The 57,671-nt window shown below is 64.7% G+C and carries 50 protein-coding genes and 2 pseudogenes (1 of these 52 running past the window's edge); 33 read left to right on the forward strand and 19 right to left on the reverse strand.

Annotated features, from left to right (window positions below; translation table 11 throughout):
- On the reverse strand, window positions 1–596 hold a 596-nt coding region (locus tag XH79_RS11835; protein ID WP_271581776.1), incomplete at its 3' end, for a nucleotide sugar dehydrogenase.
- A 193-nt stretch (window positions 597–789) separates the two neighbouring features.
- Between XH79_RS11835 and XH79_RS11840 the strand changes: the two genes are divergently transcribed.
- The 3 genes from XH79_RS11840 to XH79_RS11850 all read left to right on the forward strand — a co-directional run bounded on the left by XH79_RS11840 (window position 790) and on the right by XH79_RS11850 (window position 6,018).
- Entirely contained in the window at window positions 790–1,857 is a 1,068-nt protein-coding gene (locus XH79_RS11840; RefSeq protein WP_271581777.1) for an acyltransferase family protein, read from the forward strand.
- 203 nt (window positions 1,858–2,060) lie between these two features.
- Entirely contained in the window at window positions 2,061–5,141 is a 3,081-nt protein-coding gene (gene polA, locus XH79_RS11845; RefSeq protein ID WP_271581778.1) for a DNA polymerase I, read from the forward strand.
- Window positions 5,142–5,382: 241 nt separating this feature from the next.
- A complete protein-coding gene (locus XH79_RS11850; protein ID WP_271581779.1) occupies window positions 5,383–6,018 on the forward strand; it encodes a LysE family translocator in 636 nt (211 codons plus the stop codon).
- Window positions 6,019–6,221: 203 nt separating this feature from the next.
- On the opposite strand, the gene XH79_RS11855 is transcribed toward XH79_RS11850, so the two are convergent.
- A complete protein-coding gene (locus XH79_RS11855; RefSeq protein WP_271581780.1) occupies window positions 6,222–6,848 on the reverse strand; it encodes a glutathione S-transferase family protein in 627 nt (208 codons plus the stop codon).
- A gap of 203 nt (window positions 6,849–7,051) precedes the next feature.
- Here XH79_RS11855 and pyrE point away from each other — a divergent pair, with 203 nt between their 5' ends.
- A complete protein-coding gene (gene pyrE, locus XH79_RS11860) occupies window positions 7,052–7,615 on the forward strand; it encodes an orotate phosphoribosyltransferase (protein ID WP_018647906.1) in 564 nt (187 codons plus the stop codon).
- Between the two features lie 247 nt (window positions 7,616–7,862).
- Entirely contained in the window at window positions 7,863–8,645 is a 783-nt protein-coding gene (locus tag XH79_RS11865) for a DUF2865 domain-containing protein (protein WP_212345479.1), read from the forward strand.
- Window positions 8,646–8,804: 159 nt separating this feature from the next.
- Here XH79_RS11865 and XH79_RS11870 read toward each other — a convergent pair whose 3' ends face one another.
- A complete protein-coding gene (locus XH79_RS11870) occupies window positions 8,805–9,236 on the reverse strand; it encodes a hypothetical protein (protein ID WP_212345482.1) in 432 nt (143 codons plus the stop codon).
- 196 nt (window positions 9,237–9,432) lie between these two features.
- On the opposite strand from XH79_RS11870, the gene XH79_RS11875 reads away from it, so the two are divergent.
- Window positions 9,433–9,723 carry a GIY-YIG nuclease family protein gene (locus tag XH79_RS11875; protein ID WP_212345485.1) on the forward strand — a complete coding sequence of 97 codons (291 nt, stop codon included), beginning with the start codon at window positions 9,433–9,435 and terminating at the stop codon, window positions 9,721–9,723.
- A 95-nt stretch (window positions 9,724–9,818) separates the two neighbouring features.
- Here the strand turns inward: XH79_RS11875 and XH79_RS11880 are convergent, their stop codons facing one another.
- Window positions 9,819–10,052 (reverse strand): hypothetical protein, encoded by a 234-nt coding sequence (locus XH79_RS11880; RefSeq protein ID WP_212345488.1) that lies wholly within the window; start codon window positions 10,050–10,052, stop codon window positions 9,819–9,821.
- Window positions 10,053–10,255: 203 nt separating this feature from the next.
- Here XH79_RS11880 and XH79_RS11885 point away from each other — a divergent pair, with 203 nt between their 5' ends.
- The 3 genes from XH79_RS11885 to XH79_RS11895 all read left to right on the forward strand — a co-directional run bounded on the left by XH79_RS11885 (window position 10,256) and on the right by XH79_RS11895 (window position 14,031).
- Window positions 10,256–12,772 carry a glycogen/starch/alpha-glucan phosphorylase gene (locus tag XH79_RS11885; RefSeq protein ID WP_212345491.1) on the forward strand — a complete coding sequence of 839 codons (2,517 nt, stop codon included), beginning with the start codon at window positions 10,256–10,258 and terminating at the stop codon, window positions 12,770–12,772.
- A gap of 97 nt (window positions 12,773–12,869) precedes the next feature.
- Window positions 12,870–13,211: a hypothetical protein gene (locus XH79_RS11890; RefSeq protein WP_212345494.1), complete on the forward strand. Its 342-nt coding sequence runs from the start codon at window positions 12,870–12,872 to the stop codon at window positions 13,209–13,211.
- Between the two features lie 4 nt (window positions 13,212–13,215).
- Window positions 13,216–14,031, forward strand: coding sequence for an acyl-CoA thioesterase (locus XH79_RS11895; protein WP_212345497.1), 816 nt, complete (start codon window positions 13,216–13,218; stop codon window positions 14,029–14,031).
- 270 nt (window positions 14,032–14,301) lie between these two features.
- Here XH79_RS11895 and XH79_RS11900 read toward each other — a convergent pair whose 3' ends face one another.
- From XH79_RS11900 to XH79_RS11910, 3 genes are all read right to left on the reverse strand, one after another.
- Window positions 14,302–15,918: a phosphoenolpyruvate carboxykinase gene (locus tag XH79_RS11900; protein WP_212345500.1), complete on the reverse strand. Its 1,617-nt coding sequence runs from the start codon at window positions 15,916–15,918 to the stop codon at window positions 14,302–14,304.
- A gap of 285 nt (window positions 15,919–16,203) precedes the next feature.
- Window positions 16,204–18,795 (reverse strand): CHAT domain-containing tetratricopeptide repeat protein, encoded by a 2,592-nt coding sequence (locus XH79_RS11905; protein WP_271581781.1) that lies wholly within the window; start codon window positions 18,793–18,795, stop codon window positions 16,204–16,206.
- 64 nt (window positions 18,796–18,859) lie between these two features.
- Window positions 18,860–19,609: a HugZ family pyridoxamine 5'-phosphate oxidase gene (locus tag XH79_RS11910; RefSeq protein ID WP_212345506.1), complete on the reverse strand. Its 750-nt coding sequence runs from the start codon at window positions 19,607–19,609 to the stop codon at window positions 18,860–18,862.
- 242 nt (window positions 19,610–19,851) lie between these two features.
- Between XH79_RS11910 and XH79_RS11915 the strand changes: the two genes are divergently transcribed.
- The 5 genes from XH79_RS11915 to XH79_RS11935 all read left to right on the forward strand — a co-directional run bounded on the left by XH79_RS11915 (window position 19,852) and on the right by XH79_RS11935 (window position 23,933).
- Window positions 19,852–20,553, forward strand: coding sequence for a response regulator transcription factor (locus tag XH79_RS11915; protein ID WP_008542552.1), 702 nt, complete (start codon window positions 19,852–19,854; stop codon window positions 20,551–20,553).
- A 204-nt stretch (window positions 20,554–20,757) separates the two neighbouring features.
- Window positions 20,758–22,560 carry a sensor histidine kinase gene (locus XH79_RS11920; protein ID WP_212345508.1) on the forward strand — a complete coding sequence of 601 codons (1,803 nt, stop codon included), beginning with the start codon at window positions 20,758–20,760 and terminating at the stop codon, window positions 22,558–22,560.
- A complete protein-coding gene (locus tag XH79_RS11925) occupies window positions 22,557–23,006 on the forward strand; it encodes an HPr kinase/phosphorylase (protein WP_271581782.1) in 450 nt (149 codons plus the stop codon). Before XH79_RS11920 ends, XH79_RS11925 begins: the two co-directional genes overlap by 4 nt.
- A 208-nt stretch (window positions 23,007–23,214) precedes the next feature.
- Complete coding sequence (locus XH79_RS11930) at window positions 23,215–23,616, forward strand: PTS sugar transporter subunit IIA (protein ID WP_007597752.1); 402 nt, start codon at window positions 23,215–23,217, stop codon at window positions 23,614–23,616.
- Window positions 23,613–23,933, forward strand: coding sequence for an HPr family phosphocarrier protein (locus tag XH79_RS11935; protein WP_212345512.1), 321 nt, complete (start codon window positions 23,613–23,615; stop codon window positions 23,931–23,933). The genes XH79_RS11930 and XH79_RS11935 overlap by 4 nt, the downstream gene beginning before the upstream one ends.
- Window positions 23,934–24,050: 117 nt before the next feature.
- On the opposite strand, the gene XH79_RS11940 is transcribed toward XH79_RS11935, so the two are convergent.
- Window positions 24,051–25,676 (reverse strand): glycosyltransferase family 39 protein, encoded by a 1,626-nt coding sequence (locus tag XH79_RS11940; protein WP_271581783.1) that lies wholly within the window; start codon window positions 25,674–25,676, stop codon window positions 24,051–24,053.
- A 114-nt stretch (window positions 25,677–25,790) separates the two neighbouring features.
- On the opposite strand from XH79_RS11940, the gene lepA reads away from it, so the two are divergent.
- The 5 genes and pseudogenes from lepA to XH79_RS11965 all read left to right on the forward strand — a co-directional run bounded on the left by lepA (window position 25,791) and on the right by XH79_RS11965 (window position 31,691).
- Window positions 25,791–27,602 carry a translation elongation factor 4 gene (gene lepA, locus XH79_RS11945; protein ID WP_211409515.1) on the forward strand — a complete coding sequence of 604 codons (1,812 nt, stop codon included), beginning with the start codon at window positions 25,791–25,793 and terminating at the stop codon, window positions 27,600–27,602.
- A 312-nt stretch (window positions 27,603–27,914) separates the two neighbouring features.
- Window positions 27,915–29,678, forward strand: coding sequence for a caspase family protein (locus tag XH79_RS11950; RefSeq protein WP_271581784.1), 1,764 nt, complete (start codon window positions 27,915–27,917; stop codon window positions 29,676–29,678).
- 162 nt (window positions 29,679–29,840) lie between these two features.
- A pseudogene (locus XH79_RS11955) lies at window positions 29,841–30,209 on the forward strand (elongation factor 4); the annotation flags it as partial.
- Between the two features lie 295 nt (window positions 30,210–30,504).
- Window positions 30,505–30,885, forward strand: a complete 381-nt coding sequence (locus XH79_RS11960; RefSeq protein ID WP_271581785.1) for a nuclear transport factor 2 family protein — start codon at window positions 30,505–30,507, stop codon at window positions 30,883–30,885.
- A gap of 107 nt (window positions 30,886–30,992) precedes the next feature.
- Window positions 30,993–31,691, forward strand: a complete 699-nt coding sequence (locus XH79_RS11965; protein ID WP_271581786.1) for a helix-turn-helix transcriptional regulator — start codon at window positions 30,993–30,995, stop codon at window positions 31,689–31,691.
- Between the two features lie 475 nt (window positions 31,692–32,166).
- On the opposite strand, the gene XH79_RS11970 is transcribed toward XH79_RS11965, so the two are convergent.
- Complete coding sequence (locus XH79_RS11970) at window positions 32,167–32,583, reverse strand: SRPBCC family protein (protein ID WP_271581787.1); 417 nt, start codon at window positions 32,581–32,583, stop codon at window positions 32,167–32,169.
- 405 nt (window positions 32,584–32,988) lie between these two features.
- Entirely contained in the window at window positions 32,989–34,242 is a 1,254-nt protein-coding gene (locus XH79_RS11975; RefSeq protein ID WP_271581788.1) for a serine hydrolase domain-containing protein, read from the reverse strand.
- A 284-nt stretch (window positions 34,243–34,526) separates the two neighbouring features.
- Between XH79_RS11975 and XH79_RS11980 the strand changes: the two genes are divergently transcribed.
- Window positions 34,527–34,973 carry a GNAT family N-acetyltransferase gene (locus XH79_RS11980; RefSeq protein WP_271581789.1) on the forward strand — a complete coding sequence of 149 codons (447 nt, stop codon included), beginning with the start codon at window positions 34,527–34,529 and terminating at the stop codon, window positions 34,971–34,973.
- Between the two features lie 60 nt (window positions 34,974–35,033).
- Here the strand turns inward: XH79_RS11980 and XH79_RS11985 are convergent, their stop codons facing one another.
- Complete coding sequence (locus XH79_RS11985) at window positions 35,034–37,001, reverse strand: class I SAM-dependent methyltransferase (protein WP_271581790.1); 1,968 nt, start codon at window positions 36,999–37,001, stop codon at window positions 35,034–35,036.
- A gap of 141 nt (window positions 37,002–37,142) precedes the next feature.
- On the reverse strand, window positions 37,143–38,642 hold the full coding sequence (locus tag XH79_RS11990; RefSeq protein ID WP_271581791.1) for an amidase family protein: 1,500 nt from the start codon (window positions 38,640–38,642) through the stop codon (window positions 37,143–37,145).
- 205 nt (window positions 38,643–38,847) lie between these two features.
- On the opposite strand from XH79_RS11990, the gene XH79_RS11995 reads away from it, so the two are divergent.
- Both XH79_RS11995 and XH79_RS12000 read left to right on the forward strand, forming a co-directional pair.
- Window positions 38,848–39,309 (forward strand): GNAT family N-acetyltransferase, encoded by a 462-nt coding sequence (locus tag XH79_RS11995; protein WP_271581792.1) that lies wholly within the window; start codon window positions 38,848–38,850, stop codon window positions 39,307–39,309.
- A gap of 112 nt (window positions 39,310–39,421) precedes the next feature.
- Entirely contained in the window at window positions 39,422–40,588 is a 1,167-nt protein-coding gene (locus tag XH79_RS12000) for an acyl-CoA dehydrogenase family protein (protein WP_271581793.1), read from the forward strand.
- A gap of 6 nt (window positions 40,589–40,594) precedes the next feature.
- Here the strand turns inward: XH79_RS12000 and XH79_RS12005 are convergent, their stop codons facing one another.
- The 3 genes from XH79_RS12005 to XH79_RS12015 all read right to left on the reverse strand — a co-directional run bounded on the left by XH79_RS12005 (window position 40,595) and on the right by XH79_RS12015 (window position 44,308).
- Window positions 40,595–41,320: an RDD family protein gene (locus XH79_RS12005; RefSeq protein ID WP_271581794.1), complete on the reverse strand. Its 726-nt coding sequence runs from the start codon at window positions 41,318–41,320 to the stop codon at window positions 40,595–40,597.
- A gap of 78 nt (window positions 41,321–41,398) precedes the next feature.
- A complete protein-coding gene (locus XH79_RS12010) occupies window positions 41,399–43,603 on the reverse strand; it encodes an EAL domain-containing protein (RefSeq protein WP_442869950.1) in 2,205 nt (734 codons plus the stop codon).
- Between the two features lie 363 nt (window positions 43,604–43,966).
- Complete coding sequence (locus tag XH79_RS12015; RefSeq protein ID WP_271581850.1) at window positions 43,967–44,308, reverse strand: L,D-transpeptidase; 342 nt, start codon at window positions 44,306–44,308, stop codon at window positions 43,967–43,969.
- Between the two features lie 233 nt (window positions 44,309–44,541).
- Here XH79_RS12015 and mepA point away from each other — a divergent pair, with 233 nt between their 5' ends.
- The 5 genes from mepA to modC all read left to right on the forward strand — a co-directional run bounded on the left by mepA (window position 44,542) and on the right by modC (window position 48,759).
- Window positions 44,542–45,486 (forward strand): penicillin-insensitive murein endopeptidase, encoded by a 945-nt coding sequence (gene mepA / locus XH79_RS12020; RefSeq protein WP_271581796.1) that lies wholly within the window; start codon window positions 44,542–44,544, stop codon window positions 45,484–45,486.
- Window positions 45,487–45,875: 389 nt separating this feature from the next.
- Entirely contained in the window at window positions 45,876–46,379 is a 504-nt protein-coding gene (locus tag XH79_RS12025; protein WP_271581797.1) for a hypothetical protein, read from the forward strand.
- A gap of 193 nt (window positions 46,380–46,572) precedes the next feature.
- Window positions 46,573–47,358, forward strand: coding sequence for a molybdate ABC transporter substrate-binding protein (gene modA, locus XH79_RS12030; RefSeq protein ID WP_271581798.1), 786 nt, complete (start codon window positions 46,573–46,575; stop codon window positions 47,356–47,358).
- Between the two features lie 40 nt (window positions 47,359–47,398).
- Window positions 47,399–48,094 (forward strand): molybdate ABC transporter permease subunit, encoded by a 696-nt coding sequence (gene modB / locus XH79_RS12035; protein ID WP_271581799.1) that lies wholly within the window; start codon window positions 47,399–47,401, stop codon window positions 48,092–48,094.
- 2 nt (window positions 48,095–48,096) lie between these two features.
- Complete coding sequence (gene modC, locus XH79_RS12040) at window positions 48,097–48,759, forward strand: molybdenum ABC transporter ATP-binding protein (protein WP_271581800.1); 663 nt, start codon at window positions 48,097–48,099, stop codon at window positions 48,757–48,759.
- 18 nt (window positions 48,760–48,777) lie between these two features.
- Here the strand turns inward: modC and XH79_RS12045 are convergent, their stop codons facing one another.
- Entirely contained in the window at window positions 48,778–49,038 is a 261-nt protein-coding gene (locus XH79_RS12045) for a hypothetical protein (RefSeq protein WP_271581801.1), read from the reverse strand.
- A gap of 272 nt (window positions 49,039–49,310) precedes the next feature.
- A complete protein-coding gene (locus XH79_RS12050; RefSeq protein ID WP_271581802.1) occupies window positions 49,311–51,104 on the reverse strand; it encodes a potassium/proton antiporter in 1,794 nt (597 codons plus the stop codon).
- 207 nt (window positions 51,105–51,311) lie between these two features.
- Between XH79_RS12050 and XH79_RS12055 the strand changes: the two genes are divergently transcribed.
- The 4 genes from XH79_RS12055 to radC all read left to right on the forward strand — a co-directional run bounded on the left by XH79_RS12055 (window position 51,312) and on the right by radC (window position 55,272).
- Window positions 51,312–52,628: a mechanosensitive ion channel family protein gene (locus XH79_RS12055; protein ID WP_212345582.1), complete on the forward strand. Its 1,317-nt coding sequence runs from the start codon at window positions 51,312–51,314 to the stop codon at window positions 52,626–52,628.
- Between the two features lie 116 nt (window positions 52,629–52,744).
- Entirely contained in the window at window positions 52,745–53,563 is an 819-nt protein-coding gene (gene map, locus XH79_RS12060; protein ID WP_211404281.1) for a type I methionyl aminopeptidase, read from the forward strand.
- 80 nt (window positions 53,564–53,643) lie between these two features.
- The gene (locus XH79_RS12065) at window positions 53,644–54,489 is read left to right on the forward strand and encodes an intradiol ring-cleavage dioxygenase (RefSeq protein ID WP_271581803.1); all 846 of its coding nucleotides are present in this window, start codon (window positions 53,644–53,646) and stop codon (window positions 54,487–54,489) included.
- Between the two features lie 57 nt (window positions 54,490–54,546).
- The gene (gene radC / locus XH79_RS12070) at window positions 54,547–55,272 is read left to right on the forward strand and encodes a RadC family protein (protein ID WP_271581804.1); all 726 of its coding nucleotides are present in this window, start codon (window positions 54,547–54,549) and stop codon (window positions 55,270–55,272) included.
- Window positions 55,273–55,286: 14 nt separating this feature from the next.
- Here radC and XH79_RS12075 read toward each other — a convergent pair whose 3' ends face one another.
- Window positions 55,287–55,982, reverse strand: a complete 696-nt coding sequence (locus XH79_RS12075) for a tetratricopeptide repeat protein (protein ID WP_271581805.1) — start codon at window positions 55,980–55,982, stop codon at window positions 55,287–55,289.
- A gap of 158 nt (window positions 55,983–56,140) precedes the next feature.
- Between XH79_RS12075 and XH79_RS12080 the strand changes: the two are divergent.
- A pseudogene (locus XH79_RS12080) lies at window positions 56,141–56,293 on the forward strand (JAB domain-containing protein); the annotation flags it as partial.
- Window positions 56,294–56,320: 27 nt separating this feature from the next.
- Window positions 56,321–57,106: a bestrophin-like domain gene (locus tag XH79_RS12085; RefSeq protein WP_271581806.1), complete on the forward strand. Its 786-nt coding sequence runs from the start codon at window positions 56,321–56,323 to the stop codon at window positions 57,104–57,106.
- A 79-nt stretch (window positions 57,107–57,185) separates the two neighbouring features.
- Here XH79_RS12085 and XH79_RS12090 read toward each other — a convergent pair whose 3' ends face one another.
- Window positions 57,186–57,671, reverse strand: the 3' portion of a protein-coding gene (locus tag XH79_RS12090; RefSeq protein ID WP_271581807.1) for a CHAT domain-containing protein. The gene runs 3,099 nt beyond the window's last position; 486 of the gene's 3,585 nt are visible here — the last part of the coding sequence; its start codon lies beyond the right edge, outside the window; the stop codon is at window positions 57,186–57,188.

Consider the following 57,671-nt stretch of genomic DNA (forward strand, 5'->3'; position numbering starts at 1 on the left):
GCGGTGAACATCAGCGGCGCCTGATTCAGCGACAGCGGGCGGTAGATGTCGCCCATCACCTTGCGGCCGCGCTCGTCCGAGGTGCCGACGACGACGCGATCGGGAAACTTGAAGTCGCGGATCGCCGCGCCCTCGCGTAGGAATTCGGGGTTGGAGGCGACCACGACGTCGGCCTTTGGATTGGTCTCGCGGATGATGCGCTCGACCTCGTCGCCGGTGCCCACGGGAACGGTCGACTTCGTCACCACGACGGTGAAGCCTTGAAGCGACTGCGCGATCTCTTTCGCGGCGGCGTAGACGTAGGACAGGTCGGCGTGACCGTCGCCGCGGCGCGAGGGCGTGCCGACCGCGATGAACACGGCGTCGGCATCCGCGACCGGCTTCGACAGATCAGTGGTGAAGTCGAGCCGCTTGGCCTTGACGTTGGTTGCGACCAGCTCGTCGAGGCCGGGCTCGTAGATCGGGATCTCGCCGCGGTGCAGGGCCGCGATCTTCTTCTCGTCCTTGTCGACGCAGGTGACGTCGTGACCGAAATCCGCAAAGCAGGCTCCGGACACCAGTCCCACATAGCCCGTTCCGATCATCGCGATTCGCATGAAAAACCCTGTTTTGGCTTGGTTAACGAAACCCCAATGCGGAGCGGTTTAGCATTTTCCGGCAGTGAGGGAACAGTCCGCGCGCAAAAACCGGCACGCGAATTGAACCGGTAAAGAAGTCGGAAACCGCAAGGGCCCAAACTGCCCCGCGGCCGCACAGGGCCGGGCGGAACACGCCCCGAAAAGGGACACCATGGCTTCATCAGGCACCATCGCAGCACACGGGCTTTCCAAGGCCCCGGCTGCCGCGCGTGTCGACTGGGTCGACTATGCCAAGGGCATCTGCATCGTCATGGTCGTGATGATGCATTCGGTGCTGGGGGTCGAGCTCGCCGCCGGCGAGACCGGTTTCATGCATGTCGCCGTGGCCTTCGCAAAGCCGTTCCGGATGCCGGATTTCTTCCTGATTTCGGGCCTGTTCCTGCCGCTCGTGATCGACCGCGACTGGCGTACCTATCTCGACCGCAAGGTGATGCATTTCGCCTATTTCTATGTCGCCTGGGTGACAATCCAGTTCGGCTTCAAGGCGCCTGCGTTTGCCGCGGAGACGAGCTGGCGCGACGTGGGCCTCCTGTATCTCGAATCCTTCATCGAGCCGTTCGGCACGCTGTGGTTCATCTATCTGCTGCCGGTCTTCTTCGTCGTCACAAAACTGACACGCAAGATTCCCTCGCTCGCGATCTGGCTCGTCGCGGCAGCGCTGGAGACGGCGCGCATCTCGACCGGCTGGACCGCGATCGACGAGTTCTGCGCGCGCTTCGTCTATTTCTATTCGGGCTACCTGTTCGCACCTTACGTGTTCGCGCTGTCGGATCGTGCACGCAGTCATCCCGCGCTGGCACTCGCGGCGCTTGCGGTCTGGGCGCTGGTCAATGCCGGCCTCGTCGCGATTGGCGCCAGCGAATGGAAGATCGTGTCGCTCGTGCTCGGCTTCGCCGGCGCCTGCGCCATCATCACGACCGGCACGCTGCTCGCGCGCGCACATTGGCTGAACTTCTTCCGCTTCTGCGGCGAGCATTCGATCGTGATCTATCTCGCCTTCTTCCTGCCGATGGCGGCGACACGAACCCTGCTGCTCCGCACCGGCATCATCCCCGATATCGGTACGGTGTCGCTGATCGTCACCATCGCCGGCGTGATCGGCGCGCTCGCGATCTGGCAGGTTGCCTTGCGGCTTGGCGGCAATTTCCTATTCGAGCGGCCCGATGCGTTCTGGATCGCGCCGAAGAAGGCTGGCGCGCGGTTGCAGGCGGCCGAGTAGCTGCACTCTCGGTGTCGTCGCCCCGCTTGACCGGGCGACCCAGTCAGTGATTGAGCCGAGAAGCCGCGACGTACTGGATTCCCCGCTTTCGGGGGAATGACAGCGGGGGATGCGGGAAACGACTGTGGGGATAGCGGCGCCCGTGGGCCAAAAATCCCCCTCCCAAGGCTGTCAAACGCCGCAAAAATTCATACATTGCGGCCATGCCCAAAACCTCCCCGAAGACCACCGCCAAAGCTGACACCAAGGCCGCGCCAAAGGCTGCCGCCGACACCAAGCCCGCTGCTGCGACAGCTGCTGCCAAACCGGTCGCGGCCAAGGCGGCCGGCAAGGGCGACCATATCTTCCTGGTGGACGGTTCCGGCTACATCTTCCGCGCCTATCACGCGCTGCCGCCGCTGAACCGCAAGTCCGACGGCTTGCAAGTCAACGCCGTGCTCGGCTTCTGCAACATGCTGTGGAAGCTGCTGCGCGACATGCCCGAGAGCGACCGGCCGACGCATCTGGCGATCATCTTCGACAAGTCGGAAATCACCTTCCGCAACAAGATCTATCCCGAGTACAAGGCGCACCGTCCGCCGGCGCCGGATGACCTGATCCCGCAATTCGCTTTGATCCGCGAAGCTGTGCGGGCCTTCGACCTGCCCTGCCTGGAACAGGTGGGCTTCGAAGCCGACGATCTCATTGCGACCTACGCGCGGCAGGCTTCCGCGCGCGGCGCCACCACGACCATCGTGTCCTCTGACAAGGACCTGATGCAGCTCGTGAACGACAAGATCATGATGTACGACACCATGAAGGATCGCCGCATCGGCATTCCCGAGGTGATCGAGAAATTCGGCGTACCGCCGGAGAAGGTGGTGGAAGTGCAGGCGCTCGCCGGCGACTCCACCGATAACGTTCCCGGCGTACCCGGCATCGGCATCAAGACCGCGGCGCAGTTGATCACCGAATATGGCGACCTCGAACAGCTCCTGTTCCGCGCCACCGAGATCAAGCAGCCGAAGCGGCGCGAGGCATTGCTCGAGAACGCCGAGAAGGCGCGCATCTCGCGGCAGCTCGTGCTGCTCGACGACAAGGTCGAGCTGGAGGTGCCGCTGGACGACCTCGCGGTCCACGAGCCGGATGCACGCAAGCTGATCGCGTTCCTGAAGGCGATGGAGTTCACCACACTGACGCGCCGCGTCGCCGAATATTCGCAGATCGATCCCTCCAATGTTGATGCCGATCCCGGCTATGCGAGCGGCGCCAGCGTCTTCTCGCCGCTGCCGCCCTCGGACGTCGTGCCCGCGCCAAGCACCGGAACGGCACCGCAGGCCCGGCCCAGCGAGCCCAACAAATCAGCGGGCAAGGAGGACAAGGCTGCGAGCCCCAAGGGCGCGCCGATCTCGCTCGCCGCGGCGCGCGAGGAGGCGCTGCGCAAGCTGCCGGTTGACCGGGCCAAATATCAGGCGATCAAGTCGCTGAAGGAGCTCAACGCCTTCATCGCGTGCATCCATGATGCCGGCCATGTCGCGATCGAACTTCGAGGAAACTCGATCGATCCGATGCAGGCCGACCTCTGCGGCATCGCTCTGGCGCTGGCGCCGAACGAGGCCTGCTACGTGCCGCTGGCGCACAAGCAGTCCGGCGGCGGCGGCGGTCTGTTCGACGCGGGCCTCGCGCCCGACCAGGTCAAGCATGACGACGCCATTCAAGCGCTGCGGCCGGTGCTGGAATCGGCGGGCATCCTCAAGATCGGTTTCGACGTCAAGTTCACCGCCGTGATGCTGGCGCAACACGGCATCACCCTGCGCAACATCGACGATGCGCTCCTGATCTCCTACGTGCTCGACGCCGGCCGCGGCTCGCATGCGCTGGAATCGCTGTCCGAGCGCTGGTTCGGCCACGCCATGCTGAAGGAGAGCGAGCTACTCGGCAGCGGCAAGGGCAAGATCACCTTCGACCAGGTGCCCATCGACAAGGCCGCGCCGCTGTCGGCGGAAGGCGCCGACATCGCCCTCCGGGTCTGGCGCGTGCTGAAGCCGCGCCTCGTCGCCGAGCACATGACCACGGTCTACGAGACGCTGGAGCGGCCGCTGGTGTCGGTGCTCGCGCGCATGGAACGGCGCGGCATCTCGATCGACCGCCAGGTGCTGTCGCGTCTTTCCGGCGACTTCGCCCAGACTGCCGCGCGGGTCGAGGCCGAGATCCAGGAGATCGCGGGCGAGCCCGTCAATGTCGGCAGCCCCAAGCAGATCGGCGACATCCTGTTCGGCAAGATGGGACTATCAGGCGGCACCAAGACCAAGACCGGCGCGTGGTCCACCACCGCGCAGGTGCTGGATGATCTCGCCGAGCAAGGCCACGACCTCCCGAAGAAGATCCTGGAATGGCGCCAGGTCTCGAAACTGAAATCAACCTACACCGACGCGCTGCCGACTTACGTCAATTCGCAGACGCACCGCGTGCATACGACCTACGCGCTGGCCGCGACCACGACGGGTCGGCTCTCGTCGAACGAGCCGAACCTGCAGAACATTCCGGTGCGCACCGAGGACGGCCGCAAGATCCGCCGCGCCTTCATCGCGACATCGGGACACAAGCTGGTCTCCGCCGACTATTCGCAGATCGAGCTGCGCCTGCTCGCCGAGATCGCCGACATTCCGGTGCTGAAGCAGGCGTTTCGCGACGGGCTCGACATTCACGCGATGACGGCTTCCGAAATGTTCGGCGTGCCGATCAAGGGCATGCCGAGCGAGATCCGCCGCCGGGCGAAGGCGATCAATTTCGGCATCATCTACGGCATCTCGGCGTTCGGCCTCGCCAACCAGCTCGGCATCGCGCGCGAAGAGGCGTCCGCCTACATCAAGAAATATTTCGAACGCTTCCCCGGCATCCGCGCCTACATGGACGAGACGCGCGATTTCTGCCGGAGCCACGGCTATGTCACCACGCTGTTCGGCCGCAAGTGCCACTATCCCGACATCAAGGCCTCGAATGCCTCGGTGCGCGCCTTCAACGAGCGCGCGGCAATCAATGCGCGGCTCCAGGGCACCGCCGCCGACATCATCCGGCGCGCCATGACGCGGGTCGAGGACGCGCTCGCCGAGAAGAAGCTCTCGGCGCAGATGCTGCTCCAGGTGCATGACGAGTTGATCTTCGAGGTACCGGACGCCGAGGTCGAGGCGACGCTTCCCGTCGTGCAGAAGGTCATGCAGGACGCACCGTTCCCGGCCGTGCTGCTGTCAGTGCCGCTGCATGTGGATGCGCGCGCGGCGAAGAATTGGGACGAGGCGCATTAGTCTCGCCTTCCCCGGCGTCGTCCCGGCGAAGGCCGGGACCCATACCCCCAGGGAGAAGTTGTGACACGAGATGGCAGTTGGCAATCTTCGCCCAACTCGATTTCGTGGTTATGGGTCCCGGCCTTCGCCGGGACGACCGTGGGGTGAGACACGAGAACCTAATTGTCCTCCGTGCAATTGCGCGATGGCCGCGCCGCCCGTCGCATATTAGAACCTTTGCATCTCCCGCACCGGTTCGCCCATGCCCCACACCCCCGCACTGCTCGGCTTCGCCCTCGTCTGCCTCGGTCTCGTGCTCACGCCGGGGCCGAACATGATCTACCTGATCTCGCGCTCGATCACGCAGGGGCCGGCGGCCGGCATCGTCTCGCTCGGCGGCGTGGCGCTGGGCTTCGTGTTCTACATGCTGTGCGCGGCGTTCGGCATCACGGCGCTGCTGCTCGCCATTCCCTTCGCCTATGACGCGCTGCGCTTTGCCGGCGCCGGCTATCTGCTCTGGCTCGCTTGGCAGGCGGTGAAGCCGGGCGGGCGCTCGCCGTTCCAGGTGAAGAAGCTCGCCATCGACAGCCCGCGCAAATTGTTCGCGATGGGCTTCGTCACCAATCTGCTCAATCCGAAGATCGCGATGCTGTATCTGGCGCTGCTGCCGCAGTTCATCGATCCCACAGCCGGCAGCGTGCTGACGCAGTCGGTGGTGCTGGGCGCGATCCAGATCGCGATCAGCGTCAGCGTCAATGCGATGATCGCGCTCGCGGCGGGATCGATCGCGCTGTTCCTGGCGAGCCGGCCGAGCTGGATGCTGGTGCAGCGCTGGCTGATGGGCACGGTGCTGGCCGGGCTCGCGGTGCGGATGGCGGTGGAAGCGAAGAAGATGTGAGGCGATCTTCACCCTCCCCTGGAGGGGTCCGAGACGAGCGCAGCTCGCTCGTGGGTCGGCACGCGATCGAGCAAAGCGAGATTGCGTGACGGGGTGGGGTGAAGGTTCCTCCCCGTCCAACAGTGTTCGTGCGGAGAGATCCCCCCACCCCGCTCGCGCTTTGCGCGATCGACCCTCCCCCTCCAGGGGAGGGTAAGCGAAGCTCAATCCAGCTTCGCCTCCATCCCGCGCTTCACGCCCGGCCGGGCCATCAGGGCCTCGTACCAGCGCTTGACGTTGGGGAAGTCGGCCAGCTCAACCTTGTGGCGAGGATGGCGCCAGGCCCAGCCCAAAATGGCAAAATCGGCAACCGAGAGGTCGCCGGCGACGAAGTCGCGGCCGTCCAGCCGGCGGTCGAGCACGCCGTAGAGCCGGCGGGTCTCGGCCATGTAGCGCTTCAGGCCATAGGCGCGGTCCTGCTCGTTCTCGAGCGCGATGAAATGATGCACCTGGCCGGGCATCGGGCCGAAGCCGCCCATCTGCCACATCAGCCATTCATAGACCGGGATGCGCGCGGAAAGCGATTTCGGCAGGAATTTGCCGGTCTTTTCACCGAGGTAGAGCAGGATCGCGCCCGACTCGAAGATTCTGACGGGCTTGCCGTCGGGCCCCTCGGGGTCGACGATGGCGGGAATCTTGTTGTTGGGCGAGAGCTTGAGGAACTCCGGCGCCATCTGCTCACCCTTGCCGATGTTCACCGGGATCACCTTGTAGGGCAGCCCCATTTCCTCCAGCGCGACCGAGATTTTCCGGCCGTTCGGCGTATTCCAGGTGTGGAGCTCGATGGTCATGTGGCTGTTCCTTCCCGCATTGCTGGCATCCCACTAGCCCAGGACATCGCGGTCTTTCAACCAGCGGTCGGGCATGGTGGCTGTCCGATCGCCGCGGGCGATGCCCTGTTGACGGTGGTCTTGCGGGCCCTGCCCCCACTGGAATGTCGCGGCCGTCGCGGATAAATTCCGCCTCCTCCAAAAACGCTGTTCGAGGGACCGCCGTGTCGAAATCCGCTTCCCGCGCCCGCCTGTTCGAGATCATCCGCCGGCGCTCATTCGGCCGTGGCGAGGTGACGCTCGCGTCGGGCCGCAAGAGCGATTTCTACTTCAACCTCAAGCCGACCATGCTCGACCCCGAGGGCGCGACGCTGCTGGCCGAGCTGACCTATGAGGCGCTGAAGGACGACCAGCTCGATTTCATCGGCGGGCTCGAGATGGGCGCGGTGCCGCTCGCCGGCGCGCTGGCGCAGATCTCCTGGATCAAGGGCCATCCGATCGCCGCCTTCTTCGTGCGCAAGAAGCCGAAGGAGCACGGCGCCAAGCTCGCGATCGAGGGCCTGCCCAAGGGCGAGACGCTGGCCGGCAAGCGCGTCGTGATCGTCGAGGACGTCACCACGACAGGCGGCTCGGCGATGAAGGCGGTGGAATCCGTGCGCGAGACCGGCGCCGAAGTAGTGCTGGTGCTGACCATGGTCGACCGCGAGGAAGGCGCCACCGACACGTTCGGTGCGGCCGGCCTGCCGTTCCGCTCGCTGTACAAGGCTTCGGAATTCTTGAAGGCTTGACGCGGCGACACATGCTTCGCCGTCATGCCTCGGTGTGCCCCGAAAGCAACCATCCGTCCAAAGCTGTGCCCGGCCTTAAAGAGGCCACCGCCTCGTCTTGAAACCGCCTCCGCGCAACTGCTCATTTACCATCGCGCCTTATGGTGAATCATGTGCTGAGACCTGATGGTCCCAGCCGGTTCAGTAGCGTCGGGTGGAGTTGGCATTGCGTACAGTCATGTCCCATGCGCGCCGGCGGCGTCGCGCGATGCTTGTGGCCGCCATGCTTGCAGCTCCGCTGCTCGCAGCGCCTGCCCCGGTTTCGGCCGAGGGCCTGTTCGACTTCCTCTTCGGCGGCATGCAGCAGCAACGGCCGCAGCGCGAGGTGCCGCAGCAGTCGAGCTCCTATACCGATCCCTTCACCGGCCAGCAGAATGCCGCAACTCCGCAATATGTGCCGCCGACACGTTCGGCCGCGGCCGGCGGCTCGGGACCTGCCTTCTGCGTGCGCAGCTGTGACGGCAAATATTTTCCGCTGATGCGCGGCCTCGTCTCGCCCGCGCAGATGTGTCAGGCATTCTGTCCCGCCACCGCAACCAAGGTCTATTTCGGCTCCTCCATCGACGGCGCCTATTCCCAGACCGGCGAGCGCTATGCCGACAGCGAGAACGCGTTCGCCTATCGCAAGGCGCTGCGTTCGGATTGCACCTGCAACGGCCGCGAGCCGGTTGGCCTTGCCCCGGTCGATCTCGCGCTCGACTCCTCGCTGAAGGCCGGCGACGTGATTGCGACCAGCGACGGCCTCGTCGCCTATACCGGCATCCGCGTCGGCAACGACCAGGCCGCCGACTTCACGCCGGTCGCCTCCTATCCCGGCCTCACCGCGCAGGTCCGCGCCCGTCTCGGCGAGATGAAGGTCGCGCCGGTGCGCGCGGATACGGTGTCGGCGGATGCGCCAGCCCCGGCCGAGATCGTGCGTGAGGCGCTGCCTGACGTAGCGGTGCCGAAGACGACGGCGCAGAAGCCGGCGAAGCGGGCGGGGCTGGAGTAGCTCAACCTCGTGTCCGGGACACGGCGCGGTACCATCAGCGCGTTTACGCGCGTCTTCGACGCGCTATGGTGACGCGACGCAGAGCCGGGACCCAGCTCTTCTGGGCCCCGGCTCTGCAGCGCATCGCTTGACGCGCTGCGCTTGGTCCGGGGCATGAAACTATCTCCCGATGATCACCCCGATCACGTTCGGCGCCGCCAGATATTTCTCCTCGATCGCAGCACGCGCGGCGGCGCGGTTCTCGGCTGTGAGCAGGCCGCGCTTCTCGGCCAGGATCATCCAGCAGAATCCCCACCAGTCGGTGAGCATGCCCGCCTCGCCTATGAGGTCATAGCCCTGCTCGGCAGCGAAGATGCGCGCATGCGCTTCGTCCAGCGTGTCGAGAAACAGGTGATCCTCGGTCGAGAACAGATCGTCGCTGACGTCGTCGATGGTGTAGCCCCAGATCGACTGGCACACCGCGTTGAACTCGCGGTCGAACTGGTCGTCATCGATCCGCTGCCGCCGCGCCGCCTGATGCAGCCGCGACAGCGAACGCGCGAAATCGGCGATCCGGGTGAGGGCAAACTGGTCGAAGGCAATGGTGGACATGTAGTCCTCGCGAAGTCTGGCGGACGCTAGATATTGTGTCGGCAACACGCCGAATCACAACGATATATCAAAGACTTGCTAAAGTGTTCTTAATTTGTTCTGGCGACTGAAGCCGCTGTTTGAAAATCGTCGTCCTGGCGAAAGCCAGGACCCATTACCCCGGTCAGCGTTGCTTTTGCGAGCTTGAGCCGCACCCATGAGCACAGGCAGCTACTACGTCTACATTCTCGCGAGTCGTCACCACGGCACGATCTATATCGGCGTGACGAATGACCTTCGCACGCGGCTCGAGCAGCACCGCTCAGGTCGTGGCTCCAAGTTCGTACAGAAGTACAAGATCTTCCGCCTCGTGCACGTCGAAGCCTTCGCCACGCCGCAGGAAGCGATCGCGCGCGAGAAGCAGCTGAAGTTCTGGAAGCGCGACTGGAAGATCAAGCTGATCGAGCAAGAAAATCCCGACTGGAATGACCGGTCGGGACTCATCTAGCAGTCGGGGTAATGGGTCCTGGCTTTCGCCAGGACGACGATGTGGTGGGAGCTGTTGCTGAAGCAACGCTGCATCCGCTGCGCCACCTCTCCCCCTCACTTCGCCGCCGACACCAGCCTGTCCCCGCACGCGTTCGCATAGAACTTGCCGCCGCATTGGCGCTTGATGGTGGCGCAGCGGGCGGCGGGTGAGGCATCTTGCGGGACAGCAAAGCCGCAGCTGAGGCCGTCGGCGCTGCGGCCGATCTTGCCGGCGGCGAAGGCCGCGCTGGAGGCGGTGATGCAGACGACGAGGAAGGTGGCGGCGGCGATTTCGATCAACAGTCGCATGGCGTCTCCTCCACACTGCTGGCTGAATTGGCCGGCATTCTAGCAGGAAATCCGCGTCTTTCCGTGCTCGTCCGGGTTCCCAAACGGCCCGTTCCTTGCATAAATTTACGCCAGCGCAGTGCACGCCCGCGCCAGCGATGGTTCCGGTGCAGGGGCAGGACGCGTAGGTTTAGTGGTGTTGTTTCGACCAGGAAGTGACCGCCTTGCAAGATCAATCGTTTCAGCCAAATTTTCCCGCTCCCGGGCAGCCCATCGACGAGCTCGCGCTGGCTGAGATCAAGGGCGCGATCCTGGCGAAGCTGCGCCTTGCCATCGGCAAGGACGCGGGCATGGCGACCAAGCACGACTGGTACCAGGCCGCCGCGCTCGCGCTGCGCGACCGCATCGTGCATCGCTGGCTCAGCGCCGAGAAGCGCAGCTACGACGCCGGGCGCAAGCGCGTCTATTACCTCTCGCTCGAATTCCTGATCGGCCGTCTGTTCACCGATGCGCTGAACAACATGGGCCTCTTGAAGATCTTCGAGGTCGCGCTCGGCGACCTCGGCGTCTCGCTGCCCGAGTTGCGCAAATGCGAGCCGGATGCCGCGCTCGGCAATGGCGGTCTCGGACGGCTCGCCGCCTGCTTCATGGAGAGCATGGCGACGCTGTCGATACCCGCGATCGGCTACGGCATCCGCTACGATTACGGCCTGTTCCGCCAAATCATCAATCAGGGCTGGCAGCAGGAATATCCCGACGAATGGCTGAGCTTCGGCAACCCCTGGGAATTGCAGCGGCCCGAGGTGATCTATCACGTTCATTTCGGCGGCGGCGTCGAGCATGTCGACGACAAGGGCCGCGACCGCGCGATCTGGCATCCCGGCGAGACCGTGCAGGCGATCGCCTATGACACGCCGATCGTGGGCTGGCGCGGCCAGCACGTCAACGCGCTGCGGCTGTGGTCGGCGCGCTCGCCCGATCCGTTGAAGCTCGACGCCTTCAACAAGGGCGACTATGTCAGCGCCAGCGCCGAGCAGTCGCGCGCCGAGGCGATCTGCAAATTCCTCTATCCGAACGACGAGAGCCCGGCGGGCCGCGAGCTGCGGCTGCGCCAGGAATATTTCTTCGTCTCGGCTTCGCTCCAGGACCTCGTCAACCGCCACCTCACCTCCGACGGCCAGCTCCGCAGCCTCGCGATGAAGGTCGCCGTGCAGCTCAACGACACCCATCCGAGCCTCGCCGTCACCGAGCTAATGCGCATCCTCGTCGACCTGCACAATTTCCGCTGGGACGAGGCCTGGAAGATCACTGTCGCCACCCTCTCCTACACCAACCACACGCTGCTGCCCGAGGCGCTGGAGACCTGGCCGGTCGAGCTGTTCGAGCGGCTGTTGCCGCGGCATCTCGAGATCATCTACCGCATCAACGTGCAGCATCTGGCGCTCGCCGAAGCGCGCGCCCCCGGCGACATCGACTTCCGCGCCTCGGTCTCGCTGATCGACGAGAAAAGCGGCCGCCGCGTCCGCATGGGCCAGCTCGCCTTCGTCGGCTCGCACCGCATCAACGGCGTCTCGGCGATGCATTCGGACCTGATGCGCGAGACCGTATTCCACGATCTCAACCATCTCTATCCCGGCCGCATCACCAACAAGACCAACGGCATCACCTTCCGCCGCTGGCTGATGCTCGCGAACCCGAAGCTGACCGACCTGTTGCGCGAGACCTGCGGCGAGGCGGTGCTGGACGATCCGACCCAGCTCAGCCTGATCGAGGCGCGCGCCAGCGACGTCGAATTCCAGAAGAAATTCCGAGCCGTCAAGCACGCCAACAAGGCGGCGCTGGCGCGCCTGATCGGCGAGCGGCTCGGCATCAAGGTCGACCCGAGCGCGCTGTTCGACGTGCAGATCAAGCGCATCCACGAATACAAGCGCCAGCTGCTCAACGTCATCGAGACGGTCGCGCTGTACCAGGCGATCAAGGACGATCCCAACGGCAATTGGGTGCCGCGGGTGAAGATCTTCGCCGGCAAGGCGGCGGCGAGCTATCGCTATGCGAAATTGATCATCAAGCTGATCAACGACGTTGCGGAAGTCGTCAACAACGATCCCGCGATCGGCGGCAAGCTGAAGGTCGCCTTCCTGCCCGACTACAATGTCAGCCTCGCCGAAGTCATCATTCCCGCGGCGGATCTCTCCGAGCAGATCTCGACCGCCGGCATGGAAGCCTCCGGCACCGGCAACATGAAGCTGGCGCTGAACGGCGCCATCACCATCGGCACGCTCGACGGCGCCAATATCGAGATCCGCGACCATGTCGGCGCCGAGAACATCGCGATCTTCGGCATGGAAGCCGGCGACGTGATGATCCGCCGCAAGCAGGGGCTGGATGCTTCCGACGTGATCCGCAGGTCGCCGAAGCTGCAGCGTGCCATCAATGCGGTCGGCGCCGGCGAGTTCTCGCCCGGCGATCCCGGCCGCTTCGAATCCATCGCGCATGCGCTGCGCTATCTCGACCATTACATGGTCAGCGCCGATTTCGATTCCTATTACGAGGCACAGCGCGCCGTCGACGCGCGCTGGCAGGTGGCGCCGGCCTGGACGCGCGCCTCCATCCTCAACGTCGCGCGCATGGCGTGGTTCTCCTCCGACCGCACCATCCGCGAGTATGCCGAGGAGATCTGGAACGTGCCGGTCAACCCGACCACGCCGCTGCTGCCGGATTTGCGCGACGTCGCGGGCTGATTTTCCGCGCCGTGAAATCGGCGTTACCTGCGAGGTTATTGATTTGGCAGGATAACCATCATATTACGGCCAGGGATTTTTCTGGCCGGAGTCGATCGTGCCTGTCGGCGAGCATGTCAGCCCGGATGGGCAGTTTCGATTGCTGGTTATACGTCCCGACGGGGACTGGACGCTTGGGTTCGACGGTTTTCCCTGGCACACGCACGGCAGCATCCTTGCCAGTCTTTCAGGCAAGGACGAGGAAACTGCTATCGACGACTTCGTCGCCGACCTGACCAGCGGCAAGAGCATCATTGCGTTGAAGCGCATAGGAGGCTCGGTTGCGGATGTCTGGGTCACCGATGATCCGGCAGACGACGTTTTGAGTTCGCAGCAATATGGCCCTGGTGATGAGACGATCGAGTTTCGTCGTTGGGACGGAAGCTCAGTAGAGGTCTGATCCTATGCACGCCAAGCTCCCACACCCGTTCGACGACGCCACCCGCATCACCGCCGGTGACAGCAGCTGGCAGGGGCACACCAGCGACGATTACTGGGCCTTTGTCGGCCCGTTCGGCGGCGCCACGGCCGCAACCATCCTGCGCGCGCTGATCGACCATCCCGAACGCGCCGGCGATCCGCTCGCCCTCACCGTCAATTACTGCGCACCGATCGCGAAGGGTCCGTTCGATCTCGACGTGCGGCTCGTGAAGGCCAACCGCTCCAGCCAGCACTGGAGCGTCGAACTGTCGCAAGGCGGCGGCGAGGTCGCAACGCTCGCCACCGCGGTGTTCGCCGAGCGCCGGCCGTCCTGGGAGCATCGGGTGGCGAAGGCCCCGGACGCAAAGCCGTTCGAACAGACGCTGCCATTCCCGAAGATTTCGGCGTCCTGGGCCAACCAGTATGAATTCCGTTTCGTCGAGGGCGAGATGCGCATCGGCCCGCCGCAGGCCGAGCTTGCCAGCACCTACTCGAAGATCTGGATCAGCGACCGCACGCCGCGCCAGCTCGACATGCTGTCGCTGATGTCGATGTCGGACGCCTTCTTCGGCCGCATCTTCCACGCGCGGCGCGAGCTGGTGCCGTTCGGCACGGTGTCGCTGACGACCTATTTCCACACCGACAGCGAAGAGCTCGCAGCCGAGGACATCACGCGTGTCCTCGCGACCGTGGATTCGAAGGTCATGCACAGGAGCTACGCCGACCAGAACGCCGAGCTGTGGTCGCCGAACGGCCGGCTGCTCGCGACGACGACGCAGATCGCGTATTTCAAGGCGTAAGGCCTCTGCGAACGCGGTGATGGACGGACGTCCCAGATCTTACCCCGACGTCGTCCCGGCGAAGGCCGGGACCCATAACCACAGGGAGCAGTTTGGCGAAGATCAGCAGTTGATCCTTCGTCGGTACTAACACCGCGCGCAATCGATAGATCACGCGGTATGGGTCCCGGCCTTCGCCGGGACGACATCTGATGTGTGGTTCGCGCTAGTGCCACAAAACAAAAAGGGCGGCCCTAGGGCCGCCCTTTCGTATTCCAAAACGCTGCAACCTTACTCCGCCGCCAGCTTCACGTCCGGCGCAGCGGCGCGGACCTCGGCGTCGACCTGGGCTTCGAACTTGGCAAAGTTCTTCTGGAACATGCCGACCAGAGCGCGGGCGGTCTTGTCGAACTCGTCCTTGTCCTTCCAGGTGTTGACCGGGTTGAGGATCTCGGCCGGCACGCCCGGCAGCGCGGTCGGGACCGCGAAGCCGAAATATTTGTCGGTGCGGAATTCGACGTTGCGAAGCGAGCCGTCGAGCGCGGCGGTGAGCAGCGCGCGGGTCACCTTGATCGGCATGCGCGAGCCGACGCCGTACTTGCCGCCGGTCCAGCCGGTGTTGACCAGCCAGCAATCGACGTTGTGCTGGGCGATGAGGTCGCGCAGCATGTTGCCGTAGACGCTGGGGTCGAGCGGCAGGAAGGGCGAACCGAAGCAGGTCGAGAATTCCGGCTGCGGCTCGTTGCCGAGGCCGCGCTCGGTGCCGGCGACCTTGGCGGTGTAGCCGGACAGGAAGTGGTACATCGCCTGCGCCGGCGAAAGCTTTGCGATCGGCGGCAGCACACCGAAGGCGTCGGCGGCGAGCATCACCACGTTCTTCGGCTGCGGCGCGCGGCCGGTGCGCGAAGCGTTCGGGATGAAGTCGAGCGGATAGGCCGAGCGGGTGTTCTCGGTCTTGGAGCCGTCGTCGAAATCGACGACACGGGTGTCCTCGTTGAGCACGCAGTTCTCGAGCACCGCGCCGAAGCGGGTCGAGGCCGCATAGATCTCGGGCTCGGCTTCCTTCGACAGCTTGATGCACTTGGCGTAGCAGCCGCCTTCGAAATTGAAGACGCCGTTCGGGCCCCAGCCGTGCTCGTCGTCGCCGATTAGCGTGCGGTTCGGATCGGCGGAGAGCGTGGTCTTGCCGGTGCCTGACAACCCGAAGAAGATCGCGGTGTCGCCGCCTGCGCCGACATTGGCCGAGCAGTGCATCGGCATCACGCCGCGCTCGGGCAGATAGTAGTTCAGCGTGGTGAAGACCGACTTCTTCATCTCGCCGGCATAGTAGGAGCCGCCGATCAGCACGATCTTGCGGGCGAAGTCGATCGCGACGACGTTCTCAGACTTGCAGCCGTGGCGCTTCGGATCGGCGCGGAAGCTCGGCATGTCGATGATGGTGAGCTCCGGCGTGAAGCTCGACAGCTCGACCGCCTCGGGGCGGATCAGGAGCGTGCGGATGAACAGCGAATGCCAGGCGAGCTCGGTGAAGACGCGCGTCTTGATCCGGTAGGCCGGATCGGCGCCGCCATAGAGATCCTGCGCGAACAGGGTCTTGCCTTCGGCATGCTTGAGGAAGTCCTGATAGAGCGCCTCGAACTGCTCCGCGGTGATCGACTGGTTGCCGGCCCACCACATCTTCTTGTCGGTGGTGGCGTCACGCACCGTGAACTTGTCCTTGGGGCTGCGGCCGGTGAACTCGCCGGTGTCGGCGCAGAGTGCGCCGTCGGCGGACAGCACCGCCTCGCCCGCGGAGAGCGAGTATTGATAGAGTTGCGGCGCACCCAGGTTCCAGTGAACCTGCTTGAGCTTCTTTAAGCCGAATTTGTCGGCGCCGAAGGCACCGTTGCGCACGCCCGTCTCTTGCACGAAAAAATCCTCCTAGAACCCGCGACACTTAGCGCGACAAAACTTTGGCACCATCGCGGTCACCGTGAATAGTAGGCCATCCGGCCTCGGCTGGACGACCTAATACTGATGAACGCTGGCGTTGCCAAGCTGATCCCGCAGGATTTGGTTTATTCAAGGACCGCGCCAAACGTCGCGCATGTCTGCTCTGAGCAGGCGCACCAAAAAATCACGAATGATCGCGCAACCAAATGCGTGTTTCGACGTTATCGGGGGTTATTGCGACGCACAATCCATCGCGGCGTTCTATCTTACCTCACCCTCGCCGATCAGAGCGAAAGGTCCCCACATCGCAGGATAGGCATTGCGCGGTGATGAAGCGTCATCAACGTACGCTAACATGGCGCGGCGCAAAGCTTCGGCACGACCGATTTTTGGTTCGTTTTTGAGCAGGGCGAAAGTCGACGTGGTCAAGCGGGTGGCAGCTTCCGAATCCACTGCCCAATGCGAGACCAGCAGCGCACGCGCGCCGGCATAGAAGAACGAGCGTGCCAGTCCGGACAGCGCCTCCGCGCCCGGCTTGTCGCCGGCGATGGTGTTGCAGGCCGACAGCACGACCCAATCCGCATTGAGCTTGAGCTGGGCGACTTCGCTCGCGGTCAACAGGCCGTCGTCAATCTCGGTGGGCTGATCGGGAATGGAGAGCGCAAGCGATGGCTCGCCCAATCCCTTGACGTCGCCTGCAACGAGACCGTGGGTGGCGAAGTAGATGATGCTGTATTGAGCAAGCGCTGCACGCTTGAGCGTCGTTTCGCTGGCATCGCGGCCGAGATGGATGTCGACCTCGCCGGCGCCGACATCCTTCGCCACCGCGTTCAGCTCGTCGGCGGTGTCAGGCAATTGCGGCAGCGCTTTCGCGAGCTGCGCGCGATCGACGCCGGCGCCGCGCCAAAAGTCGGTATAGGCCATCGTCGCAATGCTGCGTGCAGCGACCTTGCCGCCCGCGGCGCGACGATCGGCCGGCCCTTCGGCTGCAGGGTTGAACACGGGATCGCCGAAGCCGGTCATCGGCTTGACGCCTTGATCCCGGCGCGCAAAGGCGCGCAGCGATTTCAGGCTGATCACCGACGGCAGCACCGAGACGGCCTGACGCCGCAACAGCCAGGCGGCATTGCGATAGCCTTCGAGCTTGTCCGGGATCGCAGCTTGCGGCGTCTCCGTGACGAGCAGATGAAACGGCAATGCAGTCAGCGCCGCCGACGGCACCACCAGGAGGCTGCGCTTGTCCTTCGTCAGCGCCTCGACCGGGCCGAGCAGCGCGGCATAGAGCTCATGGGCGAGCGCAAGGTCGAACAGGCCGGATTTGCCGGAGGCGTCGCGCGCCTTGCCGACGTCGAGCCCCTTGCGGAAGGCGGACACCTTCTGCGTCAGCGCGTCCGCGCCGAGCGGAACCTCTCTCCAGTCGACGCCCTCGCGCGTGATCGCGATGACGTAGCTCTGCTTGTCGACGACCGAATAGATCGTCATCGCTTCATCGGCCGACAGCAGCGGCTGGATGTCCTTCACCGCCAGCGGCAGCGGGTTGGAGAGCGAGGCATAGTCGGGAAACTCGACGGCGAGCGTCTTCTGCAGGCCGGCACGCTCGCTCGCGATCGCCGCGATCCGCGCGCGGCTGCGCTGCTCGGCCGCGACGTCGCGTTGCCCCGCTTGCTTGGACACCGCCGTGATGATCGCCTTGTCGAGCGCCTCGGCCTCAGTGCCGAGGTCCTGGTCCTTGCGCACAAGCTCGGCAAGCCGGTCGCTGCCGGCGGCAAGCCGTACCGCGAGCTTGTTCACGGCCGATGCCGCGGAGGATTGCGTGCCGCGCTGGATCGCGGCGAGCGCCTCGTCCAGCGCCTTGTCGTCGGGCAGGAGATGCAGCTGCCGTGCGGAGAACAGGATTGGCAGCACGATACGCAGCTGCGCGCGACCGCTGGCAAGCGTCCTTTCCGCCAGCGGCAGCGCGTCGGCGGTGCGCCCGGAGACGTAGAGGAAATAAGCGAGATTGCCGGCCGACGTCAGAGTGTCCGGATGGTTCGGCCCAAGCGCACGCTCGCGGATCGCCAGCGCACGGCGGTACAGCGGCTCCGCATCGGCATAACGCTGCTGGTGCTCGTAGAGCCCGGCGAGATTGTTCAGCGAACGTGCGACGTCGGGATGATCCGGCCCCAGTACTTTTTCGCGGATGGCGAGCGAGCGCTTGATCGGCGCCTCGGCATCCGCATCGCGATTGAGGTCGCGGTCAACCTGGCCGATGTTGTTCAGGACGGTGGCGACGGCGGGATGCTCGGGACCTGCGGCCTTCTGATAGATCGCGAGCGCACGCTGGAACAGCGGCTCGGCGTCGGCAAAATGCTCCTGCTTCACATAGAGCGTGGCGAGATTGTTGAGGGCCCGGCCGACATCGGGATGCTCGCGCGACAGGTTCTTTTCGCTGACGGCCAGCGCGCGCTTGAACAGCGGCTCGGCTTCAGTGAAGCGGCCCTGCCGCTGATACACGGCGGCGAGATTGCTGAGCTCGGGCGCGATCAAGACGGTGTCGAGACCGAGCGCCTTCTCCATCAGCGCGATCGCGCGCTTGTAGACCGGCTCGGCCAGATCGTCGCGGCCCTGACCGGCATAGACCTGTCCGAGATTGTTGAGCGCGGCGGAGAGCTCACGACCGTTGTCACTCTCCAGGCGCGCGACCATTGCCTGCGCGAGCGGCAGAGCTTCCGGATACTTGCCGGCACTGATGAGCGCGTTGATCCGCGCGCCCTGTGTGGCGAGATCACCCTTCTGGGCCAGGGCGGGCGTGACAAGCAACGCGGCGAGCGCGAGCCCAAGACCCGCGGCCAATGCCAAACGATGACGCGCCATGATCCCTCTCGCTGCGAGCCCGAAAACCATCACGGTCTTGGGTCGCGGCGATGGGCGGCAGCGTTCAAAGGTTTGCGCTCTGGTCCATCGTCTTGCGCGCGTCGCCAGCAAGGCGGACCAGCATCTTGCGCAGCGCGGTGCCGTTCGTCACCCGCTCCGGGAAGTCCAGCCGCAGCGCGGTCTGGCCGTCCTGCATGTCGAGGCCTTCAGGATCGCAGCCGGTGCAACGCCAGTCGCCGGCGGGCGCGCCGAGCAGCCTGGTCGCATAGAGGTTCATGGCGTCGCGGTGGTCGGCATTCATGTGCTCCACGGCGCCCTCCTCGGCCGCCAGCAGGTCCTCGGCGCCGCTGAGGTCGGTGAGGAATTGCTCGGGCTTGAGATCGACGATCCGGCCGAAGCCGGCGACCAGATGGGTGCCCGTGGGACGGATCCGGAAGAACGAGAAGTCCTTAAACGATACAAAGGCTTCCGCCGACGGATGGGCACCTAAATACCGTCGCTGGAGCAGATCCTTCTCGTCCCCGGCCTGTTCCGCCCGCCCGGACAGCATGATCCGGGCCCCTTCCAGGGGATCGCCGGACGCGCGCTCGTCCAGCATCAGGGAGACCCTGGGGTCGGCGAGGATGTTCCTGGTGTGCACGGCCAGCCCCGAAATCAGCAGGATGGGCGAGCCATCCGGGTAGCTGGCCAGATTGACCAGGGAACAATAGGGATCGCCGGAGCCTACCATCAACGTTGCGAGAGCACCCTGCCGCGACCGCCTCAACAGCGATTTGGCGAGCTTTGCGGGGTCGAAATCGGGGGTCGGTTGCATGGGCTTTCTCGGCTCAGGTGGTTGCAAGGGGGGTCTTTTTTCGGCTAAACGGGGGTCCGGTTATGGGACGAGATGCGGCGAATCTGCCGTGTTTCGTGGAACTTGGTCACACTTCAGCCCAGCTTGCATTGCTCGGTGACAAGGTTTCGAACGCCAACTTCGGCACCCATGTATGCGGCGCATCACTGGATTGCTCGCCGTTTCAAGCCACGACCCAAACGGAAAGCAGAAAGCAGAGGCTCATGCCCACAATCGCTTTGGTCGACGACGACCGCAACATTCTCACATCCGTCTCGATCGCGCTGGAAGCCGAAGGCTACCGCATCATGACCTACACCGACGGCGCTTCCGCGCTTGACGGTTTCCGCACCACCCAACCGGACCTTGCCATCCTCGACATCAAGATGCCGCGGATGGACGGCATGGAGACGCTGCGGCGCCTGCGGCAGAAATCCGACCTGCCGGTGATCTTCCTGACCTCCAAGGACGAGGAGATCGACGAGCTGTTCGGCCTCAAGATGGGCGCCGACGACTTCATCCGCAAACCGTTCTCGCAGCGTCTGCTGGTCGAACGCGTCAAGGCCGTGCTGCGCCGCTCGGCGCCGAAGGACCCGACTGTCGCGCCGAAGGAGAACGATGCCAAGGCGCTCGATCGCGGCCTTCTGCGCATGGACCCCGAGCGGCATACCTGCACCTGGAAGAACGAGCCGGTGACGCTGACCGTCACCGAATTCCTGATCCTGCAGGCGCTCGCGACCCGGCCCGGCGTGGTGAAGAGCCGCAACGCGCTGATGGACGCCGCTTATGACGATCAGGTCTATGTCGACGACCGCACCATCGACAGCCACATCAAGCGGCTGCGCAAGAAGTTCAAAGTGGTCGACAACGAGTTCGAGATGATCGAGACGCTTTACGGGGTCGGCTACCGCTTCAAGGAAGCCTGAGGGCGGCGGGCGCCTTTACGAAGACTGAGGGCATCGCCGGTTCTCGTCTCATCAGGACCGGGATCGTTCCAGAGCGCGATCGGTATCGCGCTTTGGATTATTGTTTGAGCATGATCCTTCCGGAAAACCGCTGCACACTTTTCCGGATCATGTTCTAGGATGCGAGGACCCTTCGCACGAGATGTCCTAACGCGGGCGTGAGCATTGCTTGACCGAACGCAGCCTGACGAGAACCAGAACGCCGCGGACATCACGTCCGAGGGCGTTCCGGAGCACGTCGAGGACAAGCCGGCTCCGCAGGGCTGGCGGCCGCTGAACTGGCTCAAACGCGCCGGGCAGTTCTTCTTCGCGCTGTCCTTCTCGAGCCTCACCCGCCGCATCGTCTCGCTCAACCTCGCCGGCCTCGTCGCGCTGGTGGCGAGCATTCTCTATCTGTCGCAATTTCGCGCCGGCCTGATCGACGCGCGTGCGCAGAGCCTGCTGGTGCAGGCCGAGATCATCGCCGGCGCCATCGCGGCCTCCGCGACCGTGCAGACCAACGCCATCACCATCGACCCCGACCGGCTGCTCGACCTCAAGCCGGGCGAGACCTATGGCGGCTCGGAGGACTATTCGCCGCTGGACTTCCCGATCAATCCAGAGCGCGTCGCGCCGGTGCTGCGCACGCTGATCTCGCCAACCAAGACGCGCGCCCGCATCTACGATCCGAACGGCAGCCTGCTGCTCGACAGCCGCAACCTCGAAAACGTGCTGCGCTTCCCCCTGCCGCCAGTGTCCGCCGAGAAGCCCGGCGTGGTCGAGCGCGGCATGGTCGCAGTGCGCACCTGGCTGAACCGAGGCGACCTGCCGCTCTACCGCGAGCTCGGGCCCGAGAACGGCAATGGCTATGCGGAAGTCGGGGATGCGCTGCAGGGCCAGAAGCGCTCGATGGTGCGGGTCAATGCGCGCGGCGAGGTGATCGTCTCGGTGGCCGTGCCCGTGCTGCGCTCGCGCGCCATCCACGGCGCACTGATGCTGTCCACCCAGGGCGACGACATCGACCAGATGGTGACCGCCGAGCGCCTCGCCATTTTGAAGGTCGGCGGCGTCGCCGCCGCGGTCATGATCATGCTGTCGCTGCTGCTCGCCAGCACGATCGCCGGTCCCGTGCGCCGGCTCGCCGACAGCGCCGAGCGCGTCCGCCGCCGCATCAAGACCCGTGTCGAGATCCCCGACTTCACCCGCCGCCGCGACGAGATCGGACATCTCTCAGGCGCGTTGCGCGACATGACCAACGCGCTCTACAGCCGCATCGAGGCGATCGAGATGTTCGCCGCCGACGTCGCCCATGAATTGAAGAACCCGCTGACCTCGCTGCGCTCCGCAGTCGAGACGCTGCCGCTGGCGCGCAACGAGAACAGCCGCGCGCGCCTGCTCGAGGTGATCGAGCACGACGTCAAGCGGCTCGACCGCCTGATCTCCGACATCTCCGACGCCAGCCGCCTCGATGCCGAGTTGCAGCGGCAGGATGCGATCCCTGTCGACCTCAGGCGCCTGCTCGGCACGCTGGTCTCCGTCGCCAATGAAACCAAGCTCGGCCACGACGTCGCGGTCGAGGCACGCTTCGAGGGCCGCGGGTCGACCGACACGTTCGCCGTGACCGGCCACGACTCGCGACTGGGACAGGTGGTCTCCAACCTGCTCTCCAACGCGCAATCGTTCTCGGAAGCCGGCAGCAAGGTGCGCCTCACCTGCCGCCGCGCCCGCGGAGAAATCGAGATCGTGGTCGACGATGACGGCCCCGGCATCCGCGATGACGCACTCGAGCGCATCTTCGAGCGCTTCTACACCGACCGTCCGCATCAGGGCTTTGGCCAGAACTCCGGCCTCGGGCTCTCGATCTCCAAGCAGATCGTCGATGCCCATGGCGGGCGTATCTGGGCGGAGAATCGCGCAGGCCCGCCGGACGAGGACGGCGTCCCGACGATTGCCGGTGCGCGCTTCGTGGTGAGGCTGCCGGCGCTATGAGCGAAGGCGCGCCCAGCGTGCACGCCACCGCCGTCAAGGTCGGACAGATCGCAGTGCTGATCCGCGGTCCCTCGGGCTCCGGCAAATCGCGCCTTGCCTTCGATTTGATCATGGCGGGGCGGTCAGGCGTGGTCGAAAGGGCCGTTCTGGTCGGTGATGACCGTGTCCATCTGGCGACAGTCGGCAACGAAATTGAGGTCCGCCCCGCACCTCCGCTGGCCGGCCTGATCGAAATCCGCGGCCTCGGAATCCGCCGCTGCGACTTCGCGGAGCGTGCGACCGTCGGCCTCGTGGTCGATCTGGACGCTCAGGACGCGGAACGGCTTCCTGCGACGGAATCCCTGAAAACAAGCATTTTTGGTGTCGAAATACCGCGAATCCCGGTTAGCCGCGACTATTCGCCCCTCCCTTTGGTTGTCGCGGCCTTGACCACTACCAAGAGTTAACCTTCTGCTAAGTCCTCAGGCGATTGTTTGAAGGGAAATGGTAACCATATGAACCCCACTATCGCGACCGAGTAGACCGGCGCAGCTCCCCTCATCCATCCGTCTAGATTCAGGGAGATACGCAACATCCCCTCTTGCGCGGGGGCTCTGGATGGTCAAAGTGGCGCGTTCGTGCGGTGCACCAAAAGCGCCCGCGAGGAGTTTTCCGATGATTGGTCTAGTACTTGTGACCCACGGGCGCCTTGCCGACGAATTCAAGGCAGCGCTTGAACACGTCATGGGCCCACAAAAGCAAATCGAAGCGATCACGATCGGCGCCGAAGATGATTCCGATCTCTGCCGAAGCGACATCATCGAGGCGGTTAACCGCGTCGATTCCGGCGACGGCGTTGCGATTCTCACCGACATGTTCGGCGGCACGCCGTCGAACCTCGCAATATCCTGCATGAGCCGGCCCAAGGTCGAAGTGCTCGCGGGCATCAACCTGCCCATGCTGGTGAAGCTCGCCAAGGTGCGCGAGGAGCGTCCGCTGCCGGACGCGATCGCGATGGCGCAGGAAGCGGGCCGCAAATACGTCACCATCGCCAGCCGCGTGCTCGCCGGCAAATGAGCGACGACGCGCCACAAGCGGCGGCAGGCGGCGTGCCCGCGGGCGCGATCTCAAAGGAGCTCCTGATCATCAACAAGCGCGGCCTGCATGCGCGCGCCTCGGCGAAATTCGTCCAGGCGGTCGAGCGCTTCAACGCGCAAGTGTGGGTGACGCGCGGCGGCGAGACCGTCGGCGGCACCTCGATCATGGGCCTGATGATGCTCGCTGCGGGACCGGGCACGACGATCACGGTGGCTGCGGCCGGTGATGATGCGGAAGCAGCGCTCGCGGCGATCACCGAGCTCGTTGAGAGCAAGTTCAACGAGGAAGGGGTCTGAGCCACGCGCTCGGAGCCGTAGGGTAGGCAAAGCGAAGCGTGCCCACCACATCTCATGATTATTGAAAGTTCGTGGGCACGGCGCTTTGCGCCTTTGCCCACCCTACGGCACCTTCGCTCACTTCGCCGGCGGGGCGATGTAGATGTTCCAGCTCATCGACGGGCCGACCTTGCCGTGGGTGAAGCGGCGCGTCGTCATCACGATGCGCTCAGCGTTCGGCGCTGTCTCCGACACCCATTTCTCGAACGCGGGCAGGCGACCATCGGTCGGATCGAACACGCCGATGAAGCCATACTTCTTCGCGTCCTCGCCCGAGGTCAGGCCGGAATTCCAGGCCTCTAACGGCAGCAATGCGGACGGATGATCCGGGCTGTAGAACACCAGCGGCTGGATCTGTTCCATCGTGCCGGCAACGACGGCCCAGCGCGAGCCGAAGCGGGTGTGCCAGGCCTGGGTCAATTCGCGCGCGAGCTCCGAGCGCGCGCCATAGATCTGTGCGTTGCCGGCATTGGCCGCCATCTCGCGCGCGGCGATCCAGGGCGAGGCGGCGAGCGTGGCGGCGCTGAGCACGAGCCAGATCGCGGCGATGTTGAACAGCACAGCGCTCTGCACCCGCAGCGCCGGAGTCGCGACCAGCGCGAGCGGCACCAGGAAGAATAGCGAGATGCCCCAATCGGTCTTCATGTAGATGCTGAAGGCCAGCGCGCCGAGCGGCGGCCCGACCGCGACGATGATCTGGACGATCCAGACATTCAGCGCCTGCGCCACATTGACGCCCGGATTGGCGCCACGCGCCCAGGCGCGCGTGACGATGCGCGAGGGCGCACGCAGCAGCAGCTTGAGCCACGGCGGCACCCACGCCATCGCGAGCGCGGCGAGCGCCACCGGCAGCGCCAGCAGCGCGGCATTATGCAGGGCATAGCCGGCCACGAGCTGATGCACGAGGCGGCTGTCCTCGAGGCTATAGGTGTCGCCGGCATAGGTCAGCGGCACGAAATGCGCTTCCGCCAGCCAGACGAGGTGCGGGATCATCGCCGCCAGCATCGTCGCGATCGCCACCCACGGCGCCGGCGACATCAGGAACTTCACGCGCTGCGGATGGATCAGCGCGGCCAAGCCAATGGCGCCGATCATGGTCAGCACCCAGTATTTGGTCATCAGCGCCAGCGCGCCGGCAAGGCCAAGCCAGATGCCGGATTGCCAGCTCCGCTTCTCGAAGGCGTTGAGATAAGCGAGCATCAGCAACGGCAGCGTGACGAGCTGGAGCAGGTCGGGGTTGTACTTGAAGCCCTTGAAATTGAAGATCGGATAGAGCGCGACCATCACCACGGCCAGGAACGCGCGGCGTGCGTCCACCACGCGCAAGGCAACCAGCCAGCAGATCACCATGCCGACGCCGACGGTCGTCATCGCCAGCGCATAGGTCGCCCAATCCGTCGCCGGGAACGCTGTGAACCAGAGGCCGGCGACCCAGCCCGACAGCGGCGGGTGCTTGCCGTAGCCCCAGAGGAATTTCTGGCCCCAGCCCCAGGCTTCTGCGACGTCCATGTGAACGTCCTGCGCCGCCTTCAGGTTGATCAGGATGAAGGTCCAGAGCACCGCGTGCAGGATGGCGAGCTGGATCACCAGCCAGAGCCGCGCCTCGGGCCGGGTCGCGCAGGCGACCAGCCAGGCCCGGAAACGGTTGTAACTCAAGCGGGTCTTCGCCCGCGCTCTGGCGGAGGGGATCGAGGTGGTCGACATGGCCCGCTTGCTAGCGCGTTTTGGCCCGCCGTGGAATCAGCTTGGCGTGAAGAAAGGCCCTGAAAATACAGCAATATGGTTGCCGCACGGGGATGTGAGTGGTATCCCGCGCCCATGACGACCGTCCCCATTTCCAACATCCGCAATTTCTCCATCGTCGCCCATATCGACCATGGCAAATCGACGCTGGCCGACCGCCTGATCCAGATGACCGGCGGCCTCTCCGACCGCGAGATGGCGGGCAAGGAGCAGGTGCTCGATTCCATGGACATCGAGCGCGAGCGCGGCATCACCATCAAGGCGCAGACGGTCCGCCTCGCCTACCGCGCCAAGGACGGCAAGGATTACATCTTCAACCTGATGGACACGCCCGGCCATGTCGACTTCGCCTACGAAGTCTCGCGGTCGCTGGCGGCCTGCGAGGGTTCCCTGCTGGTGGTCGACGCCAGCCAGGGCGTCGAAGCGCAGACGCTCGCCAACGTCTACCAGGCACTCGACAACAACCACGAGATCGTTCCAGTCCTGAACAAGGTCGACCTTCCCGCGGCCGAGCCGGAGAAGGTCAAGCAGCAGATCGAGGACGTCATCGGCATCGACGCCTCCGATGCGGTGATGATCTCGGCCAAGACCGGCCTCGGCATTCCCGACGTGCTGGAAGCCATCGTCACCCGCCTGCCGCCGCCGAAGGGCGACCGCGACGCGACGCTGAAAGCGCTGCTGGTCGACAGCTGGTACGACGTCTATCTCGGCGTCGTCGTGCTGGTGCGCATCGTCGACGGCACGATGAAGAAGGGCCAGCGCGTGCGCATGATGGGCACGGGCGCGGCCTACGACGTCGAGCGCGTCGGCTTCTTCACGCCGAAGATGCAGCAGGTCGACGAGCTCGGCCCCGGCGAGATCGGCTTCATCACCGCCGCGATCAAGGAAGTCGCCGACACCCGCGTCGGCGACACCATCACCGACGACAGGAAGCCGGTGGCGGACATGCTGCCGGGCTTCAAGCCGGCGATCCCCGTGGTGTTCTGCGGCCTGTTCCCGGTCGATGCCGACGATTTCGAGACGCTGCGCGCCGCAATGGGCAAGCTGCGCCTCAACGACGCCAGCTTCTCCTTCGAGATGGAGACCTCCGCCGCGCTCGGCTTCGGCTTCCGCTGCGGCTTCCTCGGCCTGTTGCATCTCGAGATCATCCAGGAGCGGCTGTCGCGCGAGTTCGACCTCAACCTGATCGCGACCGCGCCGAGCGTCATCTACAAGATGAAGCTCACCGATGGCACCGAGCTCGAGATCCACAATCCCGTCGACATGCCTGACGTGGTCAAGATCGAGGAGATCCAGGAGCCCTGGATCGAAGCCACGATCCTCACCCCCGACGAATATCTCGGCAGCGTGCTGAAGCTGTGCCAGGACCGCCGCGGCTCGCAAAAGGAGCTGACTTACGTCGGCGCCCGCGCGATGGTGAAATACGACCTGCCGCTCAACGAGGTCGTGTTCGACTTCTACGATCGCCTCAAGTCGGTCTCCAAGGGCTACGCCTCGTTCGACTATCATCTCACCGACTACAAGCCGGCCGATCTGGTCAAGATGCAGATCCTGGTCAACGCCGAGCCGGTCGATGCGCTCTCGATGCTGGTCCATCGCACCCGCGCCGAGGGGCGCGGCCGCGCCATGGTCGAGAAGATGAAGGAGCTGATCCCGCCGCACATGTTCCAGATCCCGATCCAGGCGGCGATCGGCGGCAAGGTGATCGCCCGCGAGACGGTGCGCGCGCTGCGCAAGGACGTCACCGCGAAGTGCTACGGCGGCGACATCACCCGTAAGCGCAAGCTTCTGGAGAAGCAGAAGGAAGGCAAGAAGAAGATGCGGCAGTTCGGCAAGGTCGACATCCCGCAGGAAGCTTTTATTGCCGCGCTGAAGGTGGATAGCTGAGGCGACGCACGGGACGAGCCGGCCCGGTCTCCGGGGCCGGCAAACAAAAACTGCGAAAACAACCCCATGCACAGTAGCCGCCCCCTTGGCGGCATTGCGTTTTTTCGATTTGCCGAAATTTGTTTAATCCGTCGGGCAAAACAGGGGTATGGTGGCATCATCGCAGCCGGCGTGATTGGTAGCCCGATCGCGAGGAGATGGGTTTCGCTTCACTCTACCCATCCTACGAACTGGCATCGTCCAGAGTGACCAGCATCACAGAGCTGGCGCTTGCCTTTCGGCAGGCTCCGCATACGTTATTCTGGGGCTGCAATGGGCGCGCTTCGCTGGTTTTCATTGATCTTTTTCCTTGGACTGGCCTGTGGCTCGGCCCATGCCGAGCGCCGCGTCGCGCTGGTCATCGGGAATTCCGGCTACAAGAGCGTGGCGCGGCTTGCCAACCCCGCGAACGATGCCACGCTCGTCGGCGGCATGTTCAAGAAGGCGGGCTTCGACTTCGTCGATACGAGGCTTGATCTGAACGTGGTCGATATGCGCAAAGCGCTGCGCGAATTCGGCAGCAAGGCGCGCGAGGCCGATGTCGCCGTCATTTACTATGCCGGCCACGGCATCGAGCTGGATGGCAACAACTATCTGATCCCCACCGACGCTGCGCTGGAGACGGATACTGACGTCCTCGACGAGGCGTTCCCGCTCGACCGGGTGCTTTTTGCCATTGAGCCGGCCAAGCAGCTGCGCCTCGTCATTCTGGACGCCTGCCGCGACAATCCGTTCGCCAAGACAATGAAGCGGACCGTGGCGTCCCGTGCGATCGGTCGCGGGCTTGCCAAGGTTGAGCCAACCAGCCCGAACACGATGATCGCCTTCGCGGCGAAGGCGGGCTCTACCGCTTCGGACGGCGACGCGAAGAACAGTCCCTTCGCTGAGGCTCTCGTCGGTCGCCTCCCCACGCCAGGCCTCGATCTGCGCAAGGCCTTCGGCTTTGTACGCGACGATGTCCTGAAGAACACCGGGTACAAGCAGGAGCCGTATGTTTATGGCTCTCTGGGCGGCGATGATGTACCCTTGGTTCCTGCGAAACCCGTCGTCGCCGGACCGCAGGCAAGCCCCGACAGCGAAATTCGACGCGACTACGAATTGGCCCTTCAACTCGGCACGCGCGAAGGATGGACAGCCTTTCTCAATCACTATCCCGGCGGTTTCTATGCCGATCTCGCCAAAGGTCAGTTGAGCAAGATCGCGGCCGAGGAGGCACGGGCAGCCGCAGCCGAGAAGGCTCGCCAAGCCGAGGAGGAGAAGGCGCGGCTGGTGGCCGACCGGGCAAAGAAGATCGAGCAGGAGAAGGCGGCGGCGGCGGCCAAGGCGGCCGAAGACGCCCGGATGGCGGCGGAGAAAGCCAAGCAGATGGAGGAGGCCAAGGCGGCCGCGGCCGAGCAGCGACGGAAGGAAGCTGAGGCGGCCGTGGCGAAGGCGCTCGCCGACAAACAAGCCAACGACACGGAGCAGAAGGTTGCCGCTGTAGCACCCACATCGACCTTGCCGTCAATGTCGCCTCAGGAGATGACGAAGCTGGTGCACTCGGAGCTCCGCCGCGTCGGTTGCCTGACCACCCCGGCAGATGGCGAATGGAATGCTTCGTCACAACGCTCGCTGACGCTGTTCAACAGATACGCCGGGACGAAGTTCGACGCGAAGCTGGCGAGCCTCGACGTACTCGATGCGATCAGAGCTAGGCCAAATCGCGTCTGCCCGCTCGTCTGCGAGCACGGGTTTAAGGCTGACGGTGACGCCTGCGTGAGGATAACCTGCCGCGCCGGCTATCGTTTGGGCGATGACAACGCGTGTGAGAGGATACCCGACAAGAAGCCTCTCGCGACGCGCGATGATACAAGAAAGCGGGATGGGGAGCCGAGACAGGTAGAAGCCGCACCATCCAGCAAACCGCAAGCCTCTGGCCAAATGTTCTGCAACTCCGCCGGCTGCCGTCCTGTCGGCAAGGGATGCAGAGTAGAGGCCGCTCCCATCACAGATCAGAGCTCCCCGATGGCTGGCCGCACGAGAGAGGTGTGCAATTGAGCCATGCCAACGGACGTCGAAATTACAGCTCGTAGGATGGGTTGAGCCCTTGCGAAACCCATCGCCCTGACCGGCGGACGCCGTATCTACTCTTGCTCACTCGATCCGATCGCGAGGATGAAGTCGATGGGTTTCGCTTTGCTCTACCCATCCTACGAGTTCTACAAGCCGGCCGACCTCGTCAAGATGCAGATCCTGGTCAACGCCGAGCCGGTCGATGCGCTCTCGATGCTGGTCCACCGCACCCGCGCCGAGGGGCGCGGCCGCGCCATGGTCGAGAAGATGAAGGAGCTGATCCCGCCGCACATGTTCCAGATCCCGATCCAGGCGGCGATCGGCGGCAAGGTGATCGCCCGCGAGACGGTGCGCGCGCTGCGTAAGGACGTCACCGCGAAGTGCTACGGCGGCGATATCACGCGTAAGCGCAAGCTTCTGGAGAAGCAGAAGGAAGGCAAGAAGAAGATGCGGCAGTTCGGCAAAGTCGACATCCCGCAGGAAGCCTTCATCGCCGCCCTGAAGGTGGATAGCTGAGGCGACGCTCGGCACGGGCCGGGTCTCCGGGCCGGCAAACAAAAAAGTGCGAAAACAACCCCATGCACAGTAGCCGCCCCCTTGGCGCGGCACTACTTTTCGATTTACCGAATTCTCTTTGACCCGTCGGGCAAAACAGGGGTATGGTGGCATCATCGCAAGATGGGTGACCGCGGGTGAAGGCATGCCAAATGACGGCCGGATCCTCGGCTTCCGGTAGCGCCGATCTCCTACTGCCAGAATCTGTCACTGCCCTGCGCTAGGTCTTCTTTCACCAATCACTGAAAGGAAGACCATGAATACTCAAAGCAGCGGCGAGGCAGTGCAGATCGCCAACACCTACATCGAGGCCATCGCCCGCAAGGACGTCGATACGGTCATCTCCATCTCGGCGGACGACATCGTTTGCACATCACCGCGCGGGCGGATCGTCGGGACCTCGAAGTTTCGCGAGTTCCACGACGGGTTTGCCCGCATGCTCCGGAAGGTGACGCTCCTCGCGATTTACGGCGACGATCAGCAGGCCATTGTCGTCTACAGCGCGGACACCCATCCGATTGCCGGCGCCATGGTTGCGGAGTTCTTCAAGGTGAGGGACGGCAAGATCGCGTCGACCGAGGTGATCTACGACGCGGCTCCCTTCTCTGCCTACGCGGCGACGGTCCAACCGCGCTAAGAATCCGGTCCGGGTCATCAAGCGGCGCGGCTGCCCGAAGCCGTGCCGCCCGCGCTCGGCGGAAATCGACTGCCAATCTTTGGCAGGATACGTGTTAGATATGCAGCATGTCCAAGAGCCAGCGGCTGTTCGACCTGATGCAGATCCTGCGCCGACACCGTCATCCGGTGTCGGGCAGCAATCTCGCTGTCGAGGCCGGCGTCTCGCTGCGCACGATCTATCGCGACATCGCCGACTTGCAGGCACTGGGCGCGCAAATCGAGGGCGAGCCGGGCTTCGGTTACGTCCTGCAGCCCGGCTTTCTCCTGCCACCGCTGATGTTCTCCGAGCAGGAAATCCAGGCCCTGGCGCTCGGTGCGCAATGGGTGTCCCGCCAGACCGATGAGGAGTTCTCGCTGGCAGCGCGTAATGCGCTCGCGAAAATCGGCGCCGTGCTTCCGTCGGAGCTGCGACACAAGATCGACGACAATGCCTTTCATGTCGCGCGCAGGCCGAAGCAACCTGAAGCCGTCGATCTCCGCGTTGTGCGCCAGGCCATGCGCGACCAGCACAAGCTGTCCATCGTGTATCGCGATCCGAAAGGCGCGAGGACTACCCGGACGATCTGGCCGATTGGCGTCGCCTTTTTCGACTCACGGCGCATCCTGGCCGGCTGGTGTGAAATGAGGAAGGACTTTCGCGCCTTCCGCGCGGATCGGATCGAGAAGGTCCGACTCAAGACGGATCGCTATCCCGGCCGCCGACGCGACCTCGTCAAACGATGGCGGGCCCAGGTTGACGCGGATCGCCGCAAGGCTGTGGACTGACCGGCGACCGGGCTCGTAGGATGCACATCGGATTGGATCGTCTCAAGTCCTGGCAATGCGGTGCCGGCACGTGACGGAGCAAGAGAGTTCTATGCCGAGAGGTCTCGCGATTGTGGTGTTGACGCTGCTGATAAGCGTCCTGATCATTCATGTTGCTCTTTGGATCAGAGGCATCAGGCCATCGCGTCGAACAAGCCTCTGGGAACATCTGACCTGGGAAGCTTTCCCCAGAGACGATCAACAAAGGCAATATCTGAAGCAGCGTCTTTTGACGGCGATCGTGGTGCTTCCAATCGTAACATTCGTCGTCCACGCGGTCTTTGAATAGCTTGAAGGATAGTCGCAGGGTGGGCGAAGCAACTTGTCCGCTGTAGCTCGAAGAGCGAAGGCGGAAGCGTGCCCACCAATTTGTGTGCCGTCGAGAAAAGTGGTGGGCACGGCGCTCTGCGCCTTTGCCCACCCTACGAGAGCGGTGCTAGGACGCCTTCTGCTTCGCCTCGACGTAGCGTGCAAAATTGTCGAGGATCGCCTGCCAGCCGCCTTGCTGCTGCTCGACCGAGTGCGTCGGTTCGCTGTCGAAGACGACGCGGACGACGACGCCCTTCGGACCGGGGACGAACTCGACTTCGGCCTTGCGATCGCCGAACGCATATTCGATCAGCTTGTGCTCGACGATCGTCGTGTAGGTGCCGGCGAAATCAAAGCCCATGCTGCCGTCCTTGGCCTCCATGCGCGAGGAGAAGGCGCCGCCCTCGCGCAGGTCGACCGTGGCCCTGGTCGTGTGCCAGTCGTCGGACGCGGCGTTCCACTTCACGATATCGGCAGGCGTCGTATAGGCACGCCAGACCTGATCGATGGGGGCGGCGACGCTGGTTTCGACGGTGATCCTCATGGGCATTGCTCCAGTTGCGACTTTGACGGCTCGAATTGACAAAATCACGTCACGTGTGCCGGGTCCATCTCCGGCAGTTTCGGAACGTGTCCACCCAAGGACGATCGAGCCCGGTCCATGCCGACATGGTCCGGCCGTCAATGCGCTAAAAAAGTTGGAAAGTCGTAGGGTGGGCAAAGCAACTTGTCCGCCGTAGCTCGAAGAGCGAAGGCGGAAGCGTGCCCACCAACTTGTGTGCCGTCGGGAAGAATGGTGGGCACGGCGCTCTGCGCGCCTTTGCCCACCCTACGAAAGCCGTGCTAGTGTCCGCTCGCCGACGATACGGAATCTTGCCTTCGCATCGACGATCCGATTTGCGACGACCAATGTTGATGGGTTTCGCTTCCGGCGGGCATCATCAAATCGTCATTGCCCGAGCTGTTGCAGCACGGCAGACCACAACGCCAGCGGCTCCCTGAGCGCTCCCGGCTCGGACGGCTTCTGGCGAACGGCCGTGTGCACCATGACGAGCTTCGAGGCCGGATCGACCAGGATGACCTGGCCGCGGATGCCGAGCAGGGCAAATCTGCGCTGCTCGCCGGGGAGGAGCCACACCTGATAGCCGTAGCCGAAATAGGGCGTGGCCACGCGCGGAGCGAGATGACCATCCTCTGGTCTGACGGTCGTGGCATCCAGCAGCCACTGCCGGGGGATCAATTGACGACCTTCCCAGGTGCCGTCGTGTGCGAGCAGCCGGGCGAGGCGCGCATAGTCGCGCAAGGTTGCGTTGAAGCAGCAGAACGCAATCTCCTGCCCGCTGCCGTCGATCGCCCATGAGGCATCCGCCTCGGTGCCGATGGCATTCCAGATCCGGTCGTGGAGATAGTCGGCAACCGGCGTGCCCGTGGCGGCGCGCAGGACGAGGCCCAGGATCTCGGTTTCGACGCTCGCATAATGCCATTTGGTGCCGGGCGGCGCGGTTCTTGTATTGAATTGCGCGACGACGGCGGTGGGATCTTTTGTCTCTTCGACGAACAGGGCGCGCCCCAGCCGGGCGATGTCATCGTTCCCGTCATAGACTTCCGAAAACGCGACGCCCGAAGACATGTTCAACAGAGCGCGGATGGAGGTGTTTCCATATTCCGTTCCTGCAAGGCCGGAGACGTAAGTCGAGACGAGGTCGTCGATCGACTTGATCCGTCCCTCCGAGACCGCGATCCCGACCAGCATGGCCACCAGCGTCTTGGCCATGGACTGCGAAAGAAAGCGGTCGTGGTCGGTCCGCGCATATTGATAGTGCTCGTACAGGATGGTGTCGTCCCTGGCGATCAGCAGTCCCGTCACCGGATTGCGCTTGAGGTAATCCGCGATGCTCAGCCGCTCCGTGCCGAAACTGTAGGTGATCGATGGCTCCGGCGCGCGCTTGAATGGCCAGGGCGCCGTCGCGCGACCGATCGGGCGGGAAGGATAGATCTCGCCGAAATGGCTGTAGACTCCGACGAGCTTGTCGAGCTGGGTGGTCGTCCCCCGCGTGCCGACCGGATAGCCGGCAGCCGCGCCGTAAAGCTCGGCATCGGGACCGCTCTCCGAAAAGACCGGCCCCGGCTCGCGGGAAGAGTTTTGGGCGTCCTGCGCGCAAGCCAAGGGGGCCCAGAGCGCAGAGACGAGAGTGACAGCCAAGAAAGACCCGCGGCAACCGCGCGGCCTGCGGAGCGCTCCCCAATTCATTGGACTTGCCTCCTCGCACGTTCTTGCGTGTGCGCTTTTGAGAGCAATCTCGCAAGCCGGTGATGAGAGGCATGCTATCATCTGGGGTGGATGGAGTCAGCCTATGGCTCATGGCCGACATTGGCGCCAACTAGGCGGCTCTGGTGTTTCGGCTTAAGATCCGGACGTCGTCATCCAGGACATTCTCGCCAATCTTGATTGATTGCTCATCTCCCGACGGCCGAGCGAACTGCGTCATGACCATTATTTCCCTTGAACGGACCGCCGATACTCTTCCCGCAGATTTTCCCGAGCTGGAGGCCGACGCCAAGGCGGATGGACACGCGAACATGACCCGCCTGGTCGCGGAATTCGCACACGATCGAGGCATGTTTCACGCGATATTCACGTGCCTCCTGGGTGGCAGGTTAGTAGGGATCGGAGCGATCACCAACGAGCCTGCGCCGACGCCGATACCCATGTGGCGGATGCGGCGACTTTACGTGCACCGCAACCATAGAAGACGCAAAATTGCCCAGGCCATCGCGAACGCCTTGCTGCAAGAAGCGGTCGGGAAGGTCTCCATTGTGACTGTCCACGCAGGACATGAGGGCGCGGCCCGGTTTTGGGAGGCAGTTGGATTTCGCCAGGTAGAGGGTCAACCGTGGTCTCACGAAACAGTCATATCAACCCTGGATGCCTGAGGCCCGTCGGATGAGTCGAGCTTTGGCGAAGCCCTCCCCGTCCGAAGCCAACGGTCCCGCTCACCGGACGCACACGTTCTGAAGCTGGCCGCGGAGATACGCGTTTTCCCGTTCGAGCGCCTGATTCCAGGCCAGCAGTCCGAAGCGCTTGGTGTCCACTCGGGACCAGAAAGCTCCGGGCGCACGCCGCCAGAGCGGAAGCGTTGCGATCGCGACTGCGCATTGGCCGCCCATGTCCATGACCTCGGCGAGCTCGACGAGGCCGAATGGAATCGGGGAGTCGACCGAGCCGGCAAAATCCCCAGGGTTGCTGCGCGCGGCTTCCAGCGCGGTCTCGAAACCGATCCGGAAAAATGAACGTGCGCGCGTCTCGTCATCGAATGCGAGAGAAATTCGGGCTGCATGAAAGGCCGCCGCAATGGTCTTGGTGGTCAGGATCGGGGAGAACGAGCGCCAGTCCAGCTCGGCCGCGAGCGAGAACCATTTGAGGGCGTCGTCCAGCGTACCCGACAGCTCGCACAGGCACCCCGCCAGAAACGCCAGCGAGATGCGCCAGCGCTGCACATGGGGGTTGGTCGTGTGCCGGGTGCTCCGGCAATAGCTTTCGATCCGCCCGATCAGCTCGCCGGCCGCCTGCGCCCGGCGGCGTTCGAGAATGCGATAGCCCGCAACGCAAAGGGCTGCGCCCCGGTCCGCCGAGTCCGGACGGGCATTGTCGGCAACCCAGCTGGCGAGCCGACCGAGCACCGCCGCGTCGTCGAGGCGCTCACCGACCTGGACCAGCGTCCGGTACAGCCACGGGTTGTCGTAACATCCACCGAAATCGAGCGCGACCGCTCCGCTCGCGGACAGCGCGTCGGCGAAGGCGGGGTGGCGGAAGGATTCGCGCAGGTCCTCGGCCCTGGCGAAGGGATTGGCGGAGGCAACGACCAGGATCCATTCGCCCTCGACATTGCTGTCGAGAGGGATGCGAACCAGCCGGCGGGCGGCTTGCTGCCATTTGAAGCCGCCGGGCGCCGTTTGCGTGTAGCGGGCTTCGACCACGAAATCCTCGACCAGCCCCTCGCGCAATTTGGCCCAGTCGAAGACGTGGTGGTGGTACGGATTGGGATCGCTTCCGGTCTCATCAGCCCACCGGTCCGGAACGCTGGCAACCAGACGCCCGTCCGGCTTCAGCACCCGTGCGAACTCCTTGGCCACGGCTGTCCAGTTTTCGACATGCTCGATCGTCTCCATCGAGACGATGAGATCGACGGATGCATCGGCAAGGTTCTGGAGGCGCGAGGCATCTCCGGTCTCGAAGCGCAGGTTTGGCCCGCCGTAATTCGCATGCGCGTACGCCACGGCCGCGGCATCGACATCGACGCCGATGATTTGCGAAGCCTGGCTGGTCGCGGCGATCACCGCCGAGCCGTAGCCAAGCCCGCAGGCGCAATCGAGCACGGTGTCGCCGGGCCGGACGAGCGAAGCGGCCAGCGCATAGCGAACCACATGCGCATCGGCGCGCGATCCGCTTTCGCGCAGCATGTCCATGTGGAGATTGCGTTCGCCCAGCAGGGTCTCCACCGGCCATCGCGAAGCCGCCTCCGCCGGGATGCGCTGGTAGACGGCATGGCGCGGTAGCACATCATCCTGCATGCGCTCGTAGTCGGATGTGGCGAGCGAGGCCGGATGGCGTCGCCATCCCCGCGCGAACAGCCGGTTCTCGAGCGGCGCGCGAAGGCCGGCAATGCCGGGACCAACGAGGAACAGGCTTTGCAACTCATCCTGCGCCGTGAGCGTCTCGATCAGGACAAGCGTGTCTTTCGCGGCGGCGATTTCGACGACGGCAATAGGCTTGGGCGGAACGCGCGCATCGCTGCCGCGTGAAATCCAGCGCGGATGCTCGCATGCTCCCTCTCCGACGGCATGGGCATCGCATCCCATGAGCAGCAGCTCATGCAGCAGGTTCGGGTCGCGGGCATTCCATTGCACGATCCGGCACGGACCAAAGATGCGCGTGATCGCGGCAGCCGTTTCAATCGACATCCGACCTGACCGAACGAGAACGGGACAATTGCCCCCCGGATTGAACGTCCTCGCGGGCGAAATCAGGCGAAATCATCCGGCCCGCTCGCAGGTCAAGGCGCCCGCAGGCCCGGCGGACCTTTGCGCATGTTCGATGCCTGCTCATAGGCGTAGGCGAGACGCAGCAGCTTGTGCTCGCTCCAGGCTCTCCCTGCGAAGGCGACGCCGAGCGGATAGTCGGGCGTGTCCTTGCCGTCGGCGCCCGAAACGAAGCCGCCGGGCACCATGACGCTGGGATAGCCGGCCCTGGCGGCGATCACGGCGCCGGTGGCGCCGGGGAACAACACGGCGTCGAGCCTTTGCTGGTTCATGTAGGCGTCCATGCCGCGCGTCCTGGCGGAGAGCAGGTCCATGGCCCGGGCCGATCTGTATTCGCGCTCGCTCAAATCGCCCCTGGTCGCGTTGGCGGCGAGGAACAGGTCCTGGCCAAAGCGCAGCGCTTTCTCGGCATGAGTCGTTGAAGGCCACGATGTCGGCGATGGTCTTGATGTCGGTATTGGTCGCCCAATCCCTCAGGTAGAGATTGAGATCGTGCTTCAGCTCGTAGAGGAAGACGATCGGCGGCGTCGCCAGATTGCCCTTGTTGCGGCTCAACGGATTGCGGTTGAGCACCGGCATGGTCGTGCCCGGACCGCCGATCCAGCCGGCCGTCGGCATGGCCGCGCGCACGATGATAGCGCCGAGATCCTCCAGCACCTTGATGACTTCGGCCATCAGCCTGGCCCCGTCGGGCGGCAACTTGCCGTAATAGGAATCGTTCAGCGGATCGGCGGGATCGCTCGGCACGCCGATCCGCGCGCCCTTCATCGCATCGCGTGCGAGGTCGGCCGTGTAATCGGCCGGCCTCCGCTGCCGCTCCGTCACGGGATCGAGCGGGTCCTCGGCGGCCAGCACATTCAGCAGTATCGCCGCATCGCGCACGGTGCGCGTCATCGGGCCCGCGGTGTCCCGGCTGTGCGCGATCGGCACGATGCCGGCACGGCTGATCAAACCGACGGTCGGCTTCACGGTGACGATGCCATTCCGGCTGGCCGGGTGCAGCAGCGAGCCGGAGGTCTCGGTGCCGACAGAGGCCGCGCACAGACCTGCGGCCACAGCGACCGCCGAACCCGAGCTCGAGCCACCGGGGTCGACGACCGGGATGCCCCGATCGTCCAGCAGCGTCGGCACGTAGGGATTTTTCACCTGACCGCCCAGCGACGAATAGCCCGAGGGCATGTCGGTCGCGAGGATGTTGGCAAACTCCGTCAGGTTCGCCTTGCCGAGGATCACGGCGCCGGCCTTCCGCAACAGCTTGACGAGTGTGGCATCGCCCCGGGCGCGCGCACTCTCCAATGCCAGCGAGCCCGCCGTGGTCGGCTGCCTGTCGCCGGTCGCGATGTTGTCCTTCAGCAAAATCGGCACGCCCGCCAGCGGCCGCTTGGCCGACGGCCTCGTGCCGTCGAGCTTGCCCGCGATCGCGAGCGCGTCGGGATTGAGCGCGCGGACGGCGTTGAGCATGGGCCCGGCGCGGTCAAAGGCTGCGATACGCGCTAGACAGGCTGTGGTCAGCGCGGTCGCGGTGACCCGCCCGGCCGCCAAGGCATCGATGATGTCGCTCATGGGCGCGTCCTCGAGCTGCGGCTCGACCTGCGCCCCGGCCGCAGCGAGGCTCGCGTTGCGGCGGGCTGGCTTCTTCATGCTGTGCTTCTTGGCTGACCCCGTATATGCTACTTATGGTAGCAGAACGCCTGGCCGCGCGACAAGCCGCTTGCCGCGGCGGTGGCGCGCCATCCAGTCCTTCGCGAAGCCTTCGGTGGAGTAATTCATGGACTGCACGATCCGGCCCGCGATCGACGATGACGCCGACGCCATCAGCGCGGTCATCCTGCGCGCGCTGCGCGAAACCAATGCGAAGGACTATACGGCCGAGATCATCGAAAGGATCGAGCTTGGCTTCAGTCCGGACGCCGTCAGGCAGCTCATCGCGAAACGCACCGTTTTCGTCGCCACCATCGGCAGCCGCGTCGTTGCAACGGCAAGCCTCGACGGATGCGTCGTCCGCACCGTCTTCGTGGCTCCCGACGTACAGGCCCGCGGTATCGGCAAGCTGCTGATGGCCGAGATCGATCGCACCGCACGCGAGCGAAATATTCCCTCGCTGACGGTCCCTTCATCGGTCACCGCCGAGGGCTTCTATGCGCGGCTCGGGTTCAATGCCCTGCGCGACAGCTATCATGGCGACGAACGCACGATTATCATGGAGCGATTGCTCGACTCCACCGAATAACCCGTGGCCCGGATGGAGCCGGCGCTGAGGCTGATCTTGATCCTCCCCGCCAAATAGACCACCATCGCGTCCCTGAACCGCTCACAACAAGAATGGGCGAGGAAACGCAGCAATGAATGCAGCTTCCGGATTTGGCCTGGTCGAACGTGCCCGCGCGCTCGCGCCGCTGATTGCGGGCGAAGCGGACGAGATCGAACGGACGCGGCGGCTGACGCCGGCCGTGGTCTCCGCCCTCATCGAGAACGGGTTTTATCGCGCGCTGTTGCCGCAAAGCCTTGGTGGCAGCGAGGCTGCGCCGGAAGCCTTCATGCAGATGCTGGAGGAGATTGCGAAGGCGGACGCGTCCACCGCCTGGTGCCTCGGCCAATGCAGCGTCTGCGCGATGATCGCGGCCTGGCTCGATCACGACACCGCGCATGAGATCTTCAACGCCGCGCCCGGCATTCTCGCCTGGGGCGCGATCGCGCATGAGGCGCGCGCGGTCGAGGGCGGCTATCGCGTCACGGCGCGCTGGGATTTTGCCTCGGGCTCGCGGCAGGCGAGCTGGCTGGGGGCGCATGTCCGCATCGTCGATGGTGACGGTTCGCCGCGCAAAAATGTCGACGGCTCGCCGGAGGTGCGCACCATCCTGTTTCCGGTCGCGCACGCAACACTGCACGACGTGTGGCAGGCGATCGGGCTCGCCGGGACCGGCACGGACTCCTACGAAGTGACCGACCTCTTCATCCCCGAGCGCTTCACCGCATTCCGCGACGTGTCGTCGGCGCTGCGCGAGAGCGGGCCGCTCTACAGGATCGGCACCGGCTCGACCTTCAGTCTCGGCTTTGCCGCGGTCTCGCTCGGCGTCGCGCGCGCCACGCTGGACGCCGCCATTGCGCTCGCGCGCGCAAAACATCAGTCGCTGGCGGCCAGCGCCATGCGCGACAACGGGGCGGTCCAGGGATTGATCGGCCGCACCGAGGGCGATTTGCGCGCCGCGCGCGCCTACCTCTATGCGACCGCGAATGCGATGTGGCGCGAGCTCAGTGCGACCGGCGAGTTCAGCGCGGCGCATCGCAACGCGGTCCGGCTGGCGGCGACCTGGACCATTCACCAGTCGGCGAAGGTGGTCGACACCGCCTATCACATGGCCGGCGCGACCGCGGTGTTCCGCAACCAGCCGTTCGAGCGGCGCTTCCGCGACATGCATGCGATCGCGCAGCAGATCCAGGCGCGGGACACGCATTACGAGGATGTGGGCAAGGCGATCCTGTCGGCCGGCGTCGATACCAGGTGCTGAATTCGCCTACGCCTTGCGCGCGCCGAGCAGCCGACCTCGCCAGCCCATGCCGATGACCATGGCAATCATCAGAAGGAAGGCCGCAGCGGCGACGAAATCGATGATGCGGTCGCTTCCGGAGCATATGTCCTGGTTGAGGCACGCGCGGGACAGGACCCCGCTCCGGACCAGGACTGCAAGCACGCCGAAATACAGGAACACGCTGAGCCCAAGATAGACCAGCGTCACCAGCGCACGCCGCAGCCGCGAGGGCATCGTTGGATCATCCTCGCGCCGCTCCGTGATGTACTGGCCGGGCTTTGCCTTGGCGGGATCGCGGATCTGGACGGTCGAATGCGTGAGCAGATCGTGAACCGCCTGGTTGCGGCGCGTGGCAGCCATGACCACAAACGAATACCAGCCGAGGACGCTCTTGACGGCAAAGCGTGCGAGCGCCTTGGTGAAGCTCAAATTTCCGCCGCGATCGTCGACAACGCGCAAGTTCGTCCAGATATGTCCGAGCGTGCCGCCCGCGCGCCAGACCATCACGGGCTCGTAGAGCAGCAGGATGGCGACGACGGCGACCCCGAGGATCCGGCTTAGTCCGTCGCTCGCGACATTGCTCGCGACCGCGAGGGCACCGAACAGCAGGGCCATCGCCAGCATCCAGTCGAGCAGAACGGCCTTGAACCGCCGCGAGAAGCGGGCATAGCGCGGTCCAGGCAGCGGCAGCGGAGGCGCATCAGAGGTCATGGGGGAGCCGCTTCCGTTCATTGGATCTCATCATGAGACGCCGGCAGCGCGCGTGAGGTTCGACTGCACAGCGGCAGCTCACGCCACCAGCGCAGCGTCCTCGTCCGCTCCATCGATGCCGCGCTGTGCCTGCAGCAGGCTGATGATCTCGATATTGGGCCGGGCCTTGCTGAACAGAAAGCCCTGGCCTTCGTCGCAGCCTTCGGCGCGCAGGCAGCTCAGCTCGGCTTCGGTCTCGACGCCTTCGGCGGTGATGGTGACGCCAAGGCCTTTGCCGAGGCTGACGATGGAGCGGATGATCGCCTGCGCCTCGCGGTTGGCGCCGAGATCGCGCACGAAGGACTGGTCGATCTTGATCTTGTCGAACGGGAAGCTGCGTAAGTAGCTGAGGCTGGAATAGCCGGTGCCAAAATCGTCCATCGAGATGCGCACGCCGAGCGCGCGCAGCGCATGCAGCGTCGCCAGCACCTGCGCGCTCTTCTCCAGCAGCAGCGTCTCGGTGATCTCGAGCTCGAGCCGCCGCGGCGGCAGGCCGGAATATTTCAGCGCGTCCGTCACCATCGAGAGCAGGTTGCCGCTGCGGAACTGCAGTGGCGACAGATTGACCGCGACGCGGACGTCGTCGGGCCAGGTCGCGGCATCCAGGCACGCCCGGCGCAGCATCAGGCCGCCGAGCGGATTGATCAGGCCAGTGTCTTCCGCGACCGGAATGAACTCGGCCGGCGAGACCATGCCGCGCTCGGCATGGGGCCAGCGCACCAGCGCCTCGAAGCCGGTGATGCGGCCGCTCTGGAGGTCGACCAGCGGCTGATAGTAGGGGCGGAGCACGTCGTTCTGGATCGCATCGCGCAGCTCGACCTCGATCTTGCGGCGGCTCTGCGCTTTTGCATCTAACGCGGCCTCGAAGAAGGCGAAGGTGCCGCGCGCATCCAGCTTGGCGCGCGACAGCGCCATGTCGGCGCTCTTGAGCAGTTTCTCGGAATCGTCGCCGTCGCCCGGCGCCATCGCGATGCCGATGGAGGCACCGATCACCACGGAATGGCCGTCGAGCAGATAGGGATCGGAGATGGCCTCGAGCAGCCGCTTTGCGAGCCCCACCGCGTCTTCCGGCCGGGCCAGCCCGCTCTGCACGATCGCGAACTCGTCGGAGTTGAGGCGCGCCAGCGCGTCCTCCTCGCGCAAGGTGGAGCGCAGGCGCTTGGCGACGCCGCGCAGCAGCTTGTCGCCGACGGCGTGTCCCAGGGTGTCGTTGACCGCCTTGAAATTGTCCAGCCCCAGCATCAGCACCGCGACCTTCTCGGCGCTGCGGCGCGTATGCAGCAACATCTCGTCGACCTGCTGGCGCAGCAGATTGCGGTTCGGCAGCCCGGTGAGCCCGTCATGCTGGGCCATGAAGGCGAGCCGCGCCTCGGCGCGCTTGCGCTCGGTGATGTCCATCAGCGCGAGCAGCACCGCCGGCCGCTCGGCATAGGTCAATTCGCGGGAATAGATCGCAAGATCGATCAGCGCGCCGTCCGCCTTGACGTGCTTCCAGGTGCGGCCGGCCTGTTCCTCGCCGGTCACATCAATGGTCCAGGGCGGCTCGCTGTCGAAGGCCTGCAAGGAGCGGATCTTCAGCTTCTCGAATTCGCTACGGCTATAGCCATAATGCGCGATCGCGGCGTCGTTGACGCCGAGGATGCGCTCGTCGTCGAGCGCGCAGATGATCATGGGAACGGGATTGCCGTCGAACAGCAGGCGGAACGAGGCCTCGCGCTGCTTCAGCTCGGTGATGTCGACGCGCAGGCCGACGACGCCGCCGTCGTCGGTCAGCCGCTCGTCGATGAGGATGACGCGGCCGTCCGCCAGCTTCTGCTCGTGGCGTTCGCCGGGCTGATAGAGCCTTTGCAGCCGCTCGGCGATCCACTCGTCCTCATGGCCTTCGGCCTCGGGATAGTCGCCGCGCGCGACGCCGACACGCAGCGTGTCTTCGAGGCGCGCGCCTTCGGCGAAGAGGTCGGCGGTCTTGCTGTAGATCTCGGCGTATTTCTTGTTCCAGAGGACGTAACGGCCCTCGGCATCGAGGAACACGATGCCCTGCGGCAGGATGTCGATGGCCTGGCGCAGCCGCTCATGGGCCTTGCGCGCCTCCGCGATCGCGGCATCCGCTTCCGCGCGGCTCTGCACGAGTTCGTCCTGTGCAACGGGCGGATGCGGGGCGCGCGCGAATCGCGGCTTGCGCGGCCGGTTGCCGGCCGTACCAAGCTCGTTGCGCTTTCGCCTTTTTTGTTTTCGAGACCCCAAACTCAACGTCACATGTCCCAGTCGCGCCCTGTGGCCGCAAGTTGTGGGGCAAGTGTCTGAAAAAAAAGTAATCTTCGCCGGGCTGGCCGCGGCACCGCGTACCCTTCACCGGCATGTCTGCCTGTTTGCGAGGCGCAAAATGCGCCGGCCGACGCGTCAAACCCAATCCGCCGTCGCAATCGGAAACATGCGCTGGCGCAAAATTACGCGCGCGCTTGAATCATTTCCGAATTGGCACGCGATTGCATGCGGGCCGCGGCGTTCCCTCACTCCGCGCACGAATTTTGGTCAATGCAGGATACGGTTATCGCGCCGTTAAAAATGCGGCCGGCCGACGAAAGAAACTGCGACTTTCGAATGACCCTAGTTGGAAATACGGATCGTCGTGTTGCGCGCGCCCTCGCGCTGGACCAGCGCGAACAGGGTTGCCGCATGTGCGGGGTGGAGCCTGATGCAGCCATGCGAGGCCGGTCCGCCGAGGCGCGAGATGTCGGTGGTGCCGTGGATGGCGAAGCCGTGGTGGAAGAAGATCGCGTGCGGCATCGGCGAATTGTAATATTTGCGCGAGAAATAGCGCCGCATCATCACCTGCGGACGGAAGGTGCCGCTCGGCGTGCCGTAGCCCCTGCGTCCCGTCGAGACCGGCCATGCGTAGCGCGGTGCGCCGTCGACACGCACCGACATGCGCTGGGACGATTTGTCGATGTCGACCCTGAGATCGGCCTACGCCGGGGTCGCGATGAGCGGGGCCGCTACAAAAGCGGCCATAGCGGCCCGCCTCGCGAGCCGCACCACAACAAAAGTCATAATAAAAAGCCCTTTGCCTCAAGGGCATGATGTTGCCGGGAGCCAGCGGCTGTAAAGACGCCGTGAGATCGCGCCCTCGCGACAAGCCTAATTCTTAACCCTGACGCGGCGTTGGGTTATAACGACCGGGCATGAGTCCCCGCCGCATCGCCCCTCTCCTGCTTGTCATGACGCTCCTGGCCGCCGGCGGCGCGCTGGCCCAGGACAAGGGCAGCGTCAACCCGAAGCCGCTGCCGCCGCTCGCCAATCCCAACGATCCGCATCTCGGCGCCAAGGAACTGTTCGCGCGAAAGCTGCTGCCGTCGAAAGGCCCGGCGCATGTGATCGGCTCCTACACCAAGGGCTGCATCGGCGGCGCCGCGCAGATGCCGCTCAACGGCGACAATTGGCAGGTGATGCGGCTGTCGCGTAACCGCAATTTCGGCCATCCCGACATGATCGCGCTGATCAAGCGGCTTGCGGCCAGGGCGCACAAGGATGCGGGCTGGCCGGGCATCCTGGTCGGCGACATCGCCCAGCCGCGCGGCGGGCCGGCGCTGTCGGGCCATGCCAGCCACCAGATCGGTCTCGACGCCGACATCTGGCTGACGCCGATGCCGGATCGCCGGCTCTCGCGCGAGGAGCGCGAGGAGATGTCGGCGGTGATGATGGTGCGCCAGGACCGGCTCGACATCGATCCGAAGGTGTTCACCCCTGGCCATGTGCTGGTGCTGCGCGATGCCGCGCAGGAGCCGGCGGTGCAACGCATCTTCGTCAATGCCGCGATCAAGAAGGCGCTGTGTCGCGAGGCCAAGGGCGACCGCTCCTGGCTGTCGAAGATCAGGCCGTGGTGGGGTCACGACTATCACTTCCACATCCGCATGCGCTGCCCCGCGGGCGCCGGCGACTGCGAGGGCCAGCCGTCGCAGTCCGAGGACGAAGGCTGCAAGGACGCCGATCTCGGCTACTGGTTCTCGGACGCGGTGCTGCATCCCAAGCCCCCGCCGGAGCCGCCGAAGCCAAAGCCGCCGATGACGCTGGCGCAGATGCCGGCGGCCTGCAAGGCGGTGCTGCATGCGGGCGATGCGAAGCCGTAGGGCGTAGCTCGCGTGTGTGCGCGCTGACGCTACAGATTCAGCCGTCGTCCCGGCCTAGTGCGCAATTGCGCACGGGGGCCGGGACCCATACGCCGAAGCGGAAGTTATCGAGCAAAGCGGTAACTCCGGGTCTTCGCCAAACTTCTCCCTGTGGTTATGGGTCCCGGCCCCCCGCGCGCAATTGCGCGCTAGGCCGGGACGACGCGTGGAGAGACGGTGCCTGCTCGCTTGTCCAGGACGACGGTGGGTGGTTTGCACCGCGACATTGCGCTAATATCCGTCCCGCCGCCGTGCCGTAAGCCCGCGGCATCCCGGGATGCGCATCCCGTCTTTCAACAAGCCTGACCGCACGCCTCGCGCCGTTTGCGTGGCCAACGATGGGATTTCACATGCGCGTCCTCTCCTTCCTCGCTGCGCTCCTGCTCGGCGCGACCTCTGCTTTCGCTGCCGATGAGCCGAGCGGCTGCGACAAGTTCAAATGGCCGATCGAGCGCGAGCGCGCCGCGCTGACCGCGCCGGATCGTGCAAAACTCGCTTCGGGGAGCGAGCAGGCGGCCCTGCCCGCATCAGCCATCACGCTCGGGCTGGTCGCCCCGAGCGAAGCGAAACTGCCCTCGCCGCCGGAGCGGGCGCCGAAGGACGGCACCTTTGCCGGCTTCACCAGCATCACGGCGCCGAAGGCCGGCCTGTACACGATCAGCTTGTCCTCAGGCGCCTGGGTCGACGTGGTCCAGGACGGCCATTTCCTCAAGCCCGTCGCCTTCAGCGGCGCGACCGATTGCGACGGCATCCGCAAGACCATGAAATACGAGCTGTCGGCGCAGCCCTTCGTGCTCCAGGTCAGCGGCGCCAGGGACAGTTCGCTGTCGATCGCGATCCTGCCGGCGCAATAGCCCCCTTGGTTGGTCAAACGGTCGCCTTTGACCTGAGGCGCCGGCCTGCTATGTTTGCACCGCGATATCCCTGCCGGCCGTAAGCCGTCGCAAGGACCCGTGGAACAGCGCGTCCGCCCGTCGCGACCCGACTTAACCCAACGCCAGATTTGCGTGCGCAATTGCGCATGCGGGCTCGCACGGAGCGCACCCCATGATTCGTATTGCCGGACTTTTCACCGCCTTTGTCATCCTTGCAGGCGCCACCTTCTCGCCGGCCGCCGCCGAGGACAAGACCATCACCGTGTTCGCCGCCGCCTCGATGAAGAACGCGCTGGACGAGATCGACGCCGCCTACACCGCCAAGACCGGCGTCAAGTTCAGCGTCAGCTATGCCGCGAGCTCGGTGCTGGCCAAGCAGATCGAGCAGGGCGCCCCCGCCGACGTGTTCGTTTCCGCCGACACCGACTGGATGGATTACGCTACTAGCAAGAAGACCATCAACGAGCCTTCCAGAGTCAACTTGCTCGGCAACAGCATCGTGCTGATCGCCCCGAAGGATTCCAAGATCGACAACGTCGCGATCGCGCAGGGTTTTGACCTCGCAAAACTCGCCGGCGACGGCAAGATCGCGACCGGCGACGTCAAGTCGGTGCCGGTCGGCAAATACGCCAAGGCGGCGCTGGAGAAGCTCGGGGCCTGGCAGGCCGCCGAGCCGAAATTCGCGATGGCCGAGAGCGTGCGCGCCGCGCTGACGCTGGTCGCCCGCGGCGAAGCCGCGCTCGGCATCGTCTATTCCACCGACGCCAAGGTCGAGCCAGGCGTGAAGATTGTCGGCACCTTCCCGGCGGATTCGCACCCCGCGATCATCTATCCGGTCGCGGCCACCACGACTGCCAAGCCTGAGACGAACGACTACCTCGCCTTCCTGCGCTCGACCGCGGCCAAGACCATCCTGGAAAAATACGGCTTCAAATTCCTGATCAGCCCGACAACCTGATTTTTGCGACTTGGTTTTTGCGACCTGATATTACGACTTGATGTTCGAGATCTCTCCCGCCGAATGGACGGCGATCCTGCTCTCGCTCAGGGTCGCCGTCGTCGCTACGCTGGTCGCAACGCCGTTCGGCATCGCGCTGGCATGGCTGCTCGCGCGACGTGAGTTCTGGGGCAAGTCGGTGCTCGACGCCGTCGTGCACCTGCCGTTGGTGCTGCCGCCTGTCGTCACCGGCTATCTGCTGCTGCTCACCTTCGGCCGCCGCGGCCTCGTCGGCGGATTCCTGGCGGACTATCTCGGCATCGTCTTCGCGTTCCGCTGGACCGGTGCGGCGCTCGCCTGCGGCGTGATGGCGTTTCCGCTGCTGGTGCGGCCGATGCGTCTGTCGATCGAGGCGATTGACCGCCGGCTCGAGCAGGCCGCGGAGACGCTTGGCGCTGCGCCATGGAAAGTGTTCTTCACGGTGACGCTGCCGCTGGCGCTGCCCGGCGTGCTTGCCGGCATGGTGCTGGGCTTTGCCAAGGCGATCGGCGAGTTCGGCGCCACCATCACCTTCGTCTCCAACATTCCCGGCGAGACCCAGACGATTTCATCCGCGATCTATTCGCTGATCCAGACGCCGGACGGCGATGCCGCGGCGGGCCGGCTCGTGATCGTCTCGATCGTGATCGCGATCGGCGCGCTGATCGCGGCCGAATGGTTCGCCCGCCGCGCCACGCAACGCCTGCACGGGAATTGACCATGCTGCGGGTCGACATCGAAAAACAGCTCGGCGAGTTCTCGCTTCACGCGTCCTTCACCGGCGAAGGGCGCGTCATCGGCCTGTTCGGCGCCTCGGGCGCGGGCAAGAGTTCGCTGGTCAACATGATCGCCGGGCTGTTGCGGCCCGACCGCGGCACCATCGTGATCGACGGCGAGACCGTGGACGACACCGCGGCCGGCATTCACGTGCCCACGTACCGCCGCCGCATCGGCTATGTGTTCCAGGATGCGCGGCTGTTTCCGCATCTGAGCGTTGCGCAGAACCTCGACTACGGCAGGCGGATGAACGGACTTGCCCCCGATCCTGCGCAACACAGGCGCATCATCGACCTGCTCGACATCGGCGCGCTGCTTGATCGCCGCCCCGGAAAGCTGTCCGGCGGCGAGCGCCAGCGCGTCGCGCTCGGCCGCGCGCTGCTGTCGAAGCCGCGCCTATTGCTGCTCGACGAGCCGCTCGGTGCGCTCGACGAGGGCCGCAAGCTGGAGATCCTGCCCTATCTGGTGCGGCTGCGCGACGAGGCCAATGTCCCCATGGTCTATGTCAGCCACGACGCCGCCGAACTGCGCCAGCTCGCGACACAGATCGTGATGCTGAAGCAGGGCCGCGTGACGTCGTTCGGCGGGGTCAAGGTGCTGACGTAGAGCCGTCGCCGCGGATGGCTACCAGCCGCGGTCGACGTTGCGGACCTCGCCGGTGCGGGCATCGACATCAACTTCCATCCAGCGCCCGGCGCGATCGCGGCCTTCGATCTGCCATTCATCGCCGAGGAACTGGGTGTGAGAGACCGTCATGACGCCGATGTCGGCCGCGACATCGAGCGCGACCTGCATCGAGACCTGGTCGCCGGTGTCATAGGCCATCGCCGGCGCAGCCGATCCAAGACCGATCGCGACGATGGCAGGTAGGATGAAACTTCGCATGGAACTGCTCCCGTCAAAGACGTTGACCGTCACGCGAAGAACGAGCCACGCCGCGGAGCGTTCCGGATGCGGGGGTCACGAAGCCGCGCAAATCTTCGGCGGTTGCGGCGATTTGGTGGCGGTTGTCTGGCAATGTCATCGTGGCGAGGGCGACATTGTATCCCCGCGACGACCTTCGTAGGGTGGGCAAAGGCGCGCTCTTCGCGCGCCGTGCCCACGTCTTCTGCTGGTGGGCACGGCGCAAGGGCGCCTTTGCCCACCCTACGGCAGCGTCAGACCCCCGCCACCGACGTCCACAAATCCGCAAGCTTCTTCCGCAGCGCCTGCCTGCGCGTCAGCGGCGGCGGTGTCTCGTCCTCTTCCGGAAGACGCAGGCCGACGACGTTGACGCGGCCGCCGGAGATGCTGCGCGCGACGAGGACGATCTCGTCCAGCGCGAGCTCGGCGCCTTCCTTTGGCGCGCGGTCGAGATGGACGTCGAAATAGTCGGCGAGCGTCAGCTTGCTCTCGTCGTCGCTCACCTTGACGCCGTAGATCCCGGCCAGCTCCGCCAGCGTGTGCTCGCCGGAGACCATGAAGTCGCCGAGCAGATGCGGGTCCGGCGCCGAGCTCGGCTGCATGTCGACGAAGAAGCGGTCGAGCGACTCGGCCTTTTCCGGCGGCGCCAGCAGATAGATGTAGTCGCCGGGCGCGATCGGATCGGCTTCCGTGGGCGTCAGGATGTTCTGGTTGCGGATCACCAGCGTCGGCTTGGACCAGGACGGGATCAGGCCGCGGCGGAAATACAGGCTCTTGGGGCGCACCGGGTAGCCGACCAGCTGCTGCTCGAGCTGGCCGGGCAGATCGAGCTCGACGCGGCGCGGACCGCGCTCGGCGCGCGGCAGCGCGACGTGCAGCTTGCGCGCGGCGGGCGCCAGCGTCCAGCCTTGCAGCAACAGCGAGATGATGACGACGACGAAGGCGACGTCGAAATAGAGATAGGCCTTCGACAGGCCCACCAGCATCGGGATCGAGGCCAGGAAGATCGCGACCGCGCCGCGCAGGCCGGTCCAGGCGATGAAGATCTTTTCGCGCCAGTTGAAGCGGAACGGCGCCAGGCACACGAACACCGCGAGCGGCCGCGCGACCAGCATCAGGACGAGCGCGACGGCGACCGCCGGCAGCACGCTGGCCCCTAACCGGCTCGGCGAGACCAAAAGGCCGAGCAGCACGAACATCACGATCTGCGCCAGCCAGGTCGCCGCATCCAGGAAGGTCACCACCGAATTATGCGCACGCGTCGGCCGGTTGCCGATGATGATGCCGGCGAGATAAACCGCGAGGAAGCCCGAGGCGTGCATGATCTGCGAACCGCCGAAGATCACCAGCGCTGCGGTCGTGACGAACGGCGCGTGCAGGCCCTGCGGCAACGCGACCTTGTTGAGCGCGATGACGACGAGGCGCCCGCCGAAGAAGCCGACGACGGCGCCCAGCACCGCCTCCTGCAAGAACTCCATCAGCACGTGACCCGCCGTGCCCGTTCCTAGCGAGATGTACTCGACCAGCATCAAGGTGAGGAAGATCGCGAAGGGATCGTTGGTGCCGGACTCCGCCTCCAGCGTCGCGCCGACGCGCGGACGCAGGCGCAGGCCCTGGGTGTGGACCAGCAGGAACACCGCGGCGGCGTCGGTCGAGGCCACGACGGCGCCGACCAGCAGCGCTTCCGTCCAGTTGAGATCGAGCGCGTATTTGGCGAACGGCGCCGTGACCAGCGCGGTCAGAAGCACACCGACGGTGGCGAGCACGAGGGACGGGGCGAGCACGGTGCGGATGCTGGCAAAGCGCGTCTTCAGGCCGCCGTCGAACAGGATCAGGGCCAGCGCCACCGAGCCGACCAGATAGGTCGTGCCGACGTCGTTGAACTGGATCTGCCCGGGACCGGAATCTCCCGCGAGCATGCCGATGGCCAAGAACACGAGCAGCAAGGGCGCGCCGAAGCGCAGCGCAAGCAGGCTCGACAGGATACCGGCCATGACGAGGACGGCGCCGAGCAATATGGTGAGGCTGAAGGAGTCGAGGGAGGCCATCCACCTTCCGGGTAAAAATCGCTGGATTTGCATCCTTATCGTCGGCAGACTCGCGCGCCAACCCATTTTCTTCCGCTCGCGGCAATCTGCCCGTATTTTGCGGCCTTAACGCGCTTCACTTCGCGGTGTATCGATGTCCGGGCAGCACCCTCTGTGGGATTCTGCGGCGCCCTCGAATCAATCTTCCCCCGCTTCCCGACGAGACCGATGGACATGGACCTCAAAGACTTCATGGAGTTCGTGCAGACGACCGCACGCAGCGTCGGGGCGGAGATCTCCTCACCCTGGTTCTACCTGCAATTTGGCCTGATTCTCGCGGCAGCCGGCATCGCCTATGCCGCGGAGGCCGGCATCCGCAATCGCGTCGACATGACATCGCTGGCCATGGGCTGGCCGCTGCCGCTCCGGCACTTCTCGCGGGTGATGATGTCGAGCGCCTCGACGGCGGTGTTCACCCTGCTGGTGATCATCTCGCGCGTCGTGATGTACCACGCGACCTGGCCGAGCCGCTCCTATCTCCTGATGGTCGCCGCCAAGATGGGGCTGGCCTGGCTCGTGATCCGGCTGGTGACCTCGGTGCTGCGCAACGCCTTCATCGTCAAGCTGGTGTCGATCACGGCCTGGTTCGTCGCGGCTCTGTCCATCATCGGCCAGCTCGACACGACCGTCGATCTGCTCGACTCCTTCGCGATCGTGCTCGGCGGCCTCAGGCTGACGCCGCTGCTGGTGATCAAGGCCGGCGCGCTGCTGCTGATCGCGCTATGGGCCACCAACATCGCGAGCAATTTCGCCGAGAGCCGGATCAACTCGACCACCGACCTGACGCCGTCGGTGCAGGTGCTGCTGGTCAAGATCATCCGCATCGGACTGCTTGCCGTCGCGATCGTCATTGCGCTCGGCGCGGTCGGCATCGATCTGTCCGCGCTCGCGGTGTTCTCCGGCGCGGTCGGCGTCGGCATCGGTATCGGCCTGCAGAAGATCGTGGCCAATTTCATCTCGGGGATCATCCTGCTCGCCGACAAATCGGTGAAGCCCGGCGACCTCGTCACCATCGGCGACAACACCGGGCGGATCAGCGCGATGAAGACGCGCTATATTTCCGTCGCCGCCGGCGACGGCCGCGAATTCCTGGTGCCGAACGAGGACCTGGTGACGCAGAAGGTCGTCAACTGGACCTATACCGACAAGAACACGCTGGTGAAGATCGCCTTCGGCACCAATTACGACGCCGACCCGCGCCTGGTCACCAAGCTCGCCGCCGAGACCGCCGCCGCCCATCCGCGCGCCACCAAGGGCAAGGCGCCGAACAGCATTTTGACCGAGTTCGCGGAAGCCGGCATGAAGTTCTCGCTGACCTTCTGGATCGCGGACCCCGACGGCATGGACAACGTCAAGAGCGACGTGATGCTGGCGCTGTGGGACGCCTTCAAGCGCGAGGGCATCCGGGTTCCCTACCCCGTCCGCGAAATCCGCGTCCGCGGCGGCGCCCTGCCGGTGGAAACCACCGTAGAAGTCCCGAATTAGGCCCGGTTTTGGGCGCAAAAGGTACGCCCAGCTTGCATGAAGGCCCGCGATCATTAGATTAGGGCCTGAAATCAAGCCTTTTCCGCCACATCCGAGCCCGCAAAGACCTGACCCGCATGAGCTACGTCGAAGCCACCGATACCTCCCTGCGCAAGACCGGACAGATCAAGCTGCATGGGCCCGCCGCCTTTGCCGGCATGCGCAAGGCGGGTGCGCTGGTGGCCAAGTGCCTCGACGCGCTCACCGACATCGTCGGGCCCGGCGTGCCCACCTCGAAGATCGACGAATTCGTCCGCGACTTCGCCTTCAGCCACGGCGCCTATCCGGCGACGCTGATGTATCGCGGCTATCGCTACTCGACCTGCACCTCGCTCAACCACGTGGTCTGCCACGGCATGCCCGGCGACCGTCCGCTGAAGGAAGGCGACATCGTCAACATCGACGTCACCTTCATCGTCGACGGCTGGTATGGCGATTCCAGCCGGATGTATGCGGTCGGCCCGATCGCGCGCAAGGCCGAGCGGCTGATCGAAGTCACCTACGAAGCGATGATGCGCGGCATCGCCGCGGTGAAGCCCGGGGCCACCACCGGCGACATCGGCCACGCCATCCAGAGCTTCGTTGAGCCGCAGGGCATGAGCGTGGTGCGCGATTTCTGCGGCCATGGCCTGGGACGCATGTTCCACGACGAGCCGAACATCATCCATATCGGCCGGCCCGGCGAAGGCGTGCAGCTCAAGCCCGGCATGTTCTTCACCATCGAGCCGATGATCAATCTCGGCAAGCCGCATGTCAAAATCCTCTCCGACGGCTGGACCGCGGTGACCCGCGACCGCTCGCTGTCGGCGCAGTTCGAGCACTCCGTCGGCGTGACGGCCACGGGCGTGGAGATTTTCACGCTGTCGGAAAGACACGGCGAGAAACAGATCGGCTGATTGCCGCCATCATCGCAGCGCGATCTTGCCGTCCTCCCGGCCGATGACGTTCTCTCGTCAGAGGTGGACAGGAGTATCGAGTGAGCACGTCGACGCGCCGCAGCTTTCTCGGATTTGTGTCGGCCAGCGCCGCGGGTCTGCTGCCGGGCCGGGCAGAGGCTGCGCCTGCTGCGACCGACAGTGAGCCCGCCTGCATCCTGACGCCGCAGGCGGAGGAAGGGCCGTTCTATTCCGATCCCAAGCTCGTTCGATCCGACATCGCCGAGGGCAAGCCCGGCGTGCCGCTGACATTGCGGCTGCGCGTGATCGAGGCGGGTCCTTGCACCGCGATCAGGGGCGCGCGGGTCGACATCTGGCATTGCGACGCGAAGGGGCTCTATTCGGCCTTTCCCGGCCAGAGCGATGCGCACAACATCGATGCGACCGGCAAGACGTTCTTGCGTGGCACGCAAATCGCTGACGAGGCCGGCTGGGTCACCTTCAACACCATCTATCCCGGCTGGTATGACGGCCGCACCACGCACATCCACTTCAAGGTGTTTCTCGACGACCGCACCGTGCTGACCGGGCAAACCTTCCTGCCCGACGCGCTGAACGAATTCATCTACACCAACGTGCCGGACTATGTCGGCCGCGCACGACAGCGCATGGTGATCAACGCCAACGACCAGGTCATCGAACGCTCCGATCCCCAGCATCGTGCCTTCTGCGCGGTGAAGGAGGAGCGCGACCGCTATGTGGCGAGCCTGACGCTCGGCGTCGATCGCCGCGCGGAGGCGACGATCGGACGTGCCGGCCCACCACCGGGCCTGGGCGGCGGACCGCCGCCGGGACCGCCGCCAGCAGGCATGGGCGGGGCGATGTTCGGACGCCCGATCAAGGACCGATTGGCTGCGCTGGTGCCGGGACTGAAGCGGGCGCGCTGACCCGCTGCCTCAATTGACGGTTGCAAAAGCGCTGCGCGGCGGCGATGCTGCCGTGCGATGCCAGCCAGGACCAGCAGCAAATCCAGCGATCCGCCGAGCAAGCCGGAGGACACGCCGCACTATCACGGCCATCGAGAGCGGCTGCGCGAGCGCTTCTATAGTGCGGGCGCGGATGCGCTCAGCGACTACGAGCTGCTGGAGATGGCGCTGTTTCCGGCGCTGCCGCGGCGCGACACAAAACCGCTGGCGAAGATGCTGATCAAGACCTTCGGCTCGTTCGCCGAGGTCGTGCATGCCCCGGTGGCGCGTTTGCGGGAGATCGACGGCGTCGGCGAATCCGCAATCAACCAGCTCAAGCTGATCGCCGCCGCCGCGCACCGCGTCGCCAAGGGCGAGGTCAACAGCCGCAACGCGCTGTCGTCCTGGAATGAGGTGATCGACTATTGCCGCACCAGCATGGCGTTTTCAGACAAGGAGCAATTTCGCCTGCTCTTCCTCGACAAGCGCAACCAGCTGATCGCCGACGAGGTGCAGCAGACCGGCACGGTCGACCACACCCCGGTCTATCCGCGCGAGGTGATCAAGCGCGCGCTGGAATTGTCCGCGACCGCGCTGATCCTGGTGCACAACCACCCCTCCGGCGATCCCTCGCCCTCGCAAGCCGACATCCAGATGACGAAAGCGATCATCGACATCGCCAAGCCGCTCGGGATTGCCGTGCACGATCACATCATCGTCGGCAGGAGCGGCCACGCCAGCCTGCGCGGGATGCGGCTGATCTAAGGCATTCAAGGCACTTAATTCTTGCTGGTCTTCAGGTGTTCTTCCGCCGCTCTGAAGCCGCTCTTGGCCTTGAGCGTCAAAGCAGTTGGCTGTGGCTTCCATTCGGAAACCAGTTTTTCTGCAGTCGCAAGCTCCGGCTTGGACAGCATTGAAGCCATCTCATCCACGTTTTTCTTGGGAGCGATTTTCGAGAGTTTGAAATACGCAAACGATAGAGAGACGTCTCTCGGCACGCCTTTTCCCGCCGAGTACACGCGGGACAGGCTGAAGAGGGCGCCGGGATATCCCTGATCGCCTGCCATCTTCCACCATTTCAGCGCTTCTTCTGAATTTCCTCGTTTGTCATAGAGGACGGCGACATCGTTTTGGGCAAGCGCATAACCCGCTTCGGCGGAAACAAGCTTGTACTTCAAGGCCTGATCTGCGTCGAAGGCGACAATGCCCGCGCCTTGCCCGTCATAATAACAACCAAGCTTATAGGCGCCCAGAGGATCGTTGGACGCAGCCGATTTTTGAAACCACTCGAATGCCTGCCTGCGATCCTGTTCTGTGCCAATGCCATTATTGTACATCATGCCGACATGATATTGCGCCTCGGCATCTCCTTTATTGGCCAACGCCACCATCGCATTAAGGGTGTCCGCGTCATTCGCCTTGGCGGGCATTGAGAAGAACAAGAGGCACGAAAAGGCCAGGGCCACAAACTTCATGTCAATTCCGATTGAGTTTGAACCATCATATCTTGGTACTCAAAACGGAGAACAGGTTCGCCGCGGGAAGGAAAACGAGGCTGCGGCATCTTCACCTCCCTGGAGCGACGAGTTAAAAATGCAAACCAGATCATCGCGATAACCCGCATATTAGTCTTCACCCCTCCGGCGATCCCTCGCCCTCGCAGGCCGACATCCAGATGACGAAGGCGATCATCGACATCGCCAAGCCGCTCGGGATTGCCGTGCACGATCACATCATCGTCGGCAGGAGCGGCCACGCCAGCCTGCGCGGGATGCGGCTGATCTAGGCCCCCGAATCAAGTAGCAAGAACAGCATGAGCGACTGGCTGCACAATCTGCCGGTGCCCTGGATGGCGCTGGTGATCTTCGGTTTCACCTATCTGCTGACAGCGGTGGTGTTCGTTTCCATCGCGCTGGTCGCAACGGAAGAGCGCGCCAAATCGCTCAAGGCGATCTCGCCGGGCATGCTGCCGGTGCTCGGCATCATCTTCGGCCTGTTCGTCGCCTTCACCGCGGCGCAGGTCTGGGGCGACAGCGACCGCGCCAGCGCCGCGGTGAGCCGCGAGGCCAGCGCGCTGCGCAGCGCCGTGCTGCTGGCCGCGGGCCTGCCGGCGGAGCAGGATGCGAAGCTGCGCAGCCGCATCCGCGACTATGTCGAACAGGCCGTCGCGGTGGAATGGCCGATGATGGCGCACCAGGAGGCTTCGCTGAAGGTGACGCCGCCGGCGCTCGCCGATGCGCTGCAGCTCGTCATCACGATGACGCCGCAAGGCACCGGTCAGGCCAATGTGCAGCGCGAGCTGATCGCCGCGCTGGAGCAGGCGCTGGATGCGCGGCGGCAGCGGATCATCGTCAGCCTCGCCGCGGTGAACCCGGTCAAGTGGTGGTGCCTGTACCTCCAGGCCGCCTGCGCGCTGCTGGTGATCGGCCTCGTCCATTGCGACAACCGCCTGGGATCGGCGGTCGCGATGGGCCTGTTCGCGACCGGGGTCGCGACCTCGGTCCTGCTCATCGCCGCGCACGACCGGCCGTTCGCCGGACAGATCTCGATCCAGCCGGATCCGCTGCTGCAAGTCATGCCGACGGACCCCGGCAAGTAGACCGCCCCGCGGTCGCGCCCATCGGTGCACCGCTTCTCGCCTAGACCGCGTCGCGACGCGCGGCGGGCGATGCCCGGCGTCAATCGAACGCGGCAAGCAACGATTTCAGCGCCGTGAGGTCCTCGGGAATGGTTTTCTTCAGCTCGCGTTCGCAGATGGAATCGAAGCGCTGCGATCCGACATCGAGGCTCATGTCGAGCTCGCCGTTGAAATAGAGCGGACAATGCTTGGCACCTCCGGCCTTCCGCTTGTGCGTGCCGCGATCCGCCAGGATGCCGGTCAGCCCCTGCACGATCGCATTCGCGATCATGTGGTCTGCCCCGGGGCCATGGGTCGGCTTGTCCTCGTACAATGCTCCGAAGATGATGATGTTTTCCCCTCCCTGGTCGGGCCACCAGCAGATGTAATCGGTGTACGTCTTGCCGTCCTGCTGGAACATCAGCGGCTTGTCGACGATGCAGAACAGGAAATCGACGCCGAGCTCCTGGCGCTTGTTGTTCAGCCCGCGCGCGGCAATGTCGGCATTCAGTTGCAGTCCGTCCCCTTTCGGGCGCTGCCAGGCGCC

The sequence above is a fragment of the Bradyrhizobium sp. CCBAU 45389 genome (genome assembly GCF_028128625.1).
Taxonomy (GTDB): Bacteria; Pseudomonadota; Alphaproteobacteria; order Rhizobiales; family Xanthobacteraceae; genus Bradyrhizobium; species Bradyrhizobium liaoningense_B.

Coding starts and splice junctions, on each gene's coding strand:
- XH79_RS11880 (WP_212345488.1), bottom strand. CDS start 10,052: ATGCGACTGTTGATCGAAATCGCCGCCGCCACCTTCCTCGTCGTCTGC.
- XH79_RS11930 (WP_007597752.1), top strand. CDS start 23,215: ATGATTGGTCTAGTACTTGTGACCCACGGGCGCCTTGCCGACGAATTC.
- modA (WP_271581798.1), top strand. CDS start 46,573: ATGATTCGTATTGCCGGACTTTTCACCGCCTTTGTCATCCTTGCAGGC.
- XH79_RS11960 (WP_271581785.1), top strand. CDS start 30,505: ATGAATACTCAAAGCAGCGGCGAGGCAGTGCAGATCGCCAACACCTAC.
- XH79_RS11905 (WP_271581781.1), bottom strand. CDS start 18,795: ATGGCGCGTCATCGTTTGGCATTGGCCGCGGGTCTTGGGCTCGCGCTC.
- XH79_RS11915 (WP_008542552.1), top strand. CDS start 19,852: ATGCCCACAATCGCTTTGGTCGACGACGACCGCAACATTCTCACATCC.
- modB (WP_271581799.1), top strand. CDS start 47,399: ATGTTCGAGATCTCTCCCGCCGAATGGACGGCGATCCTGCTCTCGCTC.
- map (WP_211404281.1), top strand. CDS start 52,745: ATGAGCTACGTCGAAGCCACCGATACCTCCCTGCGCAAGACCGGACAG.
- XH79_RS11935 (WP_212345512.1), top strand. CDS start 23,613: ATGAGCGACGACGCGCCACAAGCGGCGGCAGGCGGCGTGCCCGCGGGC.
- radC (WP_271581804.1), top strand. CDS start 54,547: ATGCCAGCCAGGACCAGCAGCAAATCCAGCGATCCGCCGAGCAAGCCG.
- XH79_RS12045 (WP_271581801.1), bottom strand. CDS start 49,038: ATGCGAAGTTTCATCCTACCTGCCATCGTCGCGATCGGTCTTGGATCG.
- XH79_RS11950 (WP_271581784.1), top strand. CDS start 27,915: ATGGGCGCGCTTCGCTGGTTTTCATTGATCTTTTTCCTTGGACTGGCC.
- XH79_RS11865 (WP_212345479.1), top strand. CDS start 7,863: ATGCTTGTGGCCGCCATGCTTGCAGCTCCGCTGCTCGCAGCGCCTGCC.
- XH79_RS12075 (WP_271581805.1), bottom strand. CDS start 55,982: ATGAAGTTTGTGGCCCTGGCCTTTTCGTGCCTCTTGTTCTTCTCAATG.
- XH79_RS12055 (WP_212345582.1), top strand. CDS start 51,312: ATGGACATGGACCTCAAAGACTTCATGGAGTTCGTGCAGACGACCGCA.
- XH79_RS11990 (WP_271581791.1), bottom strand. CDS start 38,642: ATGAGCGACATCATCGATGCCTTGGCGGCCGGGCGGGTCACCGCGACC.
- XH79_RS11850 (WP_271581779.1), top strand. CDS start 5,383: ATGCCCCACACCCCCGCACTGCTCGGCTTCGCCCTCGTCTGCCTCGGT.
- XH79_RS11970 (WP_271581787.1), bottom strand. CDS start 32,583: ATGAGGATCACCGTCGAAACCAGCGTCGCCGCCCCCATCGATCAGGTC.
- XH79_RS11985 (WP_271581790.1), bottom strand. CDS start 37,001: ATGTCGATTGAAACGGCTGCCGCGATCACGCGCATCTTTGGTCCGTGC.
- XH79_RS11870 (WP_212345482.1), bottom strand. CDS start 9,236: ATGTCCACCATTGCCTTCGACCAGTTTGCCCTCACCCGGATCGCCGAT.
- XH79_RS12050 (WP_271581802.1), bottom strand. CDS start 51,104: ATGGCCTCCCTCGACTCCTTCAGCCTCACCATATTGCTCGGCGCCGTC.
- lepA (WP_211409515.1), top strand. CDS start 25,791: ATGACGACCGTCCCCATTTCCAACATCCGCAATTTCTCCATCGTCGCC.
- XH79_RS11965 (WP_271581786.1), top strand. CDS start 30,993: ATGTCCAAGAGCCAGCGGCTGTTCGACCTGATGCAGATCCTGCGCCGA.
- XH79_RS11995 (WP_271581792.1), top strand. CDS start 38,848: ATGGACTGCACGATCCGGCCCGCGATCGACGATGACGCCGACGCCATC.
- XH79_RS11980 (WP_271581789.1), top strand. CDS start 34,527: ATGACCATTATTTCCCTTGAACGGACCGCCGATACTCTTCCCGCAGAT.
- modC (WP_271581800.1), top strand. CDS start 48,097: ATGCTGCGGGTCGACATCGAAAAACAGCTCGGCGAGTTCTCGCTTCAC.
- XH79_RS12005 (WP_271581794.1), bottom strand. CDS start 41,320: ATGACCTCTGATGCGCCTCCGCTGCCGCTGCCTGGACCGCGCTATGCC.
- XH79_RS11925 (WP_271581782.1), top strand. CDS start 22,557: ATGAGCGAAGGCGCGCCCAGCGTGCACGCCACCGCCGTCAAGGTCGGA.
- XH79_RS11840 (WP_271581777.1), top strand. CDS start 790: ATGGCTTCATCAGGCACCATCGCAGCACACGGGCTTTCCAAGGCCCCG.
- polA (WP_271581778.1), top strand. CDS start 2,061: ATGCCCAAAACCTCCCCGAAGACCACCGCCAAAGCTGACACCAAGGCC.
- XH79_RS11940 (WP_271581783.1), bottom strand. CDS start 25,676: ATGTCGACCACCTCGATCCCCTCCGCCAGAGCGCGGGCGAAGACCCGC.
- mepA (WP_271581796.1), top strand. CDS start 44,542: ATGAGTCCCCGCCGCATCGCCCCTCTCCTGCTTGTCATGACGCTCCTG.
- XH79_RS12085 (WP_271581806.1), top strand. CDS start 56,321: ATGAGCGACTGGCTGCACAATCTGCCGGTGCCCTGGATGGCGCTGGTG.
- XH79_RS12025 (WP_271581797.1), top strand. CDS start 45,876: ATGCGCGTCCTCTCCTTCCTCGCTGCGCTCCTGCTCGGCGCGACCTCT.
- XH79_RS11895 (WP_212345497.1), top strand. CDS start 13,216: ATGCACGCCAAGCTCCCACACCCGTTCGACGACGCCACCCGCATCACC.
- XH79_RS11875 (WP_212345485.1), top strand. CDS start 9,433: ATGAGCACAGGCAGCTACTACGTCTACATTCTCGCGAGTCGTCACCAC.
- XH79_RS12000 (WP_271581793.1), top strand. CDS start 39,422: ATGAATGCAGCTTCCGGATTTGGCCTGGTCGAACGTGCCCGCGCGCTC.
- XH79_RS11910 (WP_212345506.1), bottom strand. CDS start 19,609: ATGCAACCGACCCCCGATTTCGACCCCGCAAAGCTCGCCAAATCGCTG.
- XH79_RS11855 (WP_271581780.1), bottom strand. CDS start 6,848: ATGACCATCGAGCTCCACACCTGGAATACGCCGAACGGCCGGAAAATC.